This window comes from Porphyromonas sp. HMSC065F10 (genome assembly GCF_001808555.1).
Lineage (GTDB): Bacteria > Bacteroidota > Bacteroidia > Bacteroidales > Porphyromonadaceae > Porphyromonas_A.
Window position 1 is genome coordinate 2,567 of sequence record NZ_KV793791.1, and the last position, 56,315, is coordinate 58,881.

The window sequence follows — 56,315 nt, forward strand, 5'->3', positions numbered from 1 at the left end:
AGACTTGCTGAAGTATTGCGATCCTATCCTCAAGGTCTACCTTGACAATATGCTTCTCATCAACCCCACTCTGCTTCAAGTGCTCTGCGAAAAGCTTGAATAGTAGTGTCGACTTACCACATCGACGAATTCCAGTGACGATTTTAATCATCCCGTTGTGTTTCAAGGCAATAAGTCTCTTCAGATGTATGTCTCTATCAATCATACCCATTTCCTTTTTCAGCGTATTTACGCACTTTTGTGAATCAGAAATACAGACAATATACTCTGAGATCAAAAAATCTACTCCTATGGCTACTTGATGACAAAGGACTTGGCGAGGTGGGCGACGGACCTGGCGCGGGTGAGGGCGGTGTAGACCCAGCGGTAGGCCTCGCTCTTGGGCTCCTTCATGAGCCAGACCGGCAGGTCGATGAAGACCTCGGGCCACTCGCCACCCTGCGCCTTGTGGCAGGTGAGGGCGTAGCCATAGCGGCAGTGGAGTGCATTGAGGTAGGGATCCTCCCGGAGGGACTTCCGGAAGCCCCGAGAGCCGGGCTTGGTCCCCTCCTTCCGCATCCGGACAGCGAAGTCCTTGTAGAGCGCCTTGTAGTCGGCGGAGGAGAGTCCCGGGGCGTCCTGCTCCAGCAGGTCGAGGATCAGCAGGGTCTCGTACTCAGCGCTGTCATCGATATTCCGCACCCGGACGGGGACGAAGGTGACCCCACCGCGGACTCTCTTCCGTGAGAGGGAGACCTCGAGCACCTCGATGAGGTCGCCATTGGCGAGGCCGGTGGTGAGGTCGTTTTGGGTCACAAGGAGGAGGTCGTCCACCTCCACGGGCGCCATGTAGCCGTAGAGCTCCCTCGCGCGGCGGGAGACCTCGGCGCAGCGCTTATTGGAGAGAGAGATGAAGGTGCAGCGGTCGAAGTCCTTGTCGCCAATCGCCGTGAGGTAGTCGCTCACGAGCGTCTCCTGATCGTCGCAGATCACAATGTCGTCGTAGCCCTTGAGGGGAAGGGTGCCCCACTTCACCTCCGGGGGATCGAGGTAGAGGGCGCGGATCTCAGCGGCGGCGAGGACGATGCCACTCCGGCTATCCTGCCGGACGATCTCCGTGAGCTGGCAGCCTGTGGCGCGGACATCGTAGAGCATCTCCATATACTCCGGCACGAGGGCGGGCGAGTAGTCCTGCCCCACGGGTGGGAGCTGGCTGTCGTCACCGACGAAGACGAACTTCCCCTCGGGGTCGTACTTAAAGAGGTCTGCGAGGACGTTGCCGCTGCCGAAGCTGAGCATCCCGCCCTTCGTCTCCCGGTCGGAGATCATCGATGCCTCGTCGATGAAGTAGACCCGCAGCCCCCACTGCCGGTCATCGTCGGAGATGGTGGAGGCGCTGAAGAGGGAGAGCATCTCCTCCGACTCGTCCTCGTCCGGCACGGGGTGCCGCTGCTCCCCCTTCTCATCCTCGAGGAGGTCCTTGATGCTGTCGCCATAGCGGTGGAAGTGGTAGATGAGCGAGTGGAGCGTCTGTGCCTCCATACTGGTGCGGAGGGTGAGCATCTTGGCCGCACGACCGGTACTGGCGGCAAGCACATAGAGTGCACCGAGGTCGCTGACGTAGTCCACGAAGGAGCGGAGAAGGGTGGTCTTGCCGGTGCCGGCGTAGCCACGGAGGACGAAGACGGTCTCCTCGTCACTACTGATGAAGGAGCGGAAGCACTCCATCGCCTCCCGCTGTCCGGGCGTCATCCAAGAGCTGTCGGTCATGAGTCAGCGCCTTTTCTTCCCCAGTTTATTCGCCTCGTGCGCCGACCGCTCGTGGTCACGGGCGGCGATGCGCTTGGCGGCACTCCTCTCCAGCTCTGTCGCCGCCTCTGAGCCGCCCTCCTCCGCCTGTAGCTCGAAGAGGATGTCTCTCAGCTGTGCGGCGGCAACGAAGTCGAGCGCCTTGGCGGCCGCCTGCATGGCCTCGCGGGTCTTCTCGATCTTGTCGGCGAGGTTATCCGTCCTGAGGAAGTCGAGGCTCTTCTCTGCGGCTGACTCCTTGGCGTGCTCGATGCGGTACTCCCTCGGGGTGGTGGCATCGATGGTCTTGCTCGGCCCGGTCATGTCGAGGATCGAGCTGGTGGAGGACTTGATCGCCTGATGGGGCGTGATGCCGTGCTCCTCATTGTACGCCATCTGGATCTTTCGCCGCCGCTCAGTCTCGTCCATCGTCATCCGCATACTGTCGGTGATCTTATCGGCGTAAAAAATGACGAGACCATTGACATTACGTGCGGCACGACCGGCGGTCTGGGTGAGGGAGCGGTGGTTGCGGAGGAAGCCCTCCTTGTCGGCGTCAAAGATCGCGACGAGCGACACCTCCGGCAGGTCGAGTCCCTCACGGAGGAGGTTGACCCCCACGAGGACGTCGAAGTCTCCGCGCCGAAGCCCCTCCATAATCTCCACCCGGCGGATCGTCACCACCTCGCTGTGGAGGTACTCCGTCTTGATCCCGAGGTCAGCGAGGTGCTCCGCCAGCTCCTCAGCCAGCCGTTTCGTCAGCGTGGTGACGAGCACCCGCTCACTTCGCTCAATGCGGGTATTGATCTCATCGACGAGGTCATCGATCTGATTCTCAGTCGGGCGAACCTCTATCCTCGGGTCGAGGAGTCCTGTCGGGCGGATCAGCTGCTCGACGATGATGCCGTCGCTCTTCTCCAGCTCATAGTCGCCCGGCGTGGCGGAGACGTAGATCACGTCGCCCTGCATCTGCTCAAACTCGTCGAAGCGGAGCGGGCGATTGTCGATCGCCGCCGGGAGGCGGAAGCCGTAGGAGACGAGGTTTTCCTTCCGCTGCCGGTCGCCACCATACATCCCTCGCACCTGGGGGATCGTGACGTGGCTCTCATCGATGATCATCAGGTAGTCCTCGGGGAAGTAGTCGAGGAGGCAGTAGGGCCGCTCGCCCGGCTGGCGTCCATCGAAGTAGCGGGAGTAATTCTCGATGCCGGAGCAGTAGCCAAGCTCCTCGAGCATGGCGAGGTCGTTGGTGACCCGTTCGTAGAGTCGGTCAGCCTCCATCTTTTTCCCCTCCTGCTCAAAGAGGCTCGTCTGCTTGTCGAGATCCTTCTTGATCTCCGCCATTGCCCAGTCGGTCTGCTCCTTGGTGGTGACAAAGAGATTGGACGGGTAGACAAAGACCTCGTCCAGCTCCTCGATCTCCTCACCGGTGAGGGGGACAAAGGAGGAGATCCGGTCAATCTCGTCGCCCCAAAACTCGATCCTGTAGGCGATCCCCTGGTAGTCCTCCACGGCGGGGAAGAGATCGACGGTGTCGCCCTTGGAGCGGAAGGTGCCGGGCTTAAACTCCCCCTGAGCGGTCGTGTAGTAGATCTGTACCAGCTGATGAAGCAGCTCGTCCCGCTCGATCTGCTGACCGGTCCGGATGAGGATCTTCTTGGCGGCATAGTCCTTAGGATTGGCCATACCGTAGATGCAGGAGACGGAGGCGACGACGATGATGTCGCGCCGACCGGAGAGCAGCTGGGTGGTGGTGCGGAGTCGGAGCTTCTCGATCTCGTCATTGATCGACATGTCCTTGGCGATGTAGAGATCGTTGGTGGGGAGATAGGCCTCCGGCTGGTAGAAGTCGTAGTAGGAGACGAAGTACTCGACAGCGTTGTGGGGGAAGAAGCTCTTAAACTCTCCGTAGAGCTGCGCCGCCAGTGTCTTATTGTGTGACAGCACTAATGTCGGTCGCTGCACCTCGGCCACTACATTAGCCGCCGTAAAAGTCTTACCGGAGCCGGTGACGCCGAGCAGCGTCTGGAAGCGCTGCCCCCGCTCTACGCCGTGGACCAGGTCAGCGATCGCCCGAGGCTGGTCGCCGGTCGGCTTGTAGCTTGATATGAGTTCAAAGTCCATCTTGTCTCTCCTCTGTCTCTCCCGACAAAGGTACCAAAATAGCGCCCAAGGGAGCGGGGAAAGCCGGGAGGCCAGGGGTGACGCATTAGAGCGGTGCCCTCTTATCGGACGAGTCGGACAGGTCGGACGGGTCGGACGAACTGCGCCGCACCTCTCCGGGGTGCCTCGTTCTTTATTCTTCATAATAAGTCAAGTGTCTTCAGTAGCTCTCAGATGCGTCACCCCTGCCCCCTGCACTCCTTTGTGGGAGAGACTCCAATCCCGTAGGGATGGGACACATCTGCAAGAGCTTAGACCGCCATCGGCACCATAGGGTCATCACCGCACCAGGCCGACCCGCAATGCGGCAGAGTCGTCATGCGCCTATGGGCTTGTAGTCATCCTTTATGAGTATAAAGCAGGATGGGAAATACCAATAAGTAAGGATGGAGTAGCGCCAAATTAGCTCCTACCTTTGCAGCAGTGTAAAATAAATCACACTTGGTATAAAAAAGTCATAAAACCGCATTGCCTCTAACGGCAATCACCACTCGTAAGGATACATCCCCATGCACAAGTCACCACTACACAGCATCTGCAGGATCCTTGTCCCGCTGCTCCTGACGCTGTCGCTCCTGACATCGGAAGCGAGGGCGACAGAGGCGACCCCCAAGGATCTCTTGCTCGTCATCACCGTCGTGGAGGCGGACAGTGGAGAGCCCGTCGTCGGAGCCATCGTCAAGTCGCCCTCTGCTCGTCGCACCCAGGTAACCGATCCTCAGGGGCGATGCACGCTCGCCTTTGCTCCCGGGACAGGGAGAGTAAAGATCTCCGTCTCGTTTCTCGGCTTCAGACCTTACGAGAAGACGATCACACTGGGCAAGGAGGGCCAACTGACGATCCGACTGGAGGAGGATGCCACCCTATTTGACGAATTAGTCGTCGAGGGTCAGCTCAAGCACACGACCAACCTCCAACAGGCAGTGGCTGTGCAGGCGGCGACGCTCGAGAAGGGGACATCGCTCAACCTTGCCAAGCTCCTTGAGTCGGTCCCCGGAGTCAGCACCATCAGTGCCGGAAGCAGCATCTCCAAGCCGGTGATCCAGGGAATGCACAGCAGCCGCATCGTGCTGGTCAACAACGGTGTCCGCCTCGAGAGCCAGAGCTGGGGTGAGGACCACGCTCCGGAGATCGACCATACCGGTGCCTCGATCATCGAGGTGATCAAGGGGGCGGAGAGTGTCCGCTACGGTCAGGGTGCCCTCGGTGGCGTCGTGCTCTTCAATCAAGCGACCCTACCCTATGGACACAAGCGACTCTACGCACGGAGCAAGATCAACCTCGGATATGCCACCAATGGGCGAGCCTTTGATGGTGCGGGATCGGTGGAGGTCGGCTACCGAGACTGGGGGCTGCGTCTCCACGCGATGTACAATAAGTCCGGCGACTATGGGACGGCGGAGTATCTGCTCAATAACACGGGATTTAACAACATCGGCTTCTCCGCCTACGCCGGCTACGAGCATGGCCCTATCACGGCGACGCTCTTCTCAAGCCTCTACACGTCTCGCAGCGGGATCTACTTCTTCAGCTCCGTCTCCGACCTGGAGCAGCTGATGACACGCTTCGAGATCGGATGCCCGGATGAGAGCATGATCAAGCCTTTCTCTTACGAGATCAAGCCGCCCTTCCAGCAGACACAGCACTTTACCCTCAAGGGTGAGGTGGACTACCGCGTGGCGGAGGGACACAATCTGGAGCTGAAGGTATCGTATCAGGATAACCTGAGGCAGGAATTTGAGAACCGTAAGCGGGATGACCTCAGCTGGCTGCCGATGCAGGACCTCCTCCTCACCACCATGACCTCTGACCTGGCGTGGGAAGGCGACTGGAAGGTGCTCGGCATGTCAACTCAGGCGGGTCTCTGCTCCAGCTATCAGTACAACTACAATGTCCCCGGGACGAAGCAGCCCGCCTTTATCCCCAACTTTGCCGCACTGACCCTCGGTGGCTTCGTGATCCACAAGATGAAACTCGGCAACCTCAACCTCTCGGGAGGTCTGCGGTACGACTACAAGGCCATGGACGTGCATGGTTACACGAGTCTTGCCTCCTTTAAGTACTACAGGGACTTTAAGGTCTACGCCGCCATCACGGGCAGTCTGGCAGCACACTACAGACTGAACGACAACTATGACGTCCGGCTCAATGTCGGTCTTGCCTGGAGACCGCCGGACATCAACGAGCTCTACGCCACCGGTCTCCACCACGGCACCTACTGGGTGGTGGGAAATAAGGACCTCCTCCCAGAGGTGGGCGTGAAGCCGGTCCTCGGTATGGGCTACCGCAACGAGTGGCTGCTGATAGAGCCGAGTGCATTCTTCCAGTACGTACACAACTACATCTACGACAATATCGGGCAGGGGGCGAGACGCTTCCACAATCACCCGAGCGGGAAGTACCCGCAATTTATCTACGGTCAGGACAATGCCCGACTCTTTGGTGGGGACCTCCTCGTCAGGGTGGAGCCGCTGAGCGGTCTCTCGATAGAGATGACCGGTGAGTGGATCAACGCCCGCAACCTCACGCAGAATTGCTGGCTGCCCTTTATGCCGTCGGATCGCTATGGTCTGGCCGCCAATTACCGGATCGACTTCGGTAAGGAGCGGAAGTGGCACGCCGATGTGACGCTGGACGGTAAGTATGTGACAAAGCAGGTGCGCTTTGATCCGGAGAAAGATCTGGCACCAGACTCTCCGGACCCCTACTTCCTCCTCAATGCCAATGCAGAGCTGAAGTATGATCTCCCCGGCGGACGAAGCGTCAAGCTGATGCTGGTGGCTGACAATATGCTGAATGCGCTGTACAAGGAGTACACCGATCGCTTCCGCTTCTTTGCTCACGCGATGGGAGCCAAGTATACGATCCGCACCGTAGTAGAGTTTTAAAGCAAAATGAATATGACGAGACAGATATTACCTGCCTTCGCTATCCTCCTCCTGGCTCTCATGGGCTGCAAGGATACGATGCAGAAGATAGTGAAAGCGCCCGCCCCCTTCATCGAGACCGTGGTGGTGGGACACGAGCAGATCTACACCGTGCAGGCCATCCTGAGACTGGCGGTGCGGCACGCCGATCCGGCGGGCGAGGTGAGCGATGAGCCTTACTACTTCACCGCCTACGATCTAGATGACCAAAAGCCCACACCGGTGCCACTCTACCAAGAGATCAAGATCTCCAAGGATGAGGACGGGAATATGACGATCGTCTCACCGAGGGAGCACTTCGATGTGGTGAAGAGCAGCAGGTACTGCTATGCGCTCGAGCTGAAGTACTACGATATGAATGGTCAGCTGATCAACCACCAATTCACTCGCTGGCACGCCATGGAGGGTAAGACACCGAGGGACGTCGGCTACGATGACCCCAACTCGACCATCCTCGTGCACCAGCACTTCTTCACCATCGACAATTACTCCCTCTCCGGACTGCCGATCGCCTTCCCTATGACGCCGGACAGCCTCTACATCGATCGCTACACCTTTGAGACCGATGGTGCCGGTGGATTGCTCCCGGCGACCCGTATGTCGCAGGCAAATGTCTTTGTCCCCACTGAGGGTCATAAGCCCAATGGTCTGCGGTACGACTACGCTCTGGCCCTCGAGTCGGAGCGCCGCACCTCTACCAAGAGTGTGGAGGAGACCTACCGGTACCAAGGGAGGGACTATCGGCTCTACAAGACGCTTGACTCCTATGCACTCAATAAGCTCACGCCGGAGATCTTCAACTACGAGTACCGCGACACCGACCCTGTGGAGGAGTCTCTCGGGACAGTCCTGGAGGATCAGGACGACCTCGGACGGATCCGGACGGGACACATCGTCAATCTCCTCCGCTTCCGCCGCGGGATCTACGAGGAGGGTGACGGCGGACTGTACCCACTGGAGCCGATGGGGATGAAGGGGATACTCAACTTTAAGAAGTCGGACATCCTCTTCCAGCTCAAGGTCTCCATCGCACACATCCTGACACAGCCGAGCAATGGGGAGAGCACCCGATTCCTCTTTGGGAAATATATGACCAACGGAGGCAACCAGGCTTCACCCTTTGACGGCGTGACCACCTATAAGTCCTACGAGATCTCTCGCTCGTGGAATAGCTTTGATATGTGCTACCCGATCTCCGTGCGGGTGATCGCTGATGCTGACGGACCGGTGGAGCGACTGGTGAGCGATGTCAAGCGGTACTACCCCGACGCCTCGGAGACGGAGCTGAGGGATATGTTTTACGGAGAGGACAATAGCTACTATCGTCGCCGTCCGAGTGTATTATTCTAAGATCACACAGTCATGCAGACCATCAAGACTCCCATACTCCTGATGCTTACCTCGCTGCTCTTACTCTGCAGCGGGTGCCGCAAGTTTATGCTCTTTGACGTCTCCGTCCCGGAGGATCGCAACCCACTGATCAATAAGAAGACCCCGACGACCAAGGCGGACCTCTACTTCCTCGACAAGCACCTCGCCACCGAGGAGGACCACGGACCCGTGGTGGAGGGGACACTCCCTAATCCCGACCCCGACGGAGCCTTCGCCGACTGGGCCACCTGCCTCGTGATGATCAAGGAGGGGCATGACCATGGTCAGGGCAAGCTCCACGGCAACTACGTCTACCCCAATGCGCCCTGGAAGCAGGAGCAATTCTGCGTCATCCACAATACCCCCGACGGCATCCGCGTGGAGATGGATCGAGAGTCGACAGCCACCTTCCTGGAGTTGGAGGCAGCGAAGGAGAAGGGACAGGCGCTTGACACCGTGGGACCTGAGTACTTCCGCATCATCGGCGGGACGAAGAAGCTCTGGGGACTCTGCCTCTACTTCTATGACAAGAAGGGGAACCCGATCAACGACAAGATCTACAACGCCTCAGAGGAGTATCAGCTCTTCTTCTCCGTCAGCGACCGAGACGACAAGGGTCAGCCCTACAATGTGATGGACGTGCGCTTCCGCAATGGTCTCTCACCCGAGGCGATGACCATGATCGACCGACCGATGGCGCTGGATGAGCGTGCCTTCATGGAGGAGAAGCCTGTCCCGGCCGCTCTCTTTGCCGGTGCGAAGAGCCTGGAGGAGCGAAGGGCTCTGACGCGACCCTACATCTTCACCTACACCTATCGTGACACCTGGACACAGGACGATATGGCGGATGGCGTGCGGACGCTCTACAACATCCGCCTCCTGCCACCACTGATCCGGAGCCAGTACTACCTCGCCTCGCTGCCCCAGGACCAGGACTATGTAGGGCTGAAGGGGCACCTCGAATTTGACTTCCAGGATGAGGGCGCCGACTACCGCCAGTGGCCTCTGGCACGAACGAAGCCACATATGGGCGGTGGGATAAAGTATGAGCGGGGCAGCTACCTCCAGCCCCAGTTTTACCTCGCCATACAGGTGATGAAGTGCGAGAAGGGCAAGAAAAGAGTCATCCCTGCGGATAAGGATGCGGAGCATGCGCGCAATGGCAAGGCCCCTCACAACGACTTCGTCTGCGCTGACTTCGACGATCTGCGACCCGAGTCGGGCTGGCAGGAGATCATCCGGATCAATATCCCGATGAAGCAGTATGCCACCGTCTTTGATAGCGACCCTACGGACCCGGATCCCAATGAGCCCTACTACTTCCAGCTGGGACGGGAGATCGGGCTGAAGCCTCAAGAGGCGTATGAGGCGGTCTCCAACCTCAAGACCCACGGTGTGACCGGTACCGGTGGCAACGGCTACGGGTCATGGTTTCTCTGATTACACAATCCTATTGACATGAAAACGAAGATACATCCTTCCTGCCTCCTTCCGCTACTGGTGCTACTCCTCAGTAGCTGCCTCGGACTCACTCGACCTGAGGAGGAAGAGAAGCGGGTCAGCGACGACCACTTGATGATCAAGGAGGTATTCAGCTCCGGCACCTACACCCCCGATGTAAAGTGGGGCAGCGGCTTTGTAGGACCGGCATCCTACGACTACGACAAGTACATCATCATCTACAATCCCACCTCCAAGGTGATCTACCTCGACAGTCTCTGCATAGCCAGGACGGCATTCCAGATGGACCTGGCGATCGACCTCAAGGGGGACGAGGAATTTACCGAAACCCACTGTCCGGTGGATAACATCATGATGTTCCCCGGGAGCGGACACGACTATCCCATCAATCCGGGAGAGGAGAAAGTCCTCACAGCGGTGGCGGTCAATCACACGCTGAGCCGAGAGGAGATGATGAAGAAGTACACCTTCGTCAGCGAGAGCTTCTTCATCGGTGGTACCTCGACGGAGAATAAGAAGGCGTGCGACCTGTCAGGTGCCGACTTCGAGTGGCTCACCCCATCACAGATGCGGAACAATTACTTCTACTACCTCGAGGACACCAATACGGTGCCCAACTTGATCCCCGTCTTTGCGGGCTTTCAGTACAATAATCCGGAGTGCGAGGGACAATTTGATGTCCCGGAAAACCGGACCCTCCTCCTCGTCAAGCTGGGAGTCCCCCCGACAGACCTTGATCAAGAGAAGTACTGGTGGGACTACGAGACAGGACACGAAAACTCCTTCCACAGCCTCGAGACACCCCACCACAAGGCGCACGTCAAGGGCGATGCCCACTGCGTCAAGCTCCCCAATGAGTGGGTCATCGATGCGGTCTCGATCTGCCCCCAGAAAAACTATAAGCGCACCCGTGTCTCCAAGGAGATCGATGCCGGATACAATAGCGTCCGGGAGGGAAGGGAGAGCGATGCACAGCAGGGGAGCTGGCGAGGTTACTCCCTGCAGCGGAAGTATAATGGCGAGCGCTTCCAGGACACGAACAACTCGACCACAGACTTCGAGAAGCAGGCAGCGACACTCCTCACCATCCCTCCGAAGAAGCTCTACAACCCCAATGTCACCCTCGTCGACGGGCATAGCTACCGGATGACTGTCGGGCAGAAGGAATTCTTCATCCGTGCCAAAGTCTCTCCGCGTAATGCCAAGGAGACCGCTGTCACATGGACCAGCTCCGACCCATCAATCGCGGAGGTGAAGGGGACCCCGACCAAGCCACGCACCGGCATCAGTGCCGCCTGGATCACCGGCCTCAAGCCCGGCACCGTCACCATCACCGCCTCCCTCGCCAATGGCGCAGAGGATGTCTGCACGCTGGTCGTAGAGGCTCCCAAGGAATGACATACGGCCGTAAAGGTATCAGCCGTACTTTTTTTGCTAACCAAAACAATCAAGAATAATGTACACCATGAAGAAAATCAAACTCCAAGCCCTCCTCTCAGTCACCCTGCTCCTCCTGACCTTACCCGGCTGTAAAAAGCCCGGCGAGGGGTCCGAGCCGACGCCGGAGAGCGCCACCGTGACCATCAGTCCCAGCACCGCCAAGCTCAAGGTGGGCGAGACACTCAAGCTCACCGCCACCATCACCCCGAAGGACGCCAAGGGGATCAAGCTCACCTGGAGTTCATCCGACCCCGAGGTGGCTCAGGTCGACAGGAGTAGCGGTGAGGCGAAGGGGGTCAAGGCAGGCAAGGCGATCATTACCGCCCGTCTCTCCAGCGGCAAGTCCGCCTCCTGCACCCTCGAGGTGATCGATGAGGGCGGGAAGACACCGGAACCCACGCCCACGCCCACACCGGAGCCCACACCCACACCCACACCCACGCCCGGGGAGTACACCTACACCATCACAACGGACCAGACTGAGTACACCGTCGAGGTGGGGAAGAAGATCACCATCAAGCCTACCCTCACTCCGACTCCGAAGGAGGGGGAGACAGTCTCTTTCACCTTCAATGGGGGCAAGAAGTACATCGAGGGGAAGGGTGAGATCATGATTGCGCTCGTCAACATCGACGGCTCCGTCGAGGGTGTAAACGAAGGGGAATGCACCGTCACCATCTCAGCCAAGGGCGCCAAGCCGGTCGAGTGCAAGGTGATCGTGAAGAAAGCCACGCAGGAGACCGTAACGCTCCCCGAGGGTGCCCGCGTCGCCATCATGCGTGAGGTGGACGGCGTGGACGAGGAGGTGAAGTCGAAGATCACCTTCAACACCTACACCTCTTCCTTCACCCTCACACCGGTAGTGCTGGATAAGGACGGACAGGTACTCGAGAGCGACACAGCATACGAATTTGACTGGAGCTCCTCCAACACCGAATTAGTGGAGTACAATGCTCTTATGGGGAACTTTAATCTCCCGAGCGGTAAGACCGGTACCTGCAAGCTGACCGCCACTCTCAGGGGATCGGACGCCTCGGCCTCGGTAGAGGTGGAGATCGTAGCCCCGAAGAAGTAATCTCCTTGAGACCTTTGCATAACACCCCATCTGCAGCGTCACTTTCGAGATTCGGGCTTGGTCATGTGCGTAAGCACACTCCCTTCGCCCTCACTCTCAGTCCCTTGCATCTGGGGCGTTCTGCAAAGTCCCTGCCGAAAAAGCGGTACTTTTTCGGCTAAAGACCATTTTGCAAAGGTCTTTCCTTACATAAAGCAGAAGACCGCACCACAGGATCCTGTGGTGCGGTCTTCCTATTTCTCAGAGGGGGAAAAGGGGGATCCGGGTGCCGAGATCCTGACTGGAGAGGCGAGGATTGTGGAGGTCCTTCTCCGAGAGGATCATCTCCTCCGGGCGGATGGGCCATGGTATGGCGAGCGTCGGGTCGTCCCACGACACCGCTCCCTCGCTCTCGGGGTGGTAGTAGTTATCCACCTTGTACTGGAAGACCGCCACGTCGCTCAGCACACAGAAGCCGTGCGCAAAGCCTCGCGGGATGAAGAATTGCCGGTGGTTGTCCTCCGTCAGTTCGACAGCGATATGCTTCCCATAGGTCGGGGAGTCGGGGCGAAGGTCCACCGCCACGTCCCACACACGCCCCACGATGACGCGCACCAGCTTCGCCTGAGCGTGGGGGTCGCGCTGGTAGTGGAGCCCCCGCACCACCCCGTAGGAGGACCTCGACTCATTGTCCTGCACAAAGGTCGTCCCGCAGATCGCCTCGTACCTCTCGCGGGAGTAGCTCTCCATGAAGTACCCGCGCTCATCGGTGTAGACTCGCGGCTCGAGGATCAGCACGCCCTCGATCTCCGTCTCTGTCACCCGTACCTTCTCATCCATAAGTCAGTCCTTTTCTGGTCATTTTTTGCAGGGTAAGTGGTATCAGATACCATTTTCCCTGCAAAATCTGACGGATCTCAGCGGTGTGAGTACATATCCTGGTAGTAGGAGCGATAGGCTCCGGAGGTGACGTGGGCGAGCCACTGCTCATGGGTCAGGTACCAGTCGACCGTCTTCCGAAGCCCCTCCTCAAAGGTATGCTCCGGTCGCCAGCCCAGCTCCTGCTCGATCTTGGAGGCATCGATGGCGTAGCGCACGTCATGCCCCGGGCGGTCGCCCACGTGGCGGATCAGCCGCTCGGAGCTTCCCTCAGGGCGTCCCAGTGCCTCGTCCACGAGACGGATCAGAGTGTGGATCACGGCGATATTCTCCCGCTCGCAGTGACCACCTATATTGTATGTCTCGCCTATCCTGCCCTTATGGTAGATCAGGTCGATCGCCGCAGCGTGGTCATCGACATAGAGCCAGTCGCGCACCTGACGGCCGTCGCCGTAGACCGGTAGCTCACGCTCCTCACGGATATTGTTGATGAAGAGAGGGATAAGCTTCTCGGGGTGCTGGTAGGGGCCGTAGTTATTGGAGCAATTGGAGATCAGCGTGGGCAGCCCGTAGGTGTCGTGGAAAGCGCGCACAAAGTGGTCACACGACGCCTTGGAGGCGGCGTAAGGTGAGTGAGGGTCGTACCGGGTGGCCTCGGAGAAAGGGGGATCCTCCGGCCCGAGCGACCCATACACCTCGTCCGTGCTGATCTGGTAGAAGCGCTTGCCGTCAAAGCCGCCCTCCTGCCGCCACACCTTGCAGGCTGCCTGCAGGAGTGAGACACAGCCGCGGACATTGCTCCGGACGAAAGCGAAGGGATCCTTGATGCTCCGGTCGACATGGCTCTCGGCGGCAAAGTTGATGATCCCATCGATCCGGTACTCCTGCATTATCCGGAGGACGAAGTCGTAGTCAGCGATGTCGCCCTGGATGAAGTGGTAATTGGTGTGCGCCTCTACCGAAGCAAGGTTCTCGAGATTGCCGGCATAGGTGAGCGCGTCAAAGTTGTAGAAATGGCTCTCCGGGTAGCGCTCCACCATACGGCGAAGCAGCGCACTGCCGATGAAGCCAGCCCCGCCGGTGACGAGGATATGAGCATTAGGGGTATTCACGATTCTTCTTCTAATAGAGAGATTAAGTACTGACCATATTCGTTCTGTCGCATCGGCTCAGCGATCCGGCGCAGCTCCTCCCCCGTGATGTATCCACGGCTGTAGGCGATCTCCTCGAGGCACGCCACCTTCAGCCCCTGACGCTTCTCGATCGCCTCGATGTAAGCGCCCGCCTCACTCAGCGACCTGTGGGTGCCGGTGTCGAGCCAGGCAAAGCCCCTCGGGAAGCGCTCCACACGGAGACGCCCCTCAGCGAGGTAGTGCTGGTTGACGCTCGTGATCTCCAGCTCCCCGCGAGCCGAGGGCTTCACCCCCTCCGCCACCCGGATGACGTCATTGGGATAAAAGTAGAGCCCCACCACGGCAAAGTGAGACCGCGGCACCTTGGGCTTCTCCTCGATGGAGAGCACACGCCCCTCGCTGTCGAAGTCCACCACCCCGTACCGCTCCGGGTCGCTCACCCGGTAGCCGAAGACCACCGCCTGACGCTCCCTCTCGACCGTCCGGACAGCCGACTCCAGCAGACCGGTAAAGGTGGCACCGTGGAAGATATTATCTCCCAGCACGAGGCAGACATCCTCCTCTCCGATGAAGTCGCGCCCTATGAGGAAAGCCTGAGCCAGCCCCTCCGGTGCCGGCTGCACGGCGTAGGAGAAGCGCACGCCGAGCGACCGCCCGTCCCCGAGAAGTCGCTCGTAGGAGGCGCGATCCTCCGGTGTGGTGATGATAAGGATCTCCCGGATCCCCGCCAGCATGAGGGTGGAGATCGGGTAATAGATCATCGGCTTATCGTAGACCGGTAGCAGCTGCTTGGAGACCCCTCTCGTGATCGGGTAGAGACGGGTGCCGCTCCCGCCGGCAAGTACTATTCCTTTCATCGTCTATAGTGGTATGTAGCAAAGATAGCACTTTACCCCCACACCAAGTCGAGCTGAGACAGACCGAGCATCAAGAAAAAAATGCTCGGACAAATGCCGACACTAACCTATGGGACACAACGATACCTTGTCTCCTCATCCGCTACGGAAGTCTCTTAGTAGAGACTGCTGAGGTAGTCGTACTCCCTACGATAGCGCTCCAGTCTGTCGAGGTCTTGCCGAGTGGGACTTGAGAGACGGGAGAGATCCATATTGTGGGTCAGGTCGTGTAGCTTGACCCGGGTGGCGAGTGGACAGGTGCCCACAGCCGTGATGTAGCTCTCACGGTCCGGTGAGGCGTGATGATCAAGCAGACGGAGAGCATCCGCAAGCCGAGCCACGCACTCCTCAGGCAGAGGGGTGCCAACCTCCTCAGCGAGCATGTGTAGCACCTCGTCCACCGTGTGAGGCGTATCCTCTGCGGCATCATGGAGATAGCCCACCACTCTCTCCTCCCAAGTACTGCCCATAGAGGCAACAGTCGTGAGGTGACCGGAAAAGTAATCAACGCCTGCCTTATCGACTTGCCCGTCATGAAGTCGCCGAGCCAGACGAGCCGCTGCATGGACGATGCGCTCCTGCGCGCTCTCTTTCAGAGGATAGCAGAGAGATGAAGAGTCAGTCATACGAGAAAATCAGTTTTTTCTTATAAAAAGTCGTAGGGTGTCCGGCGGTTGTAGAGCCGGACGAAGAGCTCGCGGGCGGTGAGGACGATGGCGTAGTAGAGGACGACGAGGACGAGGTCGTACTGCATCGTCACCGTGAGGCTCAGCGCCGGCGTGCCGAAAGTCTCCGTCACCGCACGCATCCCTCCGGAGAGGAGGCTTAGCAGCCGAGGGAGACCCGGCAGCGAGGGGAGGGCAAGCGTCAACAGACCCACTGGGATGAGCAGACCACTCAGCGCCACCACCGGGATGGCACTCCAGAGCATACTCCCCGCTGCCCTACCAAAGAAGAGGAAGAGAAAGGGCAGCACGCCTATCTGTGCCGAGATGCAGGCTGCGAGGCTGCTCCAGACGAAGCGAAGCGACCTGAGCGAGGGGCTGACAAGCCGGAGCAGGATGGGCATAAAGCTCATCAGTCCCCAGACCGCACTGACGCTGAGGAGCAGACCGACGCTTAGGATCGAGAGAGGGTTGAGGAAGAGGAAGAAGAGGAGCGTCAGCGACAGCACCTGCACCGGGTCGGCTCGTCGCCCGAGGAGCTTGGCGAGGAGGTAGATGCCACTCATGACGAAGGCGCGCATCGTGGCGGTCGAGGCACCTGTCAGTAGTGTGTAGACGAGCAGCCCGAGGAAGATCAGCAGGTAGCGCAGCCTCCTGTGACGGTAGGCGGGGAGGAGCAGTCCCAAGAGTCCGCTCAGCAGACCGAAGACGATCCCGAGATGATACCCGCTCACCGCCAGCACGTGTGCCACGCCGGAGGAGGTAAAGTCGGACTTCACCGACCGAGGTAGGTGAAGTCGCTCGCCAAGACAGAGCGCATAGACCAGTCCCTTATCCTCTGCCGAGAGCCGATCACCGACAGCCGAGTCGAAGCGGCTGATCAGGTGATGCCGCCCCTCCATCAGCCGGCAGCGGATGGTCCGGGCCCGCCCGGCGGTCTCTAAGCTCTGCCCATACGCCTGCGCCACATACCCCTCTCCGAGGAGGTAACGTCCGTAGGAGTCGGGAAGTGTGTCGCCAAGTAGGGCCACCAGGTCGAGGTCACCCCGCAGCATCATCCCATAGAGCTCCGCCGACTCTCCCGGCAGGGTGAGGAGGATAGGGATCTCCCCTCCATCGCTCGTCAGTAGAGCCGCATCGTACCGGATGGCGCTCTCAGCCGAGGAGGCAACGGGATAATTGACTCTCACCGAGGCGTCGTAGAGCGTCACCGCACGGGGCATTGACCTCAGCGAGCGTAGCCGCTGATCGGCATAGATGCCGTAGGCAATCACGAGGAGTGGCAGAAGGAGGAAGAAGCGATCCGGCCTCCACCCTCGCCTCCGAGAGAGGAGAAAAGCGGCGACTGCGAGTAATCCCAGCGCCACTCCCCCATAGAGCAAGAGATGATGGTAGGCAAGGATCCAGCCGACGAGACAGGCGACCAGCACCCAGAGGGCGGGCCGATCGCCATACCTCAGCGAGCGTATCCTCTCCTCACTCACGCCCTCTACTCTTCGTCCTCCTCGTAGAGGCGGTCAATGATGCTGTCGGCGAGGCCCAGCTTGGGGACCATGATTTTGGTCGTCCCGAGGCGGTCGGCAGCAGCGATGAAGATGCGAGCCGCCGGGATGATCACATCGGCGCGGTCGGGCTTCATCCCGTACTTTGCCATCCGCTCGTCGAGGTCCATCCCCTCGAGTATGTCGTAGATCTCGTGGAGCTGAGGGGTGGTGATCTCCTTGCCCCACGGGGTCTGGGTGCCATTGATCTTGGCGAGACGATTGATATTCCCCCCGGTGCCGAAGATCTCCAGATCTCTGCAACGCTCATGTATCGAGTCGAGGAACGTGTGGTACTCCTCCAGCTCCGACTTGCGGACCAGACCACTCAGCAGTCGCACGGTACCGATATTGAAGGAGCGGGAGTCCACCTTTTGGCTCCCTCTCAGGATCGACACCTCGGTCGAGCCACCCCCGACGTCCACCATGACGTAGTAGGTCTCCTCATCCCGGACAAGCTGTCTTACCCGGTTGTGTCCCACGAGACGAGCCTCCTCACCTGAGATCACCTCGATCCGAAACCCCGTCGCCGCCTCGACCTCGTCGACTACCTTGGCGGCATTGGTCGCATCGCGCATCGCAGACGTGGCGCAGATCCGATAGTGAGACACCTCGTAGATCTGCATGAGGTACTTGTAGGCGAGCATCAGGCGGATCAGGTCTTTTGCCTTCCCCTTGGAGATCTTCCCCTTCACGAAGGCATCCTCACCGAGACGGAGGGGGACGCGGAGGAGCTGCACCTTAGAGAGTGGCTGCTCCGGATCATCGGTGAGACACTTGATGAGCAGGCGGACCGCATTGGATCCGATATCGATGGCGGCGTAGTGCTTTTTCTTAAACATAATGCTATCCCTTTATATTTCCTCCAAATAATGCTGGTAGAGCGCCTCCTGACTGCGGAACCACGGCTTCTCCGCCGACAGTCGACGCGGACAGCGACCCTTCTCATTGACAAAGTGTCCCTGGGAGACATCCCGCAGCCCGTAGTCGACCACCAGCTCCAACTCGCGCTTGAGGTCGGGGTCGTAGACGGGGGTCACCACCTCGACCCGCCGGTCTAAGTTTCGGCTCATCCAGTCAGCGGAGCCGAGGAAGTACTTCGGTCTCCCTCCGTTGCAGAAGATGAAGATCCGCGAGTGCTCTAAGTAGCGGTCGATGATCGCATTGACGTAGATATTTTCACTCACCCCCTTGATCCCGGGTACGAGGGAGCAATTGCCACGCACCAGCAGCCGCACCTCCACCCCCGCCTGCGAGGCTTGGTAGAGATGCATCACCACCTCCTCATCGACGATGTGATTTACCTTGACGTGGATATAGGCGGGCAGTCCCTGCTCCGCATTCCTGATCTCCGTGTCGATCAGCCGGATGAAGCGGCTACGCATGGAGTTGGGCGAGACCATCAGCTCCCTAAAGTGGGTCGCCAGGTAGGGCTGCTCGATGAAGTCAAAGACCCGCTCCACATCATTGACGATGCCACGACGCGAGGTCATCATCATAAAGTCGGTGTAGGTCTTGGCATTCCCCTCGTGCATATTACCGGTGCCGATGCAGGCGATGTTGCCCTTCCGTGCCTTGATGAGCGCCAGCTTGCTGTGGATCTTGAGGTACCCTGGGCCAAAGAGCACCCGCACGCCGGCGTCCCGCATCTTCTGGGCAAAGGAGATGTTGCTCTCCTCATTAAATCGCGCCAGCAGCTCGATCACACAGGTCACCTCCTTGCCATTGCGCGCTGCCGCCGTCAGTGCCTTGACGACAGAGGAGTGGCGCGGCACGCGGTAGATCGTCGCCTTGATCTCCTGCACGTCCTCACTGATCGCCGCCTCCTGCAGCACCCGGACAAAGGTGTCAAAGCTGTGGTAGGGGAAGTGGAGCCACTGATCCTTACGCCGGATAGAGTCAAGCATACCGGTCTCAAAGTCTGCATGCCGACTGATGATCGGGTGCCACGGGGTGTAGAGGAGGTCGGTGCGACCGCAGTCGGGGAAGTCCATCAGGTCCCGGGTATTGTGGTACCTCGATCCGGCGACGCGGGCATCGTTCTTATCCAGGTCGGCAGTCTCAAAGAGCATCTGCCGGATCCGCTTAGGCATCTCGCGGTCATAGACCACGCGAAGCGTCTCCCCGAGGCTCCGCTTCTTCAGCCCTCGGGAGACCTGCTGCAGGAGACCGAGAGAGGAATTGTCCTCCACCAAGTCCTCGTCGGCATCCTTGGTGAACTTGAAAGTATACCCCTCGTAACAGTTGTATGGCAAGCCACCGAAGATATTCTTAAGATTGAACCGGATCACGTCATCGATGAACATAACGCACTTATTCCCCTCCGGGTCATCCGGCAGTCGGACGAAGCGCTCCTCCCCGGACTGCGGCAGACGGATGACAGCGATGTCGCTCCTCTGCTCCCTGCCCTCGTCATCGACCTGTCTTAGGTCCACTGCGAGGTAGTTGCTCTCATCGAGCTGCTCCTGAGGGTCAGGGATGCGATCAAGGAAGAGGGGATTGATCGTCGAGCTCAGCTTACGCGCATAGATATCGAAGACCTGATGCTCCTGCTCGGGTGTCAGCATCGTCTCATCGACCACATGGATACGCTCCTCCCGGAGCTCCTTCATCAGTCTGCGGAAGGTCCGGTCCACCTCCTGCCTGTACGCTTCGTTGAGCTCATAGATCTTGGAGAGTAGCTTCTTGCTCCGCTTGACCTTGCCGGTCCCGCTGTCGTCATCCTCGATATTGCGCTGGATCGAGGCGACGCGTACGCGAAAGAATTCGTCAAGGTTATTCGAGTAGATACCGAGGAAGTGGACTCGCTCTAAGAGAGGAATATCCTCCCGCTGGGCCTCGAAGAGGATGCGGTGATTGAAGTACATCCAGCTCTCATCTCGATCCACGTAGTTGTCATCATCGAGCTTGATCTCGCGATCGACATAGAGTTCGGTGGGATGAAGTTCAGCCATAGTCTAAGGTGTGTGTGTTTTATCTATTCCGTTTTTTGATGGGATAAATTTAGCCAAAAACCGCCACTTCCATCCCGGCTATGGGATCGTCCTTCAGGGGTGACGCATTTGAGCGGTACAGAAGCTATTCAACTCATCGTGAAGAGTGGTGAACTAAGCACCCCGACAGGGGTGCCCGCTTTTTAGCCCCGGGTCGAGGGGTGTAGCCCCGACGACCCGGGGATCAAGCATTGCAAGTGATCCCACGACCCCGCTAGGGTGTCGCACTGATTGGCTGACCGGTAAGTGCGACACCCTTGCGGGGTCGTATATCTTAAATGCGTCGTCGTTTCCCGCGGTCTTCGGCACTTCGTGCCTCGACACGCGGGCTAAGAAGCGATGATCCCTACGGGGCTTCGCCCCTGCGGGATCGGCAGGGGGAGCATCAGAAGATGGATCAGTCGATGGAAAAGCACAGCGATAGGGGTTATCACTTCTTAGCTGTAAAGCTCAAATGCGACACCCCTGGACCATCCTCAGGGCATGCGGGGTAGTCTCTTGTGGGAGAGACTCCAGTCCCGTAGGCTTGGAACTACAGTCCCGTAGGCTTGGAACTACAGTCCCGTAGGCTTGGAACTGCAGTCCCGTAGGGATGAAACTCCAGTCCCGAGGGGATGGGACTCCAGGGGTGAGCCGTGAGCCTGTCGACCGGATTGTCTATCTATCTGACATTTACTACTTTTGTTTTCGTCAAGTGGAGAGACAATCTATTATGAGAGAGAAGAAGGGATACCTCCAGGTATACACCGGAGATGGGAAGGGGAAGACCACCGCTGCCATCGGGCTGGCGGTGCGTGCCGCCTTGGCCGGGAAGCGGGTCTTCGTGGGGCAATTCGTCAAGAATATGCGGTATCACGAGTGCCGGATAGAGGAGCTGCTGCCGGCGATTCACTTTGAGCAATTTGGTCTCGGGTGCGCACTGATCCACGAGCCGTCTGAGGAGGATGTGCGCCACGGACGGGAGGGGCTGGCTCGGGCCGCGGAGGTGATGGCCTCAGGGGAGTGGGATGTGGTGGTGCTGGATGAGGTGACGATAGCACTCTACTTCCACTTCTTTACCGTGGAGGAGCTGCTCGAGGTGATCCGTGCCCGAGAGCCACACGTAGAAGTGGTCTGCACTGGGCGCTATGCCCCGGCAGACTTAATCACCGCTGCTGACTTGGTGACCGATATGCAGTGCGTCAAGCACTACTACGATGCCGGGGTGCCGGCGCGCTCCGGCTTTGAGCGGTAGGTGAGCTGAGGCAAGGCGCGCCGCCCGGGATAGGGGAAGCGAAGGAGGATCGAGAGCAGGAGCACTCCGGAGAGGATCATCGGGTAGTACATGAAGGGGAGGATCTCCGTCACGGAGAGCCCTGTGAGCCCAGAGGCGATCAGCATCTGAGCGCCATAGGGGAGGACAGCCTGTACGATGCAGGAGGTGATATCGAGGATGCTGGCTGTCCGCCGTGGGTCGACATCGAGCCTGGTGCCGAGATCTCGCACGATCCCGCCGGTGGTCAGGATGGCGATGGTATTATTGGCCGTGCAGGCATTGGCCAGTCCCACAAGGGCGGCGAAGGAGAGTTCGCCCGACCTCTTTCCGGACACACGCTTGGTCAAGCGCTCGACGATGAAGTCTATCCCGCCCCGCTGCCGGATTAGCTCCAGCAAGCCACCGGCAAGCAGCGTCACGATGATCAAGTCGCTCATCCCGGCGATCCCCTTGCCTGCCGTCGTCATCACTTCGACCGAGGTAACGGAGCCACTGCCGAGGCCCACCAGCACCGAGAGGAGGATGCCTGCGGTCAGGGCGACGAGGACATTTACCCCACTGACAGCGAGGAGAATCACCGCCAGGTAGGGCAGCATCAGATACCACGAGCCGGTGGTGCTGACCATCGCCTCCGGCACTTCCTGACCGAGCATCAGGTAGAGCAGGAGCGTGAGTAGAGCAGCCGGTAGTGCTATCAGGACATTGGCGCGAAACTTATCCTTCATCCGCACGCCTATCGTGCGGGTGGCTGCAATGGTGGTGTCAGAGATGAATGAGAGATTGTCGCCGAAGAATGCACCACCGACGATGATCGCTGTGATCAGCCCGGCGCCCCCGCCCATCTCCGTTGCCATCCCGCTCGCTATAGGTACGAGAGCAGCGATCGTGCCGACACTCGATCCGAGGGCAAAGGAGATGAAGCAGCTGACGACAAATAGCCCCGCATACATTACCCTCGACGGGAGCAGTGACAGCAGCAGCCCCACCGTCGCATCAATGGCTCCGATCGCCTGTGCCACGGAGGAGAATATCCCCGCAAGGATGAAAACCCAGATCATCAGCAGGACGTTGCTGTCGCCCGCACCTCGGGCAAAGATCTCTAAGCGCCTCTCGAGAGAGTGCCCATCAGGCAACACCATCGCATAGATCGCCGTAAGGCAAAAGGCGACCGTGATCGAGACGGCATAGAAGTCGCGGACCAGTAGGCTGACTCCAAGGTAAAAAAAGAGGAAGAAGAGGAGGGGCGAGAGGGCAAGCAGCCCCTTGGTCATCGGCATTGACCGGTGCGCAGAGGATTGCCGACCTGCCACTGCCTCCTCGTGCAAGATATTCTTATTCGGTATAATTCCCATATCGCAGGCAAATATACCACAAATAATTTATTTCTTGCGAAAATTTGCCTGAAAAGCCAGCTCGTGCAGTGATACAAATGGTCTGTCAAAGTCCATTATGTGGGCCGAGGAGTAGCCTCGTAAGGTCACTTCATGCCTATCAAGCGGCGAATGTCAGAGAGCTTATTGAGTGCCTCGAGGGGGGTAAGGTTGTCGATGTCGAGCCCCTTGATCTCATCGCGGATCGCGGAGAGGGTCGGATCGTCGAGCTGGAAGAAACTGAGCTTCATCGGACCATCGGTGGTCTCGTCGGCGGTAACGGATGATGGCGAGCTGTGTCCCGTCTTGCGCTCGAGCTGACTGAGGATCTCCTCAGCCCGGCTCACGATCTCGCGCGGCATGCCCGCCATCCGTGCCACATGGATGCCGAAGCTGTGCTCGCATCCTCCGGGGACCAGTTTCCTAAGGAAAATCACCTTGCCATCGGCCTCTTTCACAGAGACATTATAGTTTCGGATCCTCGGCAGGACGCCCTCCAGCTCGTTTAGCTCGTGGTAGTGGGTGGCAAAGAGGGTCTTAGGGTGAGCGCGATGATTATTGTGCAGATACTCCACGATCGCCTGTGCCAGCGAGATGCCATCGTAGGTGGAGGTGCCGCGTCCCAGCTCATCCACGAGGACGAGGCTATTGGGGGTGATGTTATTGAGGATGATCGCCGACTCGGTCATCTCAACCATAAACGTACTCTCGCCACGCGAGATATTATCCGATGCCCCCACGCGGGTGAAGATCCGATCCACGATGCCGAGGTGCGCCTCACGTGCCGGGACAAAGGAGCCCACCTGAGCCATCAGCACGATGAGGGCGGTCTGCCTCAGGAGTGCACTCTTACCCGACATATTGGGTCCGGTGATCACCATGATCTGGTCTGTCTCCGGGTCGCAGAAGACGTCATTGGGGATATACTCCTCACCCGGAGGCATCATCCGCTCGATCACGGGATGGCGCCCCTCCTTGATGTCAATGACAGCGCTTCGGTCCACCACCGGACGGTGGTAATCGTATGTAACCGCATCGTAAGCAAAGGTACTCAGCACGTCGATCTCGGAGAGAGCTGCTGCATTGCTCTGCAGGACGCGGATATGCCCCATCACCTCCCGGATCAGATCCTGGTAAAGCTCCGCCTCGAGGATGCTGATCCGCTCCTCGGCACCGAGGATCTTCTGCTCATACTCCTTCAGCTCCGGGGTGATGTATCGCTCGCTATTGACCAAGGTCTGCTTCCGGATCCAGTCCTCCGGCACCTTATCCTTGTGCGCATTGGTCACCTCGATGTAGTAGCCAAAGACGTTATTGAAGGCAATCTTCAGCGATGGGATCCCGGTCTCACGACTCTCCCGCTCACGCATCTCAAGGAGGTACTTCTTGCCCCCACCGGCGATGGCGCGCAGCTCATCCAATCGGTTGCTCACGCCGGTACGGATCACCCTTCCCTTACCCACCTGTGCCGGTGCATCGGGGTCGATGGACTGCTCGATCTTTGACGCCAACTCCTCCGCCGGGTCAAGCCTGAGGGACAGCTCGCGGAGTGCCTGCTCACCCGAGTCGGTGAGGAGACTCATCATCGGGCGTATCAGTCGCAGCCCGGCTGCCGTCTGGAGTAGCTCACGGGGCGAGATGCGCCCCACTGCCACCTTACTTGCCAGTCGCTCCAGGTCACCGATGCCGGCCAGGTGATCCGCCACCGATCGGGTCAGCTCCGACTGCTCACAGAAGGCAGTCACACAGGCCTGGCGTCGCTCGATCTCATGCAGGTCGAGGAGGGGAAAGGAGAGCCAGCGCTTCAGCAGGCGACCGCCCATCGGGGTATGCGTGTGATCCAGCACCTGTAGGAGGCAGGAGCCGTCCTCCGTGAGCGGGCGCATGATCTCAAGGTTGCGCCGAGTGAAATTGTCCAGCCGGACAAAGTGGTCCTCCTCGATCAGGTGAAGCGTCGTCACGTGGCTCAGCTGGGTGTGCTTCGTCGCCTCGAGGTAGTAAAGGATCGCCCCGCAGGCGATGATGGCGAGCGGCTTCTCCTCTATGCCGAAGCCCTTGAGCGTGCGGGTATTGAAGTGCCTCTCAAGCCGCTCCCTGCCGTAGTCAACAGTGAAGACCCAGTCCTCAAGGGGGTAGTAGTGCCACTGCTCTCCCATGGCGGCCGCCACGGATGCCTCCCGACCCCGCTCCAGGAGGATCTCCTTTGGACCAAAGGAGACGACCATCTTCGCCACATCCTCCTCGACACCCTCGGCGGTGCAAAACTCGCCCGTGGAGAGATCAAGGAATGCGGCACCGGTGCGCCCGCCCTTCGACACCAAGGCACCGAGGAAGTTATTGGTCCCGGCATCCAGCACCGTATCCTCCATCGTCAGTCCCGGGGTCACCAGCTCCGTCACATCCCGCTTTACCAGGGTCTTGGTGAGCTTGGGATCCTCAATCTGGTCACAGATGGCGACTCTCTTCCCTTGCGATACCAGCTTAGGCAGGTAGACATCGAGTGCATGGTAAGGGAAGCCGGCGAGGGGGACCTCAGAGGCACCACCGTTGGACCGCTTGGTCAGTGTGATCCCCAGTAGCTGGGAAGCGGCGACGGCATCATCGGAGAAAGTCTCGTAAAAGTCCCCTACGCGGAAGAGCAGTATTGCGTCAGGGTACTTTCTCTTAAACCGGTTGTACTGAGACATCATCGGTGTCTCCTTCACTTTTGCCATGGTTAGCAGCCTACTGTCTGTTATACTATTCTGTGGTGAGAGGACCTTCCCTCAAGGTCTTACGGCAAATTTAGTGATTTTCAATCGTCCGGTCCCACCCTCCGCCATAGGAGGTGGGGCGATCGGGGTCAGCAGCATCGTGGACAAAAAAAAACATCCCCGAGAGGTGCGTGACCTGTCGGGGATGACTTATGAGTGTGTGACCTTCGAGGGAAGGTGCGAGCGGTGAGCTCGGACGGAGATCAGAGACCGAGCTTAGACTTCACGAGAGAAGTGACATCCTCACTGCCGCTGCCCACATAGAGCATCTGGCTGGCATCCATAATATAGGTGAAGCCACCATCGTTGCCTACCTTATTGATCGCCTCGCGAAGCTTGGTCTGGATCGGGGCGAAGAGCTCTACCTGCTTCTTCTGCATATCCTGCTGAGCCACGTTATTGAGATCCTGGATGCGCTTGGAGAGGTCCTCCAGCTCCTGCTGCTTGCGACTCTTGATGGACTCGACCATAGTCTCCTGCTCCTTGACGAAGTCCTGGTACTTGGTCTGAAACTCCTTCTGCAACTGCACGAGGGTATCCTCGTACTTCTTGGCGAGGTTGTCAAGCTCAGCCTGCATGGACTTCATCTCAGGCATCTCGCTGAGTACCTTCTGAGAGTCTACGATACCGATCTTGTGGCTCTGCGCACCGGCAAAGATGGGGAAGAGCATGGCAGCACAGAGGATGAGAAACGTTCTTTTCATGAAAATGTATCTTACGTTATTGATTTATATTCAGGGTTATGAGACGCACAAAGGTACGTTATTTCACAGAGATGCCAAGGATCTTCAGGATGTCATTACTGATATCGGCAGCGGGGTCGGCATAGACAATGGTGCCCATGCCGGAGGCGCGGTCAAGGACCATATAGACACCATACTTGCGGCTGTAGAGCTTGATCGCCTCGTAGACCTTGTCCTGGATCGGCTTGATGCGCTGCTCCTGGAGCTTCGCCATCTCGCCCTTGGGACCGAAGTACTTCTGCTGCAGCTCGGCGGCGCGATTCTCCACCTCGACGATCTGCTTCTCGCGAGAGGCGCGTTGGTCGGCGGAGAGGGAGCCCATCTGCTTGCGGTAGTCGGCATAGAGGGTGCCTGCCTGGTCCTGGAGCTTCTTCACCTCAGCCGTGTAGCCCTTGGCGGTCTCCTGGAGCTGTTCCGTTGCCTCCTTGTACTGAGGGATATTGGTGAGGATATACTGCATATCCACCAGAGCGTAGGTGATGTAGTCCTGCGCCCGAGAGGGGAGCGTCATCCCGACCGATGCCACGAGGGCAATGAGCGCGAGGAGAGCCGTTTTTCTTATCTCTTTCATAATGGTTGCTGTCTTAATGTAGGTTGTACCAAATGCCCGGGGATCAGAATTGCTGACCGAGGACGAAGTGGACGTTGCTACCACCGATCTGAGCGGTTCCGTCCGGGGCGTCAAAGCCGTAGCCCCAGTCAATACCCATCAGACCAATCTGCGGCAACATTATTCTGACGCCCAGACCGGCAGAACGTTTAAGCTGGAAGGGGTTAAAGTCCTTCTGGTACTCCCAGGCGTTACCGGCCTCAGCAAAGCCGAGTACCCAGATCGTTGCCTGATTCTCAAAGATCACCGGATACCGCAGCTCCATAAAGACCTTGGAGTAGACATAGGCACCTCGTCCGCTGGCACCCGAGATGGAGCCGTTGCGATAGCCGCGGAGGCCTATCATCTCATTGAGGTATCCGTAGTAGGAGGACATACCGTCACCACCCATATAGTAAGTACCGAAGGGGGAGCGCTTATAGGGGCTGAAGGAGCCGATCGTACCGGACTCCGCACTCGCCATCAGGACGGGGGTGCGCTTGGTATTGATCGGGTCCATAAGGGGGATAAAGAGCTGAGCCTTGCCCTTCACCTTATAGTACTCGATGAAGCGGTACCGGTCGGCATCGGGGAGCTTCGGGTCGGAGTAGTCGACGCCATCCCAGAGGGAGTACGGCAGGGTCGACTGCGCCTCGAAGGTGAAGCTGGATCCTCGACGGGTGTAGATCGGGTTGTCGATCGAGGAGCGGGAGAGATTGAGCGAGAGGTTGATGTCATTGGCGACACCATTCTCCATACCGAAGTTGTAGTAGTAGGCGCCCCAGTTGTGCATCCGGTACATATTGTAGGTAAGCCCGAGGGAGACTTGCCAGTTGTCGTCCGGCCAGGTGAGTCGCTTACCATAGCCGATATTGAAGCGGAGCATATCAAGGGTCTTATCCGGGTCAAGAGCGCGCTCGTAGAGGTTGGTCATCGCCTCGCGGTAGTACTGGTTGTAGTACCCCATGCCGTAGCCACCCATGCCTCCGTAGCCGTACCCTCCGGGATAGCCCATGCCATAGCCGTACCCACCCGGATAGCCCATACCGTAGCCATAGCCACCATAGCCATAGCCGGGATAGCCGTATCCATAGCCGCCGTAGCTATTCATCAGACTCTGCTGCTGACCGGAGTAGAATCGGCGGTTGATGTCTGTCTGACGGGAGTAGGAGACTGAGACGCTAAACATATTGGGTCGCTTGCGGCCAAACCAGGGATCCATAAAGCTGATGCCGTAGCTCTGGTAGTAGCGAGCATTGGTCTGGACATTGAGCGAAAGCGTCTGCCCATCGCCACGGGGGAGGAAGTTGTGGTAAGTGGAGCGATCAAGCAAGTTGCGGAGGGAGAAGTTGGTAAACTTCAGTCCTGCCATCAGCAGTAGACCGGTCTGGCTCCATCCCATCGACAGCTGGACCTGGTCATTGGACTTCGGCGTCAGCTGCCACTCGATGTCCACCGTACCGCTCTCCTCGTGAGGAACTATGTTGGGGACGATCTTCTCTTGGTCGAAGTGGCCCATCTGAGCGATCATACGCATAGAGCGCATAACGTAGTCGCGATTGAAGAGCATGCCCGGCTTCGTGTAGAGCTCGCGGCGAACCACCTCGTCGTAGATCTGCGAGTTGCCTCGGATCGCCACCTTATTGATCGTCGCCGGCTTGCCCTCGTGGATGCGGATGTCGAGGGCGACGGAGTCACCCTTCACCTCGGTCTCCACGGGGACCATGTAAGCAAAGAGGTAGCCGTTATTGGAGTAGAGGTTGGAGACCGCATCCTCATCCTGAGAGATACGCTCCATCAGCTTCTTCTGATTGTAGACATCGCCGGGGCGCATGCCGAGAACCTGCTGGAGCTGGAGAGTCGGGTACTTGGTATTGCCGACGAAGTTGATCGCCTTGATGTAGTACTTCGGGCCCTCGTAGACCTCGATGTCGATATTGATCTTCTTCCCGTCGTCCGCCTTGTAGATCGTGTCCCGCAGGATCTCTGCGTCACGGTAGCCCTTGGCGTGATAGGCCTTGAGGATATTCTTCAGGTCCTCCCTGTACTCCTTCTCCACGAACTTCTTCGTACCAAAGATCTCGAGGATACTGCTCCAGGGGCGCTTGGAGAGATTGAAGACCTCATTCGTCTTCTTCATGGCGCGCCTCAGGGCATTGTCGCTCAGCATCTCATTGCCGATGAAGTTGATGGTCGAGATCTTCGTCTTCGCATTCTTATTGACATCAAAGATCACCACCACATAGCCGGGGCGAGAGTTGTCCTCAAGGACGGAGGTGTGTACCTCGACGTTGCTAAATCCCTTGGCATCGTAGAAGCGCTTAATCTCTATCTCGGATCGATCGAGGATATTGGGAGTGATAAAGGTCCCCTGAGCAAGTGGCTGGAGTCTACCGGTGCGGAGGTCCTTCTCCTCGCTCTTCTTCACCCCATTCATCTCAAAGCGTGTCAGGCGCGGCCGCTCGGTGATATGGATCGAGAGCCACACCGAGTCCCCCTCCATGCGGTCGGCATCGATGCGGACATTGGAGAAAAGCCCGTTGCGGAGGTAGTTGCGCACCGCTTGGCTGATCTCCTCACCCGGTACGGTAACCCGCTGACCTACACGGAGACCAGAGACGTTGCGCACCACCACATCCTCGTAGCTCTCATTGCCGACCACCCTCAGTCCGGCGATCACCCTTGAGACAGGGCGGGTGTAGGAGACATCCGGCAGAGCTGCCAGGCTGTCCGATGAGGCGATCGTGTGCTCCGACTGTGCCATGGCGACGCCACTGACGAGCAGAGTGGCAATGAGGGCGAGCAGCCGAGAGGGTGTGGTATTCAAGCTTCTTGTCATAGAGAAAAGTCGGCGAAGCGGTGAGGGTAGGATATTCATGCGTTAGGATGAAGCGTTTCTTCCGGGGAAAGGGATGTATGGTGGTGCGCGGTGATCATCAGGAGCGGTCGGAGGTCTTGTCACCACAGTCGACATCAACCACCTGATCACCGGTGCGACCGAAGCGTCGCTGGCGAGACTGATAGTCGATGAGGGATCGGTAGAGGTCTGCAGCATCGAAGTCAGGCCAGTAGCAGTCGCAGAAGTAGAGCTCGGTATAGGCAAGCTGCCAGAGGAGGTAATTGCTGACCCGACACTCCCCCCCGGTGCGGATCAGTAGGTCGGGATCCGGCAGGTCGGGCAGGTCGAGGTGCGCGCAGATGTCTTGCGGGGTGATGGGCTCCTCACTGCCGTGACGCTCAGCCAGGAGCCTATTGAAGGCCCTGGTCAGCTCGGAGCGTGAGGAGTAATTGACGGCAAGCACGAGAGTGATGCCGGTATTTGACTTCGTACTCTCCACCAGCCCCATCAGTGCCACCCTCGGCTCCTCGGGCAACTCCTCAAGGTCTCCGATGGTACGCAGGCGGACGTTATTCTCCTCCAGCGTGGCGAGCTCCTCTACCGCAGAGCGGACCAGCAGGGTCATCAGCGCATCGACCTCAGCCTTGGGGCGGCGCCAGTTTTCTGTGGAGAAAGTGTAGAGCGTCAGGTAGCGTATCCCGCAGCGGGCAGCGGCACGGACGATGCGACTGACCGACTGTACACCGGCACGATGTCCGTCTCTTCGCTCCAGACCCCTCTCACGAGCCCAGCGACCATTGCCATCCATAATTATGGCAACGTGTCCGGGGATGCGGTCAGGGTCAAGCTGAGCTAAGAGCGTATCGGCGGGAGAGGGCATACGTATGGCTTACTTCCGGGTGAAATCATTGATGATGCCGGCGGAGCGATCGATCGTCCCACGCCAGACACGGCGCGTAGACTCTCCGTCGTGTCCCACTCGGCCACCGAAGATGAAGAGACTCTCCCCCTTAGGCGACTCGTAGTAGTATCCACCGGCATGAGAGATCGGGAGGAAGTCCTTACCCGGAGCCTTCTCGGTCTCCATCCGAGTCCAGGTGACCCCATTGTCGTCACTCTTGTAGATAGTAGACTGAGGACCTTTATCATAGACTCCACCGATACGATAGAGCGTCTCCCGGTCGGCCGTGGTGACGTAGAGAGCACCCTCGTGGGGGTAGACCACCTTGGAGGGCAGTGCGCCCCACTCCACCAAGTCGGAGGAGAAAAAGCCGGTGCTGATGGGGAGACCGGAGGCAAGCGAACCTCCGAAGAGGAGCATGTGAGGCGTCGAGGCGATCTCATACTCATGGACATAGCTGTCGCGGACCGGGAACTTCTCCCTCACCTGACCGACCTCCGTCGTGACCTTGCTCTGCTTATCGAGCTGATAGATCGAGTAGGTCTTACCATCCTCTGTGCCCACCATATAGACCGCCCCGGTCCTGACACTCAGGAGCTGTGTCACCGTAACCCCTGCCGGAGTGGCCGGGAGCCACGTCACGAGATCGGTGGAGGTAAAGAGGTGTCCCTCGGCATCAAGCGCCCAAGTATCGCCCTTAGGCGAGGTGTAGGCGGTATAAGGTCTCAGCCCCTCAGGCAGGTGAGCCTCCGTGACCTGACGTATGTCAAGCGGGTCGAGGGTCGTGATCTCGAGGAGAGAGGTCTCCCTCCCGAGCCGACTAAGGAGGTAGCGCCTGTCGCCCGGCAGGACGACCATACGGGTCTCCTCCGTCTCAATCGGGAGACCATTGGACATATCGGTCCAGACGATCTTATTGGGGTCGTACCCATAGGTGAGCACACGGAAGTCGTACGTGACCGACTGATTGTCCTTCTTCTTATCCGTCTGGATCGTCAGCTCCATCCGTCCGCCCTTGAAGCTGATCAGCGTTGTGTCGCTACCGGCCACATTCCATGCGACCCTCTTGTCGGAGCTCACGTTACGAAGCGTGACCTTGAGCTGGTTGCTCACCGCCATGGAGAGGTAGGCGGAGTCAATCTCCGATCCATAGGGGAGGGGCGTCTTATTGTATATCCGGTGGTTGATGTGGTCGATGCTGAAGCGGGCTGCAGGAATCTGCTTACCCTTGACCTTAGGGAAGGAGAGGACCACCTGACCCGGCACCGTGTAGTCGGTATAGACCGGACGGACATAGTCTCCCATATCCCGATTGCAGGAGTATAGGAGCATTACGAGCAAGAGAAGAGCTGAGACCGGTCCGACCGGCTTACGGCTACGTATAGACATGAGTCCTGTGACTTGGTTTATCTACTGAATATCATCGGAGTGACCCTCCCCTGCACACGATGGGCAAGAGGGAGTCCGGTCACTTCGGGCAAAGTTACCTTATTTCTGTGAGTTGTGGACACATCCTATTCTTATAGAATGCAAAAGAGGACGATGTTGCGGACAATTAAGATACAGAATTCATTAAGCACGCCCGCAACAAACAGAAAAAGAACTGAGGGATAGGAGACCTCATCACCTACCCCTCAGATCTAAGTCAGAGACGCGAGCAATCAGTAGGATCCCAGAGTGGATATGACTGACAAGGAGGGGAACCACCCAAAGCCCGGAGAGAATACCCGAGTATTGTCCCCCTCGAGTATGTTTCCCCATAGATAATAGCCCATCAGACCGGCCTCCAGCCCCAGAGCGCTAAAGCCCTCCGAGATCCTCCAGTGAGCCCGAAGCCCTATCCTAAGGTAAGCTCCATTCCTACCCTGCTGTCTCCACTCGCCATCAATTACGTAGGGGGAGAAGCTTCGCATATACCCCACGGAGTTGACCACGCCAATAGTCGTAGACCGGCTCACCTCACCACCGTATCCACCTTGGGCGAGTCCCACGGTGAGGAGCCCCGCTATGTGCTTGGAAGAGCTTATCCGGTCTCCCCTAAAGCCTATCTCAGGACCCAGCCGACCTAAATGTGGAAATCTCCACATCCACCTGATCGAGACCTCAGGAGTGACGATCGGAGTCCCCGATGTCCTCACTCCTGACGCGCCACGTCCCTGCTGCTCAATGCGAAGCACGGGACTAATGCCGACGGAGGTCTCACGAATACTACCCATCTGTGAGAGGGGCGTTGTCTTCGTTTTCTCCTCTCTCTCTTGCGCTGCAGCATAAGCACGCTTGTATACCGGGCTACTCTTCATTGAGCCACAACAGCTTAGGAAGCTCACAAGACCCAAAAAGACCAAGAAAAAGACGACAGATGGACAAGCGACCCTAACTCTTTGTTTCATTATTATAGCTATGGTTTGTTAGTATACCTGAGGCGTGGCAGTCCATCGGACGAGTCATGTTGCTCAACACCCAAAGTTAGCCATATTAAATTGAAACAACCATTTTCGAGTCACCCGTAGTCCGGGTACGAGATTGTCACAAAACCCGCCAAAACTGTTGGCCAACTAATACCGATATTAGTCGCGCCTAATATCGGTATTAGAGATGTCTCTCAGCCGAGATGATCTATTCCTTGCGGGGAGAGAGATTCTTTGTCCCCCACCCAGACCTAACTTACGGGCGGAGGGCGAAACCAAGCGATGAGAGGATCTGTCCCTCCTCAGGACGATAGTTGGTGACCACGTAAGCCCTTGGCTCGCGCGGAAAGGGGTACCCGCTCCGCATTGCCTCAAAGTCGGTGTCGTATCTCCGGCGAAAGTCCTCATCCACCTTCTTGGGATCAAAAGTACGGAGCATCGCCCCCCAGATGCGCTTACCCTCCTCAAAGTCATTGAGATCAATGAGGGGATCCACCGGCGGCTCGGGGCGGATCTCATCGACACGGCTTGAGGTTAGGCCAAAGAAGCGAAGCCCCCAGAGGAGGCAGGTGCGGGCGCCATTGGCCTTGCCATCTGCGCTGAAGCCGGCGATGTGCGGCGTCGCCTGCCAGGCTGCCTCCACCAGCTCCGGTGAGGGATGTGGCTCGCCCTCCCAGCAGTCGATGATGACATTGGAGAGACGGCGCTCCCGCAGCCCCATCAGGAGAGCGGAGGTGTCCGTGACTCCACCTCGACAGGCATTGATGAGGACAGGCATCCGTCGAAGGCTCTTGATAAAAGTGCTGTCCACCAAGTGGTAGGTGGGATAGTCTCCGTCATAGGTGAGCGGGACATGCAGGTCGATGTAGTCGCACTCATCGGCGAGTGTCTGGAGGGAGACAAACTTCCCCCTACCCTCCTCATCGGCTCGCGGAGGATCATTGAGCAGCACCTCCATACCCAGCACCTTGGCGTAGTGTGCCGCTGCCATACCGGTATGACCGGCACCGACGATGCCGTAGGTCTTGCCGATGAGGCTGCCACCCTTCTCGCTGCAGCAGCGGGCGAGTGAGCAGCCGACATACTGACCTACCGACTGAGCGTTACAGCCCGGGGCATTGTACCAGGTGATCCCCGCCTCCTCGCAGAAGTCGGTGTCGATGTGGTCGATGCCGATCGTGGCGGAGGTGATGAGCTTGACGGAGGAGCCCTCGAGGAGCTCTCTACTGCACTTCGTGATGCTCCGTACAATGAGCCAGTCGGCATCACGTACCGCCTCAGGAGTGATCTCAGGATTGGGGAGGTAGCGCACCTCTCCCAGCTCATCCAGCACCCCTCTGAGATAGGGGATGGAAGCTTCGGCTATGATCTTCATTACCCTACTTGACGAGAGAGGTGGCAGCGATGAGCTTGATGTCGCGGATCATGGCGAGGACGCCATTGGATCTCGTGGGGGAGAGATTTTCCTTAAGCCCGATCTTGTCTATGAAGTAGAGGTCAGCCTCAGCCACCTCCTTTGCCGGCTGTCGGTCGACGACACGGAGGAGGAGGGCGATGATCCCCTTGACGATGATGGCATCGGAGTCCGCCTCGTAGTGGATCGTCCCATCGGGCTGAGGGTGACCCACCACCCACACGCGGCTCTGGCACCCCTCGATGATATGCTCGGGGGTCTTCTCCTCATCGGGGAAGGGAGGGAGGTCATTTCCCATCTCGATGATCATCTCGTAGCGCTCCATCCAGTCATCGGTGAGCCCAAAGTCGTCGACGATCTCGTCTTGTATCTCGTTGATAGTCATTTTTCTCTCTTATCTACTCATTCACTTCTTCGTCAGCACAGTCCAGACCGTGGAGCCTACCGCCTGCAGTGTCTCTCGGCTGATATGCTCCATGGTGTCGTCTAAGGTGTGCCAGGTGGCGGGAAATCCCGTCGTGCGTGCCGGGTCGTAGTCAACGATGTCGAGGCAGGGGATGCGGCGGTGACGGATCACGAAGACATGGTCATCCACCAAGCCACCCCCCACAGCGTTGTGGAAGTAGCTCCCGTACCCCAGGTCGTGTGCCGTCTGCCACACCTCCGTCACAGCGCGGCCGGCACTCTCCTGCGAGAAGTACTCGCGATAGAATGCCGCCCCCTCACCGCCGACCATATCGAGGAGGATGCCGAGGTCGGCCCGGTAGTCGGGCGTGTGGGGATTCTTGGCCCAGTACTGAGCACCCAGGCCCCAGGTTTTCTCCGTGTCGCCGTCATACTCGGCAAACTGTGGCACTCCATAGTCCTCTGCGTCAAAGAAGATGATGTCCACGCCCAGCCCCTCGCGCAGCCCCTTCGTCTGCAGGAGCCGACCGATCTCCAGCAGCACACCGACACCCGACCCGCCGTCGTTGGCACCATCGATCGGGGTGCGCCACTTGGCGGGGTCGCTCTCCGCATCCGCATAGGGACGCGTGTCCCAGTGAGCGAAGAGCAGGATCCGCTCCGATGCCTCAGGGCGATACCGACCGATGATATTGACGCACTCCAGCCGGGTGCCATCGTAGGCGGTCAAGGTCATCGGCTGCTCGATCACGTCGAGACCATGGCGGGTCAACTCCGCCGAGAGGAAGGTGGCACACCTCTTATGCGCCTCGCTCCCAGGCACACGGGGACCAAAGGCGACCTGATGCGCCACAGCAGCGTAGGCGGAGTCTGCTGAGAAGGGCGTCTCCGCCACCACCCGGGTCTCGCCCTCAGTGGTGGTCTCGCGACGGCTCTCATTCTTTCCCCCGCAGGAGGCGGACATCAAGATCAGGCTCATGAGGCAGGGGAGAAGGGTTAGCTTATTTCTTACCATTATATATCAGTGTAAAGGGGTGGGCAAAAAGGCGACGAGCCGTCTCCATCAGGCTCTCCGTCGTGACCGAGTCTATGCGGTCGAAGTACTCCTCCAGCGTCTCATACCGACCACGGAGGAGCATCTGGCGACCAAAGGAGAGGAAGGTGGACTCCGACTGCTCGGAGGAGACGAGGGCAAGCCCCTTCGTCTGCTTTTTCCACGCTCTCAGCACCTGCTCACGGAGAGGCTCCTGCATCAGGCGATCAAGCTGCTCACGGACGACACGCAGCGCCTCCTCGGCATGGTCGTCATCGCTGCCGAAGTAGATCTGCCACCAGCCCACATCGGGGAAGCAGGTGACGGAGGCCTCGACATTGTAGACCCAGCCGCGACGCTCCCGCAGCTCGACATTCAGGAGGGTATTCATCCCATCGCCGGCCAAGAGCTGTAGGAGGAGGTTCTGCGCAGCTCGGTCGGGGTCATTGTAGGTAGCGCCAAGACCACCAAGGAGCGTATGCGCCTGATGGGTGCGGCTGTGGACGATATGGGGAGACTCGTCGGCAAGGGCTATGGGGAGCGACAGCTCCGGACGAGTAGAGGGCTTCACCTCGGAGGGGAAAGGCTCAGAGAGGTACCGGCGACAGAGCTCCTCAAAGCGCTTCGGTGTCACCTGCCCCATCACGAAAAAGAGGAGTCTCTCGGGACGAAAGGTGCGCTCCGCATAGCTCAGCAGATCCTCCCGCCGCATCCGATCGAGGCTCCGAGTGTCACCGAGGATGGGATGGGCGAGGGACCGATCACGGAAGAAGCGCTCGTCCCACTCGTCGAAGATCCGATCCGAGGGCGTATCCCGGTAGAGGTTGATCTCATCGCGAACCACCCCCCGCTCCGGCTCCAGCTCCTTGTCAGGGAAGGTGCTGTGCCGGATCAGGTCTCCGAGCAACTCCACAGCGCGGGACATTTCGCCTCGCGGACCGACGGTATAGACGACCGTCTCATCCTTGGTGGTATAGGCGTCGATGGAGCCGCCCACCACCTCCATCCGATTGCGGATGTGATCCGCGCGGCGATGGATCGTCCCCTTAAATATGGTGTGCTCAACAAAGTGAGCAAGCCCAGGCAACTCCTCCGGGTCGTCTCGGCTCCCCGAGTGGATCCCAAAGCCACACCACACCACTCGGCTCCGGGTGGGCAGGAGAGCGCACCGTAAGCCATTGTCAAGCGTCACCGTATGATATACAGCTGTCATAGTCCTCGTATTTTCGCCACAAAGGTACCCTTTTTGCCATCCTCTCCCTAAATGGAGTCCTACTCAATTATCTGCTCACAGGATCACCCCGCCACTTCATCTAAGACTCCAGCAGCAATGAGGAGACATCCAGTCGCCCGGAGGTCTCCTCATCGCATAGGTGGTATGATCACCTTTGTGTTACTTCTGATGCTCCCAGAAGGCAAGTACCTTGGCGGGGAGCGGCACCCTCAGGTAGTCCGGTGACGAGGGCGAGGCAACGACCGGATTGCCCTGCTCGTCATGGTGGGTGACGGTGACGGCAAAGTCGGGATCCTGAGCGCGTCGCTTCAGGTCGACGATGCGGAAGAAGCCACGGAAGAGGAACTCTCTCTGCCGCTCATCGAGCACCGCCCGGATGAGCTCGGTCTTGTCACTGATCCGGAGGGGCTTATTGTCCACGATGCGGTAGTCTCGCAGATGATTGAGCAGACGAAGTGCCTCATCTGTGCTGCCGACCCGAGCCTCGCACTCTGCGGCGATAAGGTACATCTCAGGGGTGGAGATGCCGAGATTGAAGTAGATGGCAGGCTCCCAGACCAACTCTCCCGGAGGACAAGCATTGGGATCACCATCAGGGGCATCGGTGATGAAGATCTTGCGTCGCATATCCTCCGTCCCGTCGAAGAGGGAGAGGACGGAGTGACTGACGAGGGCATATATGTTCAGCCCCTCCGGGGGAGAGAGGAGTCGGATGAGGATATTCTCAGGATTGAGAAGAGGGGTGGGATAGTTATTTCGTGCCCCTACAGCCCACTCTTCTTCATGGAGCTCAAGCTTCTTGTAGTCTACCAGTTCGCTATTCAGCTCCAGCGCTTTCCGAGCATTGACGAGGGCGGTCTTGTAGTCCTTCATCTGCCAGGCAGCACGGGCATAGATACCGTAGCCGGCAGCCTTGCTCATACGATAAGCATTGCCCACCGGCTTCTCCGGCAGGAGGGGGATCGCCTCCTCCAGATCTGCGATGATCTGCCGATAGACCTCCTGCTGAGAGGCGGGGGAGAGATCCTTGTGATTGATGTCGTTGTCGGTCAGCAGGGCGATGGTCTTGATCTCCGACGCATGCTCGCTGTCGTAGCCGGGACCATAGATGCCGACGAGGGTGAGGTACTCTAAGGCGCGACAGGCAAGAGCCTCTGCCCGCACGCAAGAGATCTCCTTCTCGTCCCCGGAGGCTGTCTTCAGGCCTGTGAGGATGGAGTTGTAAGTAAAGATCCGCTTGTAGGCCGCATCGTAATTGGTGTCTGACTTGTCAGGACCATAGAAGGGTGTCTGGTAGAGGTAGATCCTTCTCCACTCAGGATTCATGTTCCTTAGCGTCGTCTGATAGTAGAGATTACCATCGAGTGTGACAGGGACATTGATCTCGTCAGCCATCAGGTCAATCTCTTTTCCTGAGAGCTTGACGAGGTTGTCGTCATTGAGCAGCAGCTCGTACTCCTCCACCTTGGTAGGGATCTGGTAGCCCTTAGGCACATTACCAAGGAAGTCCTTGCAGCTACTGAGCAGCGTGAGCAGCAGGAGTAGCGGGAGGGTCTTATATATCACTTTCATAATAAATTGCATCGATCAGAGTGTAACAGAGAGACCAAGGGTAAGGGAAGTGGGCGTCTGAGGCAGACGGGCGGGAGTTCCCATCCCGAAGGAGTAGGCCTCGGGGTCGATCCCCTTATCGTTGGCCGCATGGAGCCAGATGTCACTGACCTGGAGACGCAGGGTCAGGTCGCTCAGTCGCATGGATCGAAGGAGGGTGGACGGCAGCCTGTAGGCAAGCACCACATCCTTGAGCTTGATGTAGTCTCCCGAGATCACGTGGATGTCCGCACCATACCATGAGACACGCTCTCCCTCCGTGGGAGGAAACTCTGACAGAAGCGGTGTCGTGAGGGGGTTGTCCTCATCGCCCTCCTTACGCCAAGCGTGGATCAGGTCGGCATCCGTATTGGTCCCGGCAGTGACAAAGGAGAGGCCTTCTGTATAGGGTGCGATGACATTTCGCAGCTTATGACCACCGTAGTAGACCAGCGAGAAGGAGAGCGACAGATCCTTATACTCAAGAGTATTCGTGAGCCCGCCATTCCACACCGGCGTGAGGCTGCCGACGTGGATCAGGTCACTCATGCTCTGCGTCTCGGTGACGGCCTCTCTCTTTCCGTCCGGGGAAGTGGTGTAGACGTGAGGGTGTCCCTGCTCAACCCGATTACCCTCCTCATCGGTGGTATAGAGTCCGGCCCAGGGAAGAGCAAAGAGGCTGTTGACCGGGTGTCCGGAGGTCTGCACACCATAGTTGCTCATGATGTAGCCATTGACACTCTTGTCAGGCTCATCGATGTTGAGGATACGATTGCGGTTGTAGGCAAAGGTGAAGTCCGTGCTCCATCGGAAGTCGGACTGCTGGATATTGATGGTATGGAGAGTCAGCTCCACGCCGCGGTTATTCATCGAGCCATAGTTCATCAGGAGGTTAGCCCATCCGAGGGTGGGGTCGGCGGAGCGGGTACCGAGGAGATTGCTGGTCGCCTTGTCATAGAGGTCGATGTAGCCGCTGATGCGATTGTGGAGGATGGCGAAGTCAAGACCAAGGTTGAGCGTCGCTGTCCGCTCCCAGGTGAGTGAGGGGTTGGGCGGTGTCACTATGGTGCTTCCGGAGAGTCTGTTGAATCTCCCGTACTGCCCGGTCTTGACGATCATATAGGGACCGCCCACCTTCGGGATGTTTCCACCGATACCATAGGTGAGGCGAGGGGTAAGACGGTCGACCCAGGTCACCTCTTTCATAAAGTCCTCCTTATGCATCGCCCAGGCGGCACCGAGAGACCAGAGTGGCTTGTATTGGATCTTTGGGTCGGTACCGAAGAGATTGGACTGATCGATGCGGATGCTCCCAGTGAGGTTGTACCTATCTAAGTAGTCGTAGGAGAAATTGGCGTACATCGAGACAAACCGATCGTCGTGGTCGGAGACATTATTGTCCTGACTGTAGTCAAAGGGGAAGCTTTCGCTCACAGACAGTGTCCCCTCAAGGTTCGCCAGCTTGGCGGCATCGTACGGCACCGTCCCAAGGGAAATATCATCGTATCCCATCAGGTAGGACGAGGTGGAGGTGGAGTGGATCCTGCGCCACTCCGTACCGGCGAGGGCGGTCAGGCGGTGATCCTCGCCGAAGCCGGTGTCGTAATTGGCCTGCAGCCTCGCAGTGTAGCCGGTCATGCCACCCCTCGTCTCGCGGAGCTGCCCTCCCTTGGGGATATAGGAGACGTATGCGCCATTCTCAAAGACGGTGGCACTATTACGCATCTGCCGGACCGTGTAGGAGGTAGCGTCGGAATAGCTCTTACGGTAGTTGGCACCCTTCTCTACCTGCAGCTGAGCATCCAGCGCCAGACCATCGAGGAGCTTGTAGGAGAGCTTTGAGTTGATGCGGGTGTAGCTATCCTCACCTCTCGTCCACTCAAGACTGCGATCGCGGAGAGGATTGTATGCCTCACTCTCCAGTCCCTTGGCAAGGAGATCAGCCTTGGAGTGTTCACTGCGCTCCGTGGGGAGATAAAGGTATTCCCCGCTCTCGGAGCGGAGGCGGAGGTATGACGGGGTGGAGTAAAGCATTGTCAGTGCATCGGGTGACCCATCGTCAGAGTAGGAGCGGGCATAGTTTCCCGCCACAGAGAGATCGCTCGAGAGGCGGTCCGAGAGGTCGGTCAGGTTGCGTACAGAAAAGCCCACGGAACGATCCTTGGAGAGGACATCCGTCGGGTGGTTGCCGACATAGTTTACCGAAGCGATGAATCGATTGCTCTTGCCGGACTTGGTCATGCTGAGATTGTGCGTCTGCCTCAGACCGGTGCGGAGAAGCGCTGATCGGATCTCCTCGGTATTGTCATAGTTTGCCAGCCTATCCCGCTCAGCCTGATACTCTGCATCTGTGATCAGTCCCTCGGTATGCTTAGCGTAGAGACCCAAAAAGTAGGGATACGCCATTTTCTGGGTCAAAAGGGATGACCAGGTGACTCCCGGCAGTTGGTTCTCCATCACATACTCCGACAGATCCACCAGCTGAGCAGAGGAGAGACGGTGAAGATAGTCGTACGAGGGCTTCGCCGTCACCTCCACTGTCCCATCATAGGTGAGGCTGAAGCCTCCCTCCTTAGAGCCACTCACGGTATTGATCACGATGACGCCATTAGCTGCTCTCGCGCCGTAGATAGAGGCGGCGGCCGCATCCTTAAGCACTGTCACCCGCTCAATCATCGAGGGATTAATGCTCGAGAGATCCCCCTCGAGTGGCATCCCGTCCACTACGATCAGAGGCTTGGAGGAGCCCATAAGGGAGGTGACACCACGGATCTGCAGTTCACTCCCCCCGCGCGACTGCAGTCCGGCGATCCCGCCCTCGAGCCGCTTAAGCAGTGAGGTGTCGAGCTTCTTGCTGATATCGTCTTTACCCATGATGGCAAAGGATCCGGTCGCCCGCTCCTTCGAGATCGTCTGGTAGCCGGTGACCACAAACTCGTCCAATTTAGCCACATCCTCGTAGAGGGTGACCTTGTAGTAGGACTTATCCGGCTTGAGATTGAGTACCACGGTCGACATCCCTACATAAGTGACGGAGAGGGTCTTCTCACTCAGAGAGACCTCAATACTGAAGGAGCCGTCTACCTTAGAGATCGCCCCCTTGGAGGACTCCGGAGCGTAGAGTGTGGCCCCGGGGATCGGCTCCCCATTCGCCTCGATCACGAGACCGGTAATGACCCGGCGCTCGCTCCCTGACTGAGCACTCGCCACCGTAGTGAGGGCGGTCATCAGAAGGAGTGAAAAGAGTATATAAAGTCTTCGATTCATCATAAAACAAGTGGAAAAATCGGTGTAGAAACAGAGGCGCAAGATACTTATTTTATTTGTTATCTACGTTCATTCCGATATGGCGATTACCCTTTATCCAAAAGAGGACAAAGGGTAGACCGCTACGAAAACCGCCTAATCAGTCGCTCTCGTGCTGACGACGGCACCTCGGGCACTCGCCCTTGATGACAAAGGAGAGCGAGTGGGGCGTATAGCCCTCCGGCAGCTCCATCTCCGGCAACGGGAGATCCTCCATACAGAAGGACTGGCGACACGACTCGCAGTAGAAGTGGATGTGCTCGTCTCGCCGGTCGCAGGGGCCCTCGCTGCCACAGAGCTCGTAATTGAGCAATCCTCGACCGTCCTCAAAGGCGTGGACGATGTCTTGCTCTAAGAAGAGCGTCAGCACACGGAAGATGCTGGACTTATCCATCGGACTGAGTGTCAGCTCCAGATCCGTCAGCGTCACCGGGTGCTCCTCGCCACGCAGTGCCTTCAGCACAAGTATGCGATTGGCGGTGGGCTTGACCCCTTTTTGCTCAAAGTAGCTCTCGATGTCTTGCTCCATATCACTCGTGAAAGTAGGGGCTGAGTGGGCTAAAGAGTACGACGCTGTAGTCGTGTGGGCGTACCTTGATGCGGTACGGTCGGTTGCTCTCTAAGGTCACCACCTCCTCCTCTCCCGTGCCGAGATCCAGCTGACGGCAGCTCTTCCCCTGGGGACACCTAAGGGTCTCAAAGGCATGCTTCGGGATCGGTAGGGCGAGGTCGGCGGAGTGATCAGCAAAGTTCGCCACGACGAGTGCCAGACAGCCCGGTCGGTAGCGGAGGAAAGCGTATTGCTTACGGGGATCCAGCCTGTCACCCACAACGTACATAAGGTCAAAGAAGAGCCCGTGGTGAAAGACCGGATAGCGTGCCACCTCCAGTAGACGACGATACCGCTCTCGAAGATCCTGCTGCTCCTCCGACAGCAGGACAGGGTGGTGTAGCGCTCGCATGGACTCCATTGACCAGTAGTCGTAGATCGTGGTCCGACCATTTCGTCCTGAGAAGCCCTCCTCATCCATACCATGCTCCCCGAGCATCTGCCCGAAGTAGATCATCATCGGTCCGCCATCGATTAGGGCAGAGACGGCAACGGCAGGGATCGCCTTTGATCCCGTGCCGACGATGAAGTCGCTGGCGAGGCGTTGCTCATCGTGATTTTCCATAAAGTGGAGCATCAGCCCCGACAGTCCCTCTTGCGACTGCCAGACGGAAGTGATGTCAGAGGCAGCACGCTCACCCTTCAGGATCCCTACAAGGGTGTCGTAGAGACCGACCTTGTCGTAGAGGTAATCCAACCCGGCATCCAGATACTCCCGGTAGCGCCACGGCTGGTAGATCTCGCCGATAAAGAGCAACTGCGGGAAGTCGGGACGGAGCTTTCTGATGACCCAGCGCCAGAAGGGGACCGGCACCATCTCCGCCATATCGCAGCGGAAGCCATCGACACCGAGCACAGACCAGTAGTAGAGGATGTGGTACATCTTGGTCCAAGTGTCCGGAACCGGCTCCTCGAAGTGTGTCTCACCGGTGTCGGGGTCGACGCCATAATTGAGCTTCACCGTATCGTACCAGTCGTCCCGAGTGGGCTGCGCGTGGAAGACATCATTGCCCGTCGCCCGTGCGGGATACTCCGAGTAGGCGGTTGGCTCAGGACCGTAGTCTGAGCCGATCACCAGCATCTGGTCGGTGAGGTAGTAGAAGTTGTTGTCCCGACGGAATCGCATCCCCCGATCGTCCTGCTCCCCGAAGTCCTCCTCCAGCGGCGGTCTGCAGTCCGAGTGGTACTGTCGGGCGACATGATTGGGGACAAAGTCAATGATCACCCCCAGTCCGGCAGCGTGCGTCCGGTCCACCAGTCGGCGAAAGTCGTCCCGCCTCGCAGCCGGGTCATCGGCCAAGTCGGGATCGACATCGTAGTAGTCCTTGATCGCATAGGGGGAGCCGGCACGACCCTTTACCACATCGGGGTGATCGTGCGTGATCCCGGGGTAAGGGGTGGTGGTGGCATGCTCGAGGATGCCGGTATACCAGACATGGGTAAAGCCCAGCCCCTTGAGGTCAGCGAGTCGCTCACGGGTGACGTGACTCAGCTTACCACAGCCATTCTCCTCGATAGAGCCACCGGGGCGATTTTTCCCGCTCACGTTGCCGTAGAGTCGGGGCAGTACCTGATAGATCAGCAGCTTGCCATTATCTCCATTCATGATGATGTTGTCTCTGCGTACCACTTATAGACTAACGCTTTATCACAATAGCCCAATACAATGTCAAATGTAGCTATTTTCCCAATGATCCAAGACAGTGGCACCCTCGTCCAAGTTGAGACAAATACTGGACTTCTTGGAAAGCTTTAGCGGTGCAAATATACCACCCTCACATATGGGGATTGTCTCCAGGGGTCTCCCAAGGCCTCTTACTGCCTATTAAGGGTCAAAAAATGTAGACTGCGGGATGAGACACATAGCAAAAAAAGAGAGGTCCCACAGGCTGTCCTGTGAGACCTCTCGGTAGATTAGTGATTGTCCCTTAAGGGATCAGATCACTTGCTCTTCATGATGACTACGCGGTTCCAAGCGTTGATGTCATAGGGCTGTACGTCAGAGCCCTTGTAGTCGATCGTGATCAGCTCAGAAGGTACACCATACTCGTTGATGAGCTTGTCAGCAACGTTGCGGGCACGCTTCTCAGAGAGCTGCATGTTGTAGTCAGAGGTACCGGTCTGTACGTCTGCGTAGCCGGTAACGGTGATCGGGGTGTTGTTGGCCTTTACGTACTCAGCGGTGTTGTAGAGGTTGATCTCCTGGTTCTTGTCGATCTTAGAGCTGTCGATACGGAAGTAAACGACATTCTCATAGTTCTGAGCAACAACGGGCTGTACCTCGGGGCACTCAGGGCAGCGTACGGGACGCTTGCTGAGCTCAGCATTCTGGCTGCGGAGATCGTTGATCTGGCTCTGGAGGCCATTAACGAGATCCCAGTCCATAGGCTGTACGCCATTGAACTCTACGTCACCTACATTGAAGGTAAGACCACCACGAACGCCGGTGATGATGTCGCCATGACCAAAGCCAGGCACGAAGGTAGCCTGGGGAGCGATGGTCAGAGCCACACGCGGGGTGAAGTTGATATTGAAGTCAATACCAAGGTTTGCAGAGACTGCGTGATCAATCTCACCAAAGAACTTATCCTTAGTACCCTTCACCTGCTTGTCGGTGAAGATAGCCTTGAAATTCTCATCAGACATCTTCTGATCATCTCCCATGAGATTAGAGCCAAAGTAGCCAAGACCAACGTAGGGAACTACGTGGAAGACACGATTGGCATCGTAGGGAGCAAAGTAATTGGTGATGTCGAAGAGGAAGTCAAAGTGAGGATTGATGGCGCGAAGCTCGATAGGCTTAGCGGCACCAAAGGCCTTGATGTTGTTGTAGTCGATAGCCAGACGGGTACCGAAGTAGGGGCTGTGCCACTGACCTACGGCAATGCCGGCACTCCAGCTAAACTTGTCACCAAAGGCAGCGTCTCTCTGAGCCTTTACGACAGCACCATCCTTCCAGTGAGTGTAGAAGGGAACGTTGATGCCACCGAGAGCCTGGATGAACCAGTGGCTGCTGGTGGGCTCAAAAGCCACCTTGTTGGCGGGAGTCTCAGCGAGGTACTCCTCGTTGGACTTAACCTCCTGTGCGTTTACTGACATGCCGATGAGACCTGCAGCAACTACGGAGAGAGTAAGAAGAGTCTTTCTCATAATTTCCTAAGTTCGTTAGTGTATGTTATAATGTATGTAATCTACTTCGGTTAGGCTTTCTCGCACCTCTCAGTCATGAGTCGGCTTGAGGACTACCTGCCATTTCGGTACAAAGGTAGTAAATAAAATCTTATTTCATCGAAACCGATGTCACTCCACCCCGACAGGACGCTGATCTGGTGAGGTCAGAGCACTCCTCCTTCGAGACTTATACCTCTCTCCGCCTCAGGATCTCTGCTCTCAGGATCGCATCGCGGAGGGTCCGACTCCGGTCCTCGGTGTCGAAGAGCTCGCTCCCAAGGCACCCCTCCGGCTCGTTAGCCGCAGAGTGAGAGAGGTGCTCCATCTCATCCTGACGCCGCCGTAGGATATACTCGCTCGGCCTAAGCGTGCTGTGGTAGTCTCTCATCCGCATCGTCGTATCGGTGGAGGCCGGGGTCATCGCAGGTTCTCTCATCTCGTCCACGACCTGAGGCACCGGAGGCATCTGCTTGGCCCGCTTCCTCCGCTGAGGCTTCTCGGGCTCTGCCGCTGGCTTTAGGAGTTCGCTCAGCACCTGCCGGAGATCACCTGGCTCCTCCTCACCCCCCTTATCCTCGCCCCTCATCTTACCACGAGTCGGCTTTCCCGTCCTCGCCCGATCGCGCTTCGGAGAGGAGAGGAGCTTGCTTACTACGATGAGAGCGACGATGATCAGTAGATTGTGCATTGTCTCAGGTGCTTCTAAGTCAGTGATTGTGATCCAAATTTAAGCAAATAAGCGACACCATCCACCTTTCCTCCCTATGCGTCTGATGCCAAAAGGGAGGGATGGTTTAAGCCCCCCACCCTTTTTCGTACCTTTGCGGTCGCTAAAGAGACGCTATAAGATGCAGACAACGAAATACCTATACTTAGAGACTTACGGTTGCCAGATGAACGTCGCTGACTCCGAGGTGATACGCGCTGTGATGCAGACCATAGGGTACGAGATGACTGAGGAGATCGACCAGGCCGATGCGATCTTCCTCAATACCTGCTCTGTGCGAGAGAATGCGGAGCAGAAGATCTATACCCGCATCTCCCAGCTGAGAGCTCTGCGGGAGAGACTCGCCCGCCCCATCGTCATCGGTGTGCTGGGCTGTATGGCAGAGAATGTGAGGGAGGCACTCATCACCGAGCACCACGCCGACCTGGTCGCCGGGCCAGACTCCTACCAGGATCTGCCCAATCTCGTCAGCGCCGCCGAGGCGGGTGAGCCGGCAGTCAATGTCACCCTCTCCCGCTCCGAGACCTACGCCGACATCGTGCCAGTGAAGCTCCCCGGTGTCCACATCTCGGGATATCTATCTATCATGAGGGGGTGTGACCAATTCTGCACCTACTGCATCGTCCCCTACACTCGAGGGCGCGAGCGGAGCCGGGAGGTGGAGAGCATCCTCTCCGAGCTCGACATGATGCGGGAGATGGGCTACCGGGAGGTGGTGCTCCTCGGACAGACGGTTGACGCCTACTCCTACACGGACGAGGCGGGAGTGACGACCGACTTCCCACGTCTCCTCAGTAGGGTTGCCGAGCAGGCCCCTGAGATGCGCATCCGCTTCACGTCACCCAATCCTATGGACATGACCGATGAGACGCTCCACGCCATGGCAGCGCATCCCAATATCTGTCGCCACATCCACCTACCCCTCCAGAGTGGATCCGATGCCGTGCTCAAGCGGATGCGCCGCGGGTATGACGTCGCTCAGTACAAGAGGCGGGTGGAGGCGATCCACCGGATCCTCCCCGACTGTGCCATCACCACCGATATGATCACCGGCTTCTGTGGCGAGACGGAGGAGGACTTCCGCGAGACCCTTGAGCTGATGGAGTGGGTCCCCTTCGACAGTGCCTATATGTTCTACTACTCGGAGCGCCCCGGCACCTACGCCGCCAAGTACCTCGCCGATGATGTGCCGGAGGAGGTCAAGATCGACCGGCTCAATCGTATGATCAACCTGCAGCGACGACTCTCCGAGGAGTCGAATAGGCGCCAGATCGGACTGGAGGTGGAGGTGCTCGTGGAGGGCTTCTCCAAGCGGTCCCGAGCCCAGCTCTCCGGCCGCACCTCGCAGGATAAGGTGGTGGTCTTTGACAAAAAGGAGGGCATACACTTCGGTGACACGGTCCGCTGCCACATCGATGACGTCACCAGCGCCACCCTCCTCGGGCACCTCGTCTGACCGACCGGTATACCATATAATATAGAGAATGTTGCACGAAGTGCCATTCTCGCACATTTGTTTCAAATGTGCTGAGACTTTGCACGAAGGATGAGATGCAAGGCGCTGAGGATGAGGTCGAAGGGAGCGTACTCACGTACGTGACCGAGACCGAATTCCGAAAGCAACGCAGCAGATCGCCTTCGTGCAACAGTCTCATATAAGGAGATCTGACCCACGATGCGATCAGATCTCCTTTTTTTATGGAAGACCTTTGCAAAAAGGTCTTTCGCCGAAAAAGCACCGCTTTTTAGGCAGGAAGTTTGCAGAATACCTCAGATGCAAGGAACTGAGAGTGAGGGCGAGGGGAGTGTGCTTACGCACATAACCAAGCCCGAATCTCGAATGTGACGCCACAGATGGGGTATTATGCAAAGGTCTCTATGGATAAAAGAGGCTCGCCTCCTATCTCACTCCTCCGAGTCCTTCTCTCGACGACGAGGGCGGAAAGAGCGGGGACGCTCCTCCCGATCACCATAGCGTCGAGGCCGACGCTCATGGCGATCATCATCGCCTAATTTTGCCCGGAATGCAGGCTGCCTGTCGTCTCTGCGGTCAGAGCGACGATGGCGGAAACCCTCCCCACCGGGACGGCGCTCAAAGCGACGCGGACGATCCTCTGACTGCTCGCCATCCCGATCTCTATACGGGCGGCGCTCAAAGCGATGTGGACGATCCTCCGACTGCTCACCATCCCGATCCCTATACGGACGGCGCTCGAAGCGACGTGGACGATCCTCCGACTGCTCGCCATCCCGATCTCTATACGGGCGGCGCTCGAAGCGACGTGGACGATCCTCTAACCGCTCACCATCACCAGCGGGACGCTTGCCATAGGGCTTGCCACTCCTATGTGGACGACGCTCCCGGTCGCTGTCAAAGGTCTGATCATCCTTACGGTAACCAGTCATCGACCGACGGAAGTCCTCCTGCTCTCTGTAGAATGAGCCACGCTCCTCTACCGGCGTCAGCTCACCCGCATCTGACAGCTCCTGGAGATGCTCGTCACGCTTCCCGGCAAAGAGCTCGTAGCCACGCAGCTCACACGGGATCGATCCGTTGTACAGCTCCTGCCTTACAGACTGCTTCAGCCCCACGGCGTCAAAGCCCTCCTGACCCGAGGAGATGATCCACGCCTTCCAGCCCGAGAAGGCGTGCTTAAGCGTCGAGCCGATAGAGCCATACAGCCCCTCGACCGACTCAGGGCGCATACGCTCCCCATACGGCGGATTCATCACGATAAGTCCTGTATCAGCAGGTCGGCTGTCGAGCGTATAGGCATCAATAGGGCAGACATTGAGGTCAATGTACTTCTGCACGCCGGCACGCTGGATATTCGCCCGAGCGATAGCGATCGCCTTGGGATTGATGTCCGATCCATAGATCTTATGCTTCGGCTCCACCTCGTCCCACTCCTCAAGCACCTCATCGAGTAGCGCCCGGTCAAAGTCGAGCCACCGCTCAAAGGCAAAGTGATCCCTGAAGATACCCGGTGGCACGTGGGCCGCCATCAGCGCCGCCTCGGTCAGGAAGGTCCCCGAGCCACACATCGGGTCCAGCAGCACACAGCTGTCATCCCATCCGGCACGCATCAGGATCCCCGCTGCCAGCACCTCACTGATCGGTGCCGGTCCCTGCGCCACCCGGTAGCCCCGCTTATGGAGCGACTCCCCGGAGGAGTCAAGCGCCAGCGTCACCACCGTGTCAGCGATATGGACGTGAAAGCGCACGTCCGGATCCGAGACAGCCACATTGGGGCGACGATCGGCATGCTCCCGGAAGAAGTCCGACACCGCATCCTTAGCGCGGTAAGCGACAAACTTACTGTGGGTGAAGACATCCGAGTAGACCACCGTATCGAAGGCGAAAGAGCTATTGGGCTCCAGGAAGTCTCCCCAGTTGACATCATTATGCAGATGCTCATAGAGCTCGTCCGCATTCGTAGCCTCAAATTGATCAATCGGGACCAGCACCCTCAGGGCGGTGCGCAGGTGGACATTGGCTTTGTAGAGAAGGCGCTTATCGCCCTTAAAAGCAACCATTCGTCGCCCAGGCTTAATATCAGATGCGCCCAGGGCTTCCAGCTCTTTACAGAGGATATCCTCCAGACCCGCCATCGTCTTGGCGAGCATATCGAAGGTGCCCTCGGTATGACTTACACTCATCAAATAAGTATTCTATATTAATAGTCCGACAAAGGTACAAAGAATTGCCTGCTTTCTATCATCCACGCAAGCCCCACTCATGGGAGACTGTTGCACGAAGGCGATCTGCTGCGTTGCTTTCGGAATTCGGTCTCGGTCACGTACGTGAGTACGCTCCTTTCGGTCTCATCCTCAGCGCCTTGCATCTCATCCTTCGTGCAAAGTCTCAGCACATTTGAAACAAATGTGCGAGAATGGCACTTCGTGCAACACTCTCCATGGGGGCTGCATTTCTATCATTTCATAAAGATTGGTAAGTTTGTGGGTGAGGGTGGAGGGAGTATCATCCGGGATATAAATCAAAGACATCATACAACTTCGGCAATGAAAGATTTTCTCAAAATGGTGGGCGCATCCTGTCTGGGATTTGTGCTGGCCAATGTGGTAGTCATCATCCTCTCGATGCTGATCCTCGGGGCGATGATCGGTGGGATCACCGACCTGATCAAGAGCAACAAGACCAAGACGGAGACCACCCTCTCCTCCGGCAGCGTCCTGCTGCTCGACCCTGTGGGCGAGATAGCAGACACCTCCACGGACGACGCCTTCAGTTCGTTCCGTGCTTTCGGTGGTGATGGTGACCAAAAGAGCTACACCCTCCCGGAGATCGTCCGCGCCATCGAGGAGGCACGGACCAGCCCCAAGGTGGATGCCATCGTGCTGAGGTTGGACCAGTGCTTCATGAGCTTTGACACCGCACAGGCGATCCGTGATGCGCTGCTGCGCTTCAAGGAGGGAGGCAAGCCGATCTATGCGTATGGGAAGGCCTTTACCCTCGGCAATTACTACATCTCCTCCGTGGCAGATAAGATCTACGCCGGACCGGAGGCGATGATTGCGCTGTCGGGACTGAGCTCGCAGATCCCCTTCTACACCGGTCTCCTGCAGAAGCTCGGGGTGAAGTTTCAGATCTTCAAGGTCGGTACCTTCAAGAGCGCCGTCGAGCCCTACATGCTCGACCATATGAGTGAGGCCAATAGGCTCCAGACGCAGACTTTCTTGGACGGTCTCTGGCAGGGGACCGTGAGCGAGATGGCCGAGGCACGTGGGATCGATGAGGCGGTCTTCCACCGCTATGCCGATGAGGGCCTCTTCATGAGCCGCATCGATACCGCCTTAGTGTACGGACTGGTCGACTCGCTCGTCTACGAGACCGACATCGAGCAGGTGCTCGCCTCCAAGATCTACGAGGATGAGTATGCTGACGAACTGGACGAGGTGCGGGCTAATCTTGTGCTCAATGCACGCAAGCCGGTCAAGTCGATCAATAAGATCGCCGTCGTCTACGCCGAGGGCAATATTGTGGATGGTCGTCCGTCCAGCGACAACCCCTTCGCAACGCAGTCCAAGCTGATCGACCAGCGCATCGCTGACAAGCTCCACGAGATCGCCGATGACGATGACATCGATGCGGTCGTCCTGCGCGTCAACTCCGGTGGTGGCTCCGCCTCCCAGTCGGAGCTGATCTGTCGCGAGGTGATCCGTCTCAAGGAGCAGAAGCCGATCGTCGTCTCCATGGGAGGCATGGCCGCCTCGGGCGGGTACTACATCTCGTCCAATGCGAGCGAGATCATCGCCGGTCCCTACACGCTGACCGGCTCGATCGGCATCTTCGGGATGTTCCCCACCTTCAAGGGCACGGCTGATAAGCTGGCACTCACCTTTGACACCGTCAAGACGAATAAGATGTCAGACTTCGGCGACGCGACGCGAGAGATGCGCCCCGAGGAGCAGGCGCTGATGCAGAAGTATGTGGAGGAGGGGTACGACCAATTCCTCACCCGCGTCTCTGAGGGGCGCGGGATGACGAAGGAGCAGGTCGACTCCATCGGTCAGGGCCGCGTATGGCTCGGGCAGGATGCCCTGCGGCTCGGTCTCGTCGATAAGCTCGGTACCCTCGAGACAGCCATCCAGGAGGCAGCCCGCCTCGCCGACCTCGATGACTACAAGGTGGTTGATATGGTGGAGAAGGAGGACTTCTGGGAGTCTCTCTTCGGCACCAGCTTAGAGACCCGCCTACGGATGATGACCGCCAGCCGGGAGGACCGACTGATGGAGTACGCCGCCCGGATGCTGGACAGCCAGATGGGTGTCCGTGCCCAGGTGCCCTACGAGCTGCAGGAGGGTCTCTGGATCAGCAAGCCACGGGAGAGCAGCCTGCTACCGTCACTGCTGCGGTAAGGACGAGGAAGAAGCATCGCTCATCGTGAGGATCGGAAGCCGCAATATCCTACTCAAGGTCCCTGCCCTACTCTATGGGTGGGGCGTGGGGGTGCGCAACTTCCTCTACGATGAGGGGATGCTCAAGGGCTATAAGTCCTCTATCCCGGTCATCTGCATCGGCAACGTCGCTGTAGGGGGGACCGGCAAGACACCTCACGTCGAGCGGGTGATCCGGATGCTCCGAGACGAGTATCGGATCGCAGTGCTGACGCGGGGCTATGGCCGCTCCGGCAAGGGTCCTGCGGTGGTCTCCGTAGACGATGATGCCTCCATGGTGGGGGATGAGCCGCTCCAGATCAAGCGGAAGTTTCCCGAGGTGATTGTCTATGTGGATGGCGATCGGAAGCGAGCCCTGCAGACCCTCGAGCAGATGCCGGTGGAGCTACGCCCCGAGGTGGTGGTGATGGACGACGGATTTCAGCACCGGGCGGTGATCCCTGCTTACAGCATCGTCCTCACAGCCTACGACCACCCATTCACACGCGACAGCTTTATGCCCTATGGTACGCTCCGCGATGCTCCCTCCTCCACAGACAGGGCGGAGTCGATCATCGTCACCCACACCCCGGACGACTGCAAGCCGATCGACCTAAGGATGATGATGGGCGAGCTTCCGCTCAAGGACTACCAGGATGTCTACTTCAGCCGTCCCGTGTATGGCGCAGTGACTCCTCTCTTTGACACCGATCAGCCCGGCCCGGCCCCGACCCCGGAGTCACGCGTCTCCGCTGTCGCAGGCATCGCCGACCCGGAGCACTTCTTCGACAAGGTACGGGAGCTCTACCCGGAGACGGAGGAGCTGATCGTCTACGACGACCACCACAGCTACGACGAGGATGACCTGGAGGAGCTCAGGGAGCTGATCCGGGAGCCGGACTGCTATCTCATCACCACGGAGAAGGATGGGATGCGGCTCCTGAGCCACGCTGACCACCTCACGCCCGAGGAGCGTAGCCGGATCCTCTACCTCCCGATCGAGGTGAGCCTCTCACCCAAGCAGGAGCGGCGCTTCCGGGAGCGACTGCAGCGGGCGATCAAGAATAATGGACTCCACCTCTGACCCCACTCACACCCCCTTTTTACCCATGTCTACGACCATTCGGATAGTGAATAAGAGCGGACACCCGCTCCCCACCCACGCCACCGCCGGCTCAGCAGGGCTTGACCTCCGTGCCGCTCTCGAGGAGCCGGTGACGCTGGAGCCACTCGATCGGGCGCTGATCCCGACCGGACTCTACTTCGCCATCCCGGCGGGGTACGAGGTGCAGATACGCCCCCGTAGCGGACTCGCGATGAAGCACGGCATCACGGTACTCAATACCCCCGGCACCATCGACAGCGACTACCGCGGAGAGATCCGTGTGGCGCTGATCAACCTCTCCCGTGAGCCCTTCACGATCGAGCCGGGAGAGCGGATCTGCCAGATGGTCCTGGCGCGCTACGAGCAGGTGGAGTGGGTCGAGACCGAGCAACTCGACGACACTGACAGGGGCGAGGGTGGCTTCGGTCACACCGGTCGTAACTGACAGCGAAAGACCTTTGCAAAAAGGTCTTTCGCCGAAAAAGCACCGCTTTTTCGGCAGGAAGTTTGCAGAATACCTCAGATGCAAGGAACTGAGAGTGAGGGCGAGGGGAGTGTGCTTACGCACATAACCAAGCCCGAATCTCGAATGTGACGCCACAGATGGGGTATTATGCAAAGGTCTCAGAGTAGGAGATAGTCGGGCAGTCTGGTACCCTTTTTGCATACCAAAGGATGCCGACCGCCTCTCTTGTGCGGTCACGTAAGAGACAATAGTATTTTATCGAGATATGAAGGAGAATAAGAAGCATAAGAATGACCCCCACCGGAAGGATCCGGAGGAGCAGATAGAGCAGCAGAAGACCACCCCGACAGACGACGAGACCCCCACCCCGGAGCCCAAGGATGAGGAGGAGTCGAGGGTAGACGATCTGCTCGACAAGTACGCCGAGCTGCAGGACAGCTACCTGCGACTGAGGGCGGAGTTTGATAACTACAAGAAGCGCACCCTCCGGGAGAAGTCGGACCTCATGAAGTACGGCGCCGAGCGGACCGTGGTAACGATGCTCGATGTATTGGATGACTTTGACCGCGCCATTGAGAGCATGGACCAGGCGACGGACGTCGATGCGGTGAAGGAGGGCGTGCTACTGGTGAGAGATAAGTTTATCAGCGCCCTCCGCTCCGAGGGCGTGCACGAGATGGAGGTACAGGGCGTCGACTTTGACCCCGAGCTGCACGAGGCTGTCGCCATAAGCGATGGCACGGAGGAGCAGAAGGGGAAGATCATCGACTGCGTCCTCAAGGGCTATGTGCTCAATGACAAGGTGATCCGCCATCCTAAAGTGGTGGTCGGCAAGTAAGGGATATGGCGACGAAGAGAGATTACTACGAGATACTGGGGCTCACCAAGGAGGCCTCAGCCGATGAAATCAAGAAGGCGTACCGCAAGACTGCCCTCAAGTACCACCCGGACCGCAATCCGGGCGACAAGAGTGCCGAGGAGAAGTTTAAGGAGGCCGCCGAGGCGTATAGCGTCCTGAGTGACCCGGAGAAGCGTCAGCGGTATGACCAGTTTGGCCACGCCGGTGTCGATGGTGCTGCCGGGGCGGGTGGCTTCAGTGGCGGAGGTATGTCTATGGAGGACATCTTCAGCCAGTTTGGCGATCTCTTCGGTGGCTTCGGAGGCTTTGGCGGCTTCGGTGGCTTCGGCGGAGGTGGTGGCAGCTACAGCCGTCAGATGCGCGGGTCTGACCTGCGCATAAGGGTCCACCTGACCCTCGACGAGGTGCTCAAGGGGACGACGAAGAAGCTGAAGATCAAGAAGCAGGTCCCCTGCGAGCACTGCCACGGCTCCGGTGCCGAGAGCCCGAGTGACGTCGTCACCTGCTCCACCTGCCACGGATCGGGTACCGTGATCCGCACTCAGGAGTCCTTCTTCGGTCAGATGCAGACCCAGAGCGTCTGCCCCACCTGCCACGGCACCGGCAAGGAGATCCGGAAGAAGTGCTCCCACTGCGCCGGCCAAGGGGTAAAGTCGGGCGAGGAGGTACAGGAGATCCGCGTCCCCGCCGGCGTTGAGGACGGCATGCAGATGCGCGTCCGCGGTGGTGGTAATGCAGGCCCCAACGATGGCGTGAGCGGTGACCTGATCGTCGAGTTTGCCGTCCGCCCCGACGAGCGCTTCGTGCGCCACGGCAGTGACCTGCTCTACAGCCTCCTCCTGCCGATCGACGAGGCGATCCTCGGTGGCAAGGTGATCGTGCCGACCCTCGAGGGGGATGTCAAGGTGACGATCAAGCCGGGGACCCAGCCCGGGGAGATCCTGCGACTGCGCAATAAGGGACTACCCTCCGTCGATGACGCCCGGAGGGGGGACGAGCTGATCTCGATCCAGGTACACATCCCCTCACGGCTCAGTGGCGATGACCGCAAGCTGGTGGAGCAGATGGCGACACGGTCGGCATTTCACCCCACGGAGGCGGACCGCAAGGCACACGCCGCCAAGCAGCGCAGCCGTATGGAGCTGTAAGGGAAGCCCCTTCGCCAAGCGTCAGATAATCAGCACCCGAACTAATACCGATATTAGACTCATCTAATACCGATATTAGGCTCATCTAATATCGGTATTAGTCGCGCCTAATATCGGTAAAAGAAATTTCCCTCTCCCCGTAAGGCACCAGCGCATAAGGGTGACGCACTTGAGTTTCACAGCTAAGAAGTGATAATCAGT

At 58.2% G+C, this 56,315-nt stretch carries 41 protein-coding genes; 12 read left to right on the forward strand and 29 right to left on the reverse strand.

The window, feature by feature from the left end; all coding sequences use genetic code 11:
- The 3 genes from HMPREF2890_RS05380 to uvrB form a co-directional block, all read right to left on the reverse strand.
- A partial coding sequence (locus tag HMPREF2890_RS05380; RefSeq protein ID WP_210394769.1) for an AAA family ATPase occupies positions 1-205 on the reverse strand: 205 nt, incomplete at its 3' end.
- Between the two features lie 89 nt (positions 206-294).
- Positions 295-1,749, reverse strand: a complete 1,455-nt coding sequence (locus tag HMPREF2890_RS05385) for an ATP-dependent DNA helicase (protein WP_070466346.1) — start codon at positions 1,747-1,749, stop codon at positions 295-297.
- Between the two features lie 3 nt (positions 1,750-1,752).
- Positions 1,753-3,891 (reverse strand): excinuclease ABC subunit UvrB, encoded by a 2,139-nt coding sequence (gene uvrB / locus HMPREF2890_RS05390; RefSeq protein ID WP_070466348.1) that lies wholly within the window; start codon positions 3,889-3,891, stop codon positions 1,753-1,755.
- Positions 3,892-4,439: 548 nt separating this feature from the next.
- Between uvrB and HMPREF2890_RS05395 the strand changes: the two genes are divergently transcribed.
- The 5 genes from HMPREF2890_RS05395 (at position 4,440) to HMPREF2890_RS09090 (ending at position 12,204) form a co-directional block, all read left to right on the forward strand.
- Complete coding sequence (locus tag HMPREF2890_RS05395) at positions 4,440-6,818, forward strand: TonB-dependent receptor (protein WP_083289825.1); 2,379 nt, start codon at positions 4,440-4,442, stop codon at positions 6,816-6,818.
- A 12-nt stretch (positions 6,819-6,830) separates the two neighbouring features.
- The gene (locus tag HMPREF2890_RS05400; protein ID WP_148130686.1) at positions 6,831-8,207 is read left to right on the forward strand and encodes a hypothetical protein; all 1,377 of its coding nucleotides are present in this window, start codon (positions 6,831-6,833) and stop codon (positions 8,205-8,207) included.
- 12 nt (positions 8,208-8,219) lie between these two features.
- Positions 8,220-9,668 (forward strand): hypothetical protein, encoded by a 1,449-nt coding sequence (locus HMPREF2890_RS05405; RefSeq protein WP_070466352.1) that lies wholly within the window; start codon positions 8,220-8,222, stop codon positions 9,666-9,668.
- An 18-nt stretch (positions 9,669-9,686) separates the two neighbouring features.
- The gene (locus HMPREF2890_RS05410; RefSeq protein ID WP_083289826.1) at positions 9,687-11,087 is read left to right on the forward strand and encodes a DUF4876 domain-containing protein; all 1,401 of its coding nucleotides are present in this window, start codon (positions 9,687-9,689) and stop codon (positions 11,085-11,087) included.
- 67 nt (positions 11,088-11,154) lie between these two features.
- Entirely contained in the window at positions 11,155-12,204 is a 1,050-nt protein-coding gene (locus HMPREF2890_RS09090) for an Ig-like domain-containing protein (protein WP_210394770.1), read from the forward strand.
- A gap of 240 nt (positions 12,205-12,444) precedes the next feature.
- Here HMPREF2890_RS09090 and rfbC read toward each other — a convergent pair whose 3' ends face one another.
- The 7 genes from rfbC to HMPREF2890_RS05450 all read right to left on the reverse strand — a co-directional run bounded on the left by rfbC (position 12,445) and on the right by HMPREF2890_RS05450 (position 20,251).
- Positions 12,445-13,023, reverse strand: coding sequence for a dTDP-4-dehydrorhamnose 3,5-epimerase (gene rfbC / locus HMPREF2890_RS05420; RefSeq protein WP_070466358.1), 579 nt, complete (start codon positions 13,021-13,023; stop codon positions 12,445-12,447).
- 77 nt (positions 13,024-13,100) lie between these two features.
- Positions 13,101-14,174 (reverse strand): dTDP-glucose 4,6-dehydratase, encoded by a 1,074-nt coding sequence (gene rfbB, locus HMPREF2890_RS05425; protein ID WP_070466359.1) that lies wholly within the window; start codon positions 14,172-14,174, stop codon positions 13,101-13,103.
- Positions 14,171-15,052 (reverse strand): glucose-1-phosphate thymidylyltransferase RfbA, encoded by an 882-nt coding sequence (rfbA, locus tag HMPREF2890_RS05430; protein ID WP_070466360.1) that lies wholly within the window; start codon positions 15,050-15,052, stop codon positions 14,171-14,173. Before rfbA ends, rfbB begins: the two co-directional genes overlap by 4 nt.
- 155 nt (positions 15,053-15,207) lie before the next feature.
- On the reverse strand, positions 15,208-15,717 hold the full coding sequence (locus HMPREF2890_RS05435) for a phosphohydrolase (protein WP_070466361.1): 510 nt from the start codon (positions 15,715-15,717) through the stop codon (positions 15,208-15,210).
- 20 nt (positions 15,718-15,737) lie between these two features.
- Entirely contained in the window at positions 15,738-17,240 is a 1,503-nt protein-coding gene (locus HMPREF2890_RS05440; protein WP_070466363.1) for a ComEC/Rec2 family competence protein, read from the reverse strand.
- A gap of 5 nt (positions 17,241-17,245) precedes the next feature.
- Entirely contained in the window at positions 17,246-18,139 is an 894-nt protein-coding gene (locus tag HMPREF2890_RS05445) for a Ppx/GppA phosphatase family protein (protein ID WP_070466365.1), read from the reverse strand.
- A gap of 12 nt (positions 18,140-18,151) precedes the next feature.
- Positions 18,152-20,251, reverse strand: a complete 2,100-nt coding sequence (locus tag HMPREF2890_RS05450) for an RNA degradosome polyphosphate kinase (RefSeq protein ID WP_070466367.1) — start codon at positions 20,249-20,251, stop codon at positions 18,152-18,154.
- 751 nt (positions 20,252-21,002) lie between these two features.
- On the opposite strand from HMPREF2890_RS05450, the gene HMPREF2890_RS05455 reads away from it, so the two are divergent.
- Complete coding sequence (locus HMPREF2890_RS05455; protein WP_070466369.1) at positions 21,003-21,524, forward strand: cob(I)yrinic acid a,c-diamide adenosyltransferase; 522 nt, start codon at positions 21,003-21,005, stop codon at positions 21,522-21,524.
- Here the strand turns inward: HMPREF2890_RS05455 and HMPREF2890_RS05460 are convergent.
- The 18 genes from HMPREF2890_RS05460 to HMPREF2890_RS05550 form a co-directional block, all read right to left on the reverse strand.
- Positions 21,482-22,816 (reverse strand): Na+/H+ antiporter NhaC family protein, encoded by a 1,335-nt coding sequence (locus tag HMPREF2890_RS05460; protein ID WP_083289832.1) that lies wholly within the window; start codon positions 22,814-22,816, stop codon positions 21,482-21,484. The genes HMPREF2890_RS05455 and HMPREF2890_RS05460 overlap by 43 nt on opposite strands.
- A 206-nt stretch (positions 22,817-23,022) precedes the next feature.
- Complete coding sequence (mutS, locus tag HMPREF2890_RS05465) at positions 23,023-25,629, reverse strand: DNA mismatch repair protein MutS (RefSeq protein WP_070466371.1); 2,607 nt, start codon at positions 25,627-25,629, stop codon at positions 23,023-23,025.
- A 242-nt stretch (positions 25,630-25,871) separates the two neighbouring features.
- Positions 25,872-26,372 carry an OmpH/Skp family outer membrane protein gene (locus HMPREF2890_RS05475; protein ID WP_070466374.1) on the reverse strand — a complete coding sequence of 167 codons (501 nt, stop codon included), beginning with the start codon at positions 26,370-26,372 and terminating at the stop codon, positions 25,872-25,874.
- A gap of 58 nt (positions 26,373-26,430) precedes the next feature.
- Positions 26,431-26,982, reverse strand: coding sequence for an OmpH/Skp family outer membrane protein (locus HMPREF2890_RS05480; RefSeq protein ID WP_070466376.1), 552 nt, complete (start codon positions 26,980-26,982; stop codon positions 26,431-26,433).
- A gap of 43 nt (positions 26,983-27,025) precedes the next feature.
- Positions 27,026-29,839, reverse strand: a complete 2,814-nt coding sequence (bamA, locus tag HMPREF2890_RS05485) for an outer membrane protein assembly factor BamA (protein WP_246825323.1) — start codon at positions 29,837-29,839, stop codon at positions 27,026-27,028.
- Between the two features lie 97 nt (positions 29,840-29,936).
- Positions 29,937-30,719 (reverse strand): polyprenyl diphosphate synthase, encoded by a 783-nt coding sequence (gene uppS / locus HMPREF2890_RS05490; protein ID WP_070466380.1) that lies wholly within the window; start codon positions 30,717-30,719, stop codon positions 29,937-29,939.
- Between the two features lie 9 nt (positions 30,720-30,728).
- The gene (locus tag HMPREF2890_RS05495; protein WP_148130688.1) at positions 30,729-32,129 is read right to left on the reverse strand and encodes a DUF6242 domain-containing protein; all 1,401 of its coding nucleotides are present in this window, start codon (positions 32,127-32,129) and stop codon (positions 30,729-30,731) included.
- A 272-nt stretch (positions 32,130-32,401) separates the two neighbouring features.
- Positions 32,402-32,956: a hypothetical protein gene (locus HMPREF2890_RS05500; protein ID WP_070466385.1), complete on the reverse strand. Its 555-nt coding sequence runs from the start codon at positions 32,954-32,956 to the stop codon at positions 32,402-32,404.
- Positions 32,957-33,404: 448 nt separating this feature from the next.
- The gene (locus HMPREF2890_RS05505; RefSeq protein ID WP_070466387.1) at positions 33,405-34,523 is read right to left on the reverse strand and encodes an NAD(P)-dependent oxidoreductase; all 1,119 of its coding nucleotides are present in this window, start codon (positions 34,521-34,523) and stop codon (positions 33,405-33,407) included.
- A 4-nt stretch (positions 34,524-34,527) separates the two neighbouring features.
- Positions 34,528-34,947 (reverse strand): SufE family protein, encoded by a 420-nt coding sequence (locus HMPREF2890_RS05510; RefSeq protein WP_070466389.1) that lies wholly within the window; start codon positions 34,945-34,947, stop codon positions 34,528-34,530.
- A gap of 21 nt (positions 34,948-34,968) precedes the next feature.
- Positions 34,969-35,982, reverse strand: coding sequence for a M28 family peptidase (locus HMPREF2890_RS05515; protein WP_070466391.1), 1,014 nt, complete (start codon positions 35,980-35,982; stop codon positions 34,969-34,971).
- Positions 35,969-37,213, reverse strand: a complete 1,245-nt coding sequence (locus HMPREF2890_RS05520; RefSeq protein WP_070466394.1) for a M16 family metallopeptidase — start codon at positions 37,211-37,213, stop codon at positions 35,969-35,971. Before HMPREF2890_RS05520 ends, HMPREF2890_RS05515 begins: the two co-directional genes overlap by 14 nt.
- A 180-nt stretch (positions 37,214-37,393) precedes the next feature.
- Positions 37,394-38,806, reverse strand: coding sequence for a RagB/SusD family nutrient uptake outer membrane protein (locus HMPREF2890_RS05525; protein WP_070466396.1), 1,413 nt, complete (start codon positions 38,804-38,806; stop codon positions 37,394-37,396).
- A 15-nt stretch (positions 38,807-38,821) separates the two neighbouring features.
- Positions 38,822-42,052: a SusC/RagA family TonB-linked outer membrane protein gene (locus HMPREF2890_RS05530; protein ID WP_070466398.1), complete on the reverse strand. Its 3,231-nt coding sequence runs from the start codon at positions 42,050-42,052 to the stop codon at positions 38,822-38,824.
- Between the two features lie 178 nt (positions 42,053-42,230).
- Positions 42,231-42,659, reverse strand: coding sequence for a Fur family transcriptional regulator (locus tag HMPREF2890_RS05535; protein ID WP_070466400.1), 429 nt, complete (start codon positions 42,657-42,659; stop codon positions 42,231-42,233).
- A gap of 1 nt (position 42,660) precedes the next feature.
- The gene (locus HMPREF2890_RS05540) at positions 42,661-44,346 is read right to left on the reverse strand and encodes an alpha-amylase family glycosyl hydrolase (RefSeq protein ID WP_070466402.1); all 1,686 of its coding nucleotides are present in this window, start codon (positions 44,344-44,346) and stop codon (positions 42,661-42,663) included.
- A 335-nt stretch (positions 44,347-44,681) separates the two neighbouring features.
- Positions 44,682-45,890, reverse strand: coding sequence for an OmpA family protein (locus HMPREF2890_RS05545; RefSeq protein ID WP_070466404.1), 1,209 nt, complete (start codon positions 45,888-45,890; stop codon positions 44,682-44,684).
- A gap of 208 nt (positions 45,891-46,098) precedes the next feature.
- Complete coding sequence (locus tag HMPREF2890_RS05550; RefSeq protein ID WP_070466406.1) at positions 46,099-46,599, reverse strand: hypothetical protein; 501 nt, start codon at positions 46,597-46,599, stop codon at positions 46,099-46,101.
- A 160-nt stretch (positions 46,600-46,759) separates the two neighbouring features.
- Here HMPREF2890_RS05550 and miaB point away from each other — a divergent pair, with 160 nt between their 5' ends.
- Complete coding sequence (gene miaB, locus HMPREF2890_RS05555; RefSeq protein WP_070466408.1) at positions 46,760-48,094, forward strand: tRNA (N6-isopentenyl adenosine(37)-C2)-methylthiotransferase MiaB; 1,335 nt, start codon at positions 46,760-46,762, stop codon at positions 48,092-48,094.
- A gap of 449 nt (positions 48,095-48,543) precedes the next feature.
- On the opposite strand, the gene HMPREF2890_RS05560 is transcribed toward miaB, so the two are convergent.
- On the reverse strand, positions 48,544-50,298 hold the full coding sequence (locus HMPREF2890_RS05560; RefSeq protein ID WP_246825325.1) for a THUMP domain-containing class I SAM-dependent RNA methyltransferase: 1,755 nt from the start codon (positions 50,296-50,298) through the stop codon (positions 48,544-48,546).
- A 363-nt stretch (positions 50,299-50,661) separates the two neighbouring features.
- On the opposite strand from HMPREF2890_RS05560, the gene sppA reads away from it, so the two are divergent.
- The 5 genes from sppA (at position 50,662) to dnaJ (ending at position 56,114) form a co-directional block, all read left to right on the forward strand.
- Positions 50,662-52,518: a signal peptide peptidase SppA gene (sppA, locus tag HMPREF2890_RS05565; protein ID WP_083289830.1), complete on the forward strand. Its 1,857-nt coding sequence runs from the start codon at positions 50,662-50,664 to the stop codon at positions 52,516-52,518.
- A 25-nt stretch (positions 52,519-52,543) separates the two neighbouring features.
- Complete coding sequence (lpxK, locus tag HMPREF2890_RS05570) at positions 52,544-53,620, forward strand: tetraacyldisaccharide 4'-kinase (protein ID WP_070466412.1); 1,077 nt, start codon at positions 52,544-52,546, stop codon at positions 53,618-53,620.
- Positions 53,621-53,645: 25 nt separating this feature from the next.
- Positions 53,646-54,086, forward strand: coding sequence for a dUTP diphosphatase (gene dut, locus HMPREF2890_RS05575; protein WP_018106967.1), 441 nt, complete (start codon positions 53,646-53,648; stop codon positions 54,084-54,086).
- A gap of 286 nt (positions 54,087-54,372) precedes the next feature.
- Positions 54,373-54,945 carry a nucleotide exchange factor GrpE gene (locus tag HMPREF2890_RS05580; RefSeq protein WP_070466414.1) on the forward strand — a complete coding sequence of 191 codons (573 nt, stop codon included), beginning with the start codon at positions 54,373-54,375 and terminating at the stop codon, positions 54,943-54,945.
- A gap of 5 nt (positions 54,946-54,950) precedes the next feature.
- Positions 54,951-56,114: a molecular chaperone DnaJ gene (gene dnaJ, locus HMPREF2890_RS05585; protein ID WP_070466416.1), complete on the forward strand. Its 1,164-nt coding sequence runs from the start codon at positions 54,951-54,953 to the stop codon at positions 56,112-56,114.
- Positions 56,115-56,315 lie beyond the last annotated feature (201 nt).

Coding starts and splice junctions, on each gene's coding strand:
- HMPREF2890_RS05385 (WP_070466346.1), bottom strand. CDS start 1,749: ATGACCGACAGCTCTTGGATGACGCCCGGACAGCGGGAGGCGATGGAG.
- uvrB (WP_070466348.1), bottom strand. CDS start 3,891: ATGGACTTTGAACTCATATCAAGCTACAAGCCGACCGGCGACCAGCCT.
- HMPREF2890_RS05395 (WP_083289825.1), top strand. CDS start 4,440: ATGCACAAGTCACCACTACACAGCATCTGCAGGATCCTTGTCCCGCTG.
- HMPREF2890_RS05400 (WP_148130686.1), top strand. CDS start 6,831: ATGACGAGACAGATATTACCTGCCTTCGCTATCCTCCTCCTGGCTCTC.
- HMPREF2890_RS05405 (WP_070466352.1), top strand. CDS start 8,220: ATGCAGACCATCAAGACTCCCATACTCCTGATGCTTACCTCGCTGCTC.
- HMPREF2890_RS05410 (WP_083289826.1), top strand. CDS start 9,687: ATGAAAACGAAGATACATCCTTCCTGCCTCCTTCCGCTACTGGTGCTA.
- HMPREF2890_RS09090 (WP_210394770.1), top strand. CDS start 11,155: ATGAAGAAAATCAAACTCCAAGCCCTCCTCTCAGTCACCCTGCTCCTC.
- rfbC (WP_070466358.1), bottom strand. CDS start 13,023: ATGGATGAGAAGGTACGGGTGACAGAGACGGAGATCGAGGGCGTGCTG.
- rfbA (WP_070466360.1), bottom strand. CDS start 15,052: ATGAAAGGAATAGTACTTGCCGGCGGGAGCGGCACCCGTCTCTACCCG.
- HMPREF2890_RS05435 (WP_070466361.1), bottom strand. CDS start 15,717: ATGACTGACTCTTCATCTCTCTGCTATCCTCTGAAAGAGAGCGCGCAG.
- HMPREF2890_RS05445 (WP_070466365.1), bottom strand. CDS start 18,139: ATGTTTAAGAAAAAGCACTACGCCGCCATCGATATCGGATCCAATGCG.
- HMPREF2890_RS05450 (WP_070466367.1), bottom strand. CDS start 20,251: ATGGCTGAACTTCATCCCACCGAACTCTATGTCGATCGCGAGATCAAG.
- HMPREF2890_RS05455 (WP_070466369.1), top strand. CDS start 21,003: ATGAGAGAGAAGAAGGGATACCTCCAGGTATACACCGGAGATGGGAAG.
- HMPREF2890_RS05460 (WP_083289832.1), bottom strand. CDS start 22,816: ATGACCAAGGGGCTGCTTGCCCTCTCGCCCCTCCTCTTCTTCCTCTTT.
- mutS (WP_070466371.1), bottom strand. CDS start 25,629: ATGGCAAAAGTGAAGGAGACACCGATGATGTCTCAGTACAACCGGTTT.
- HMPREF2890_RS05475 (WP_070466374.1), bottom strand. CDS start 26,372: ATGAAAAGAACGTTTCTCATCCTCTGTGCTGCCATGCTCTTCCCCATC.
- HMPREF2890_RS05480 (WP_070466376.1), bottom strand. CDS start 26,982: ATGAAAGAGATAAGAAAAACGGCTCTCCTCGCGCTCATTGCCCTCGTG.
- bamA (WP_246825323.1), bottom strand. CDS start 29,839: ATGACAAGAAGCTTGAATACCACACCCTCTCGGCTGCTCGCCCTCATT.
- uppS (WP_070466380.1), bottom strand. CDS start 30,719: ATGCCCTCTCCCGCCGATACGCTCTTAGCTCAGCTTGACCCTGACCGC.
- HMPREF2890_RS05495 (WP_148130688.1), bottom strand. CDS start 32,129: ATGTCTATACGTAGCCGTAAGCCGGTCGGACCGGTCTCAGCTCTTCTC.
- HMPREF2890_RS05500 (WP_070466385.1), bottom strand. CDS start 32,956: ATGGGTAGTATTCGTGAGACCTCCGTCGGCATTAGTCCCGTGCTTCGC.
- HMPREF2890_RS05505 (WP_070466387.1), bottom strand. CDS start 34,523: ATGAAGATCATAGCCGAAGCTTCCATCCCCTATCTCAGAGGGGTGCTG.
- HMPREF2890_RS05510 (WP_070466389.1), bottom strand. CDS start 34,947: ATGACTATCAACGAGATACAAGACGAGATCGTCGACGACTTTGGGCTC.
- HMPREF2890_RS05515 (WP_070466391.1), bottom strand. CDS start 35,982: ATGGTAAGAAATAAGCTAACCCTTCTCCCCTGCCTCATGAGCCTGATC.
- HMPREF2890_RS05520 (WP_070466394.1), bottom strand. CDS start 37,213: ATGACAGCTGTATATCATACGGTGACGCTTGACAATGGCTTACGGTGC.
- HMPREF2890_RS05525 (WP_070466396.1), bottom strand. CDS start 38,806: ATGAAAGTGATATATAAGACCCTCCCGCTACTCCTGCTGCTCACGCTG.
- HMPREF2890_RS05530 (WP_070466398.1), bottom strand. CDS start 42,052: ATGACCGCCCTCACTACGGTGGCGAGTGCTCAGTCAGGGAGCGAGCGC.
- HMPREF2890_RS05535 (WP_070466400.1), bottom strand. CDS start 42,659: ATGGAGCAAGACATCGAGAGCTACTTTGAGCAAAAAGGGGTCAAGCCC.
- HMPREF2890_RS05540 (WP_070466402.1), bottom strand. CDS start 44,346: ATGAATGGAGATAATGGCAAGCTGCTGATCTATCAGGTACTGCCCCGA.
- HMPREF2890_RS05545 (WP_070466404.1), bottom strand. CDS start 45,890: ATGAGAAAGACTCTTCTTACTCTCTCCGTAGTTGCTGCAGGTCTCATC.
- HMPREF2890_RS05550 (WP_070466406.1), bottom strand. CDS start 46,599: ATGCACAATCTACTGATCATCGTCGCTCTCATCGTAGTAAGCAAGCTC.
- miaB (WP_070466408.1), top strand. CDS start 46,760: ATGCAGACAACGAAATACCTATACTTAGAGACTTACGGTTGCCAGATG.
- HMPREF2890_RS05560 (WP_246825325.1), bottom strand. CDS start 50,298: ATGAGTGTAAGTCATACCGAGGGCACCTTCGATATGCTCGCCAAGACG.
- sppA (WP_083289830.1), top strand. CDS start 50,662: ATGAAAGATTTTCTCAAAATGGTGGGCGCATCCTGTCTGGGATTTGTG.
- dut (WP_018106967.1), top strand. CDS start 53,646: ATGTCTACGACCATTCGGATAGTGAATAAGAGCGGACACCCGCTCCCC.
- HMPREF2890_RS05580 (WP_070466414.1), top strand. CDS start 54,373: ATGAAGGAGAATAAGAAGCATAAGAATGACCCCCACCGGAAGGATCCG.
- dnaJ (WP_070466416.1), top strand. CDS start 54,951: ATGGCGACGAAGAGAGATTACTACGAGATACTGGGGCTCACCAAGGAG.